This is a genomic window from Allofournierella massiliensis (genome assembly GCF_964241245.1).
GTDB classification, from domain to species: Bacteria; Bacillota; Clostridia; order Oscillospirales; family Ruminococcaceae; genus Allofournierella; species Allofournierella massiliensis.
The window spans coordinates 1-55,807 of record NZ_CAXSWZ010000005.1; the positions used below are offsets into that span (position 1 = coordinate 1).

Sequence of the window (55,807 nt, forward strand, 5' to 3'; positions counted from 1 at the left end):
CCACCTGTCTTCTTGTTTTCAAACAGAAAACCTGCTCTGGCCTGATTGCCAAAGCAGGTTTTTCTACAGGCTGAAACGGCTCTCTGACAATGCGGTCAGAGAGCCGTTTTCCTTTTTATCGGATGGCGGTTCCAAGTCCTTTTTCCTTCCGCCACTGAGGCGGATTTCCGTCATCGCCCCAGTATTCATCCAGGAAAACAATCCGATCATTTTCCGTTCGCATGAAGGAAGTTACATGGCAGGAAACTGTTTTATCCCGGGAATATACATGTACCACAGTGATGATCAGATCTCCAATCTGTTCCACCCTCTCAACCTCGCCGGCCCAGCTGCCGGGATACTCGCAGTTTGCCCTTAGAAACTCCTCCACCGTAAACTGCTCGTTGGTATTGGGCCAGCGGATTATCGCATCTTTCCGGAAAAAGTGCCGCATCGTTTCTGCTTCCTGCGCCAGCGCAGCGCTCCAGTACCTCTCCACATCCATAACCTGGCTCTCCTTCCCTACCCGGCAGCTGTCTTGCTGCCTGCCAATTCAAACGCCACCAGCCCGCATTCCAGAGGATGGTCGTAATACACGACATCCGCTTTGTGTGGGTGGTAACGCAGCAGTTTCAAGGCAATCAGAAAATCCCCGCCACCACCCAGAATCATCAGCTCTGCCAGCAAAAACAGCCCCAGGCTGCCTGTCAGGATGGAAAGCCCCGCCAGCCCAAAGCCCAGAATCAGGGTGGGCATCAATCCGCCCAGCAGATACTGCCATCGTTTCAGGCCGTCTTTACAAGTACAATAGGGAGTGAGCATCTGCCAGATCACGCCGAAGGCGATGGCTCCAAACCCCCGGGGCGCCATCAACGCCCAGGTAACGCCATGAATCACCTCATGCAGTACCACCAGAACAAAGGCCGCCACCAAAAAAAGGAGCATTTCTGTCATCGAGAAATAAATGCTGCCCTGTGGATTCTTTGCAAAGAAGAGAACAGCCGCCACCGCAAGAAAAGGCAGCATAATCACCACTGCAAGCACATTGGCCCGCACCACATCCACGGTCAGATCCACTCTCTGATATCCCTGTTTCTCCATGCTGCGGCACAGTTGCTGATACCCTTCATACCGGGCCTGTTCCTGCTTTGAAAGTTTTCGATTTGGCCGTTCTTCCATGTTTCCACTCCCCCTGCTTTTCTGATGCCATTATAGCATATCCGTCTTTTTGATTCCAATCACATAGCCTCTCCCTTTCCGGGGCAGACTAACAGCAGGGAGGTGACCACAATGACACGTAAAAATGCTGATGCTGTTTCCAACTGCATCGAGCCCGCTGCCCGGGCCGCAAAGGCCCGGGAGAAAGGCAGCTTGCAACCGGATCTGGCCTATACCGGCCAGCAGGCTTTGCCAGGCCCCAAAGGCTGGGTGGAAAACGAAACCACCGTGCGCAGCAAACTGAAAAGCAAGGAGCAATTCCCACAGGGCTGAATGCTTCGGTTAAATTCCTGATTTTTCCAGTTAGGGCTTGCATTCTTTCCCTTCATCCAGTACAATAAGGTCTGATGATACCCCGGGAGGGGGTATGTTCCCCTCCTAATTCATGGATAAAGGAAGGATATTTTCCCATGGCAGAATTCAAATATGAGATTACCGAACGCATCGCTGTGCTGTCCCAGAGTGCCAACGGCTGGGAGCGTCAGCTGAATATGGTAAGCTGGAACGACCGTGAGCCCAAGTACGACATCCGCGACTGGTCCCCCGACGGCACCAAGATGGGTAAGGGCATCAGCCTGAGCCACGACGAGATGGCCATTCTGAAGGGCATTCTGGAAGAACTGGAGCTGTAATGGGCTACCAGGAGGATTTTTGCAGCCTGCTTTCCAGCCAGGTGCAGCGCCACGGCGTGGACAAGCTGCTGGAATGGCTGGCCGGCACGGACTTTTTCCGCGCACCCGCATCCACCCGGTTCCACGGGGCCTGCGAGCAGGGTCTGGTGATGCACAGCCTGAACGTATATCAGGCCTTCATGGACCGCTTCTATGAGGAAGGCGTGGACAATCTGGAGAGCGTGACCCTGTGCACCCTGCTCCACGATCTGTGCAAGGCCAATTACTACAAGGCGGGCACCCGCAACGTGAAGAACGAAGCCACCGGTCAGTGGGAAAAGGTGCCCACCTTCAATGTGGAGGATCAGTTTCCCTACGGCCACGGCGAGAAGAGCGTGTTTCTGATTGAACGTTTTGTACGGCTCAAGCCCGCCGAGGCGGTGGCTATCCGCTGGCACATGGGCGGCTTTGACGATGCCGCACGGGGCGGCAGCTGGGCGATCAGCCAGGCGTACGACGCTTACCCTCTGGCGGTGAAGCTGCACATGGCGGACCTGACCGCCACTTATCTGATGGAAAAAGGCACCGGCCGCCACTGACCGGCCCGCCGCTTCTTCCCAAACCGAAAAAAGCATGGAACGGTAAATCCGCTCCATGCTTTTCTTTTTGCTGTGTTTTCCTTATTTTTGCAGCAGCCGGTCCAGAAGCTCCAGCAGATTCTGGCTGCGGGAGGGCGCTTTCGAGGTCTTGGGCGGCTGCTCCGAGCTCTTGTGAGCCTTGGGGGCCACAGAATGACGGGGTTTAGGCGCCGCGGCAGGCTGGGGATAACGGGCTGCCTGACTCTCCAGCCGATCCAGACTCTGCTGGGTCTCCCCCAGTGCATCGTAGATGCTGCCGGTGGCCTGCTGCAGCTGCTGAGCCGCCTGATTGATCTGGGCATCCACCTGGGCCAGCTGCTGGCGCAGCTCCCGGATGCTCTCGGCCACATGGCGGCTGCTTTCAGCCAGACGTGCCTGCTCAGCGCGGGCATAATCCCGCTGGCGCTGCCGCTCGGCGGCAAGCTGCTGGCGCTGGGCCAGTTTCTTTTCCTCCAGCTCCTGGAAGCGCAGATCCAGACTGCGGCCGCGCTCCTCCACATTTTTCATCAGCTGGGCAGCCTGTTCCCGGCTCTTCTGGCGGAAGCTTTCCTGCTGCTGATCCAGCTGACGGGCATATGCCTGCTTTTCCTCTTCCACAGCCTGACGGGCCTGCTCCACCTCCTGCTGACGGCTGGCCAGCAGCTGCTGCAGATTCTGCAGATCGGCCCGCAGAACCACCGTTTCCTGCTCCTTGACACACAGGCGTTTCTGGTAAGTATCCGCATTTTCCCGGGCGCTGAGCAGCTGGCTTGCCAACCCGCTGGCCCGCTCGGTTTCCTGGGCAGTGAGCTTTTCCTGAGCGGCCAGCTTGTCGCACACTTCACGGGTCTTGTCCACCAGAAGCTGCTTGTCCTTTTTCAGCTGCTCCACTTCCTCACGCAGCTTGTCCGCCGCCTGCTGCTGCGCCTGCTTTTCCGCCTGATTCCGGGCAGTGAGCTGTTCGATATAGGCCAGTACATCGGCCTTTTTAAAGCCTCCCACCACCGCTGTTTTGAATTCGCCCGGCTTTTGCTGCTCTGCCATAGGGCAGCCCCTCCTCGCTGTTTTTTCCACAAGAAACGTTGGCCCCGCGGCACAAAAATGCCGCGGGGCCCGAAACTTCGTTGTTTATTTGCGCTTGTTCAAAAGGCCCATGATCTGATCAAAATAATCCCGGTCATCGTCGTCCTCAGTGCTGGAGGAAGCACCCATACCGCTGGAAGCGGTGGTGGAGCTGCTCACACTGGCAGCGCTGGAATCGCTGCTGAACACCGCGGAGGGCATACCGGTGGAGCTGGAAGCCGCCGGCCGCTCGGGTACGGGCACATTGCTGCCCACGTTCTCAAAGCCGGTGGCAACCACGGTTACCCGCATCTCGTCGGACATGCTCTCGTCAAACGCGGTACCCCAGATGATGTTTGCATCCGGATGCGCGGACTGGGTGATCAGGCTGGAAGCCTGCTCCACCTCCTCCAGGCCGATGTCCGGAGAAGAGGTGATGTTGATGATGACGCCCCGGGCGCCGGAGATGCTGGTCTCCAGCAGCGGGCTGGAAATGGCTGCCTTGGCCGCGTTTTCCGCCTTGCCCGCACCCTTGGCACTGCCCACACCCATGTGAGCATAGCCGGCATCCTTCATGATGCTGCGCACGTCGGCGAAGTCCAGGTTGATGAAGGCGGGAATGTTGATCAGGCTGGAGATGCTTTCCACGCCCTGACGCAGCACGTTGTCGGCCGCCTCAAAGGCGTTCATCAGAGTGATCTTCTCCTGGCTGATCAGCTTCAGGCGCTCGTTGGGAATCACGATCAGGCTGTCCACATGCATGAGCAGCGCGGTGATGCCCTGCTCGGCCAGGCTCATCTTGCGGCGGCCCTCGAAAGCGAAGGGCTTGGTTACGATGCCAACGGTCAGGATACCCAGCTCGTGGGCCACCTCGGCCACCACAGGAGCCGCACCGGTGCCGGTGCCGCCGCCCATACCGGCGGTGATGAAGGCCATCTGAGCGCCCTTCAGCGCGCTGGCGATCTCGTCCTTGCTTTCCTCGGCGGCACGCTGGCCAATCTCCGGATCAGCGCCTGCGCCGCGGCCCTTGGTCAGCTTGGCGCCCAGCTGCACCTTCTGGGTGGCGTGGCTCTTGAGCAGAGCCTGCTGGTCGGTGTTCATGGCGATGAATTCCACGCCCTGAAGGCCGGCCTCCACCATGCGGTTCACAGCGTTACCGCCGCCACCGCCAACACCGATTACCTTGATATTTGTGATATTCTGCATCTCTTCATCGAGAACGAATGCCATTGAAACTTCCCCCTAAAGTATTATTCCGTCTATTTGATCAGGCCGTGCCCCAGCGCAAAACGACCGGGCATACAAAGGCCACTATAATTATCAATACAGCTATTAATAGAGTACCAGATAATGCGCACAAATTCAAGTGCAAGAATGCCGCCATTTCACAGTTTTTTCCTCATATCTGGGGGGATGCTGTCACTCCTGCTCCTCCTGCACTGCCAGCTGTACCCGCGCCCCCAGGCTTTGCAGGGTGGCGGGCAGGCCCAGATAGCCCCGGCGCAGATGTTCCAGGCCGAACACCTGGCTTTCTCCGGCCGCTGCAAGCGCCGCTACCACCAGTGCGGCAGTGCCCCGCAGGTCACTGCCCTGCACCTTTGCCCCGCTCAGCCGACGCACACCGGTGATCTCCACCGCCCGGCCTGCCCGGCAGGCCTGCGCCCCCATGGCCGCAAATCCGGCCGCACAGGAAAAACGATTTTCAAACACCGTATCCTCCACCGCACTGCGGCCCACCGCACACAGCAGGGCCGCGGCCACCACCGGGGCGGCGTCGGTACAGAAGGCCGGATACACCCCGGTATATACCCGGCCCACTCCCTTCAGCGTACGACTGCGTTCCACCAGAAAGGCCCGATCCTGCCGCTGCACCCCGCAGCCCGCCAGCTCCAGTACCGCCAGCACCGGCTCCAGAAACTCCGCCGGGCAGCCCTGAATGCGCACCTGCCCGCCCGCGCTGGCCACTGCCGCCGCCAGTGTAGCGGCATAGATCCGATCCGGAATAGGGGTATAAGCGGTGCCTTGCAGTTCCGTGCGGCCCTGCACCCGGATTACCGGGCCGCCCGCTCCCTGAATGGAGGCTCCACAGGCACACAGGTATTCCGCCAGGTCCACGATCTCCGGCTCCCGGGCCGCACCCCGCAGCACCGTTTCCCCTTTGGCCAGTACCGCTGCCATGAGAAGGGTTTCAGTGGCACCCACACTGGGCAGCCGCAGGGCGTAATCCACCCCATGCAGGCCACGGGGCGCAGTGAGGACCAGCTGGCCGTCCTCCCACTGGGTCTGAGCCCCCATGCGGCCCAATCCCTCCAGATGGATGTCGATGGGCCGGGGCCCCAGCTTACAGCCGCCGGGCATGGGCATCTGCACCCGGCCGAAGCGGTGCAGCGCCGGGGCCAGGTAAAACACCGAGCTGCGCATGGACCGGGCCGGGCCGTCCGGCAGAATCCCCCGACCCTGAGCGGCGGCGGCCCTCAGGCGCACTGCCGGCCCCTGACGCTGTGCCTGCCCGCCCAGCGCGGTGTAAATGGTAAGGCTCTGCTCCACATCCGCCAGCGCAGGTGCCTGCCGGATGACCGTTTCTCCCCGGCACAGCATACTGGCCGCGATCAGCGGCAGCACACTGTTTTTTGCCGCAGGCACCATCGCCTGCCCGAACAGCGGTCGCCCACCCGTTATCTTCAGATACTCCCCCACATCAATCGCCCCTTTTTCATGAATTTTCCAAGTGTTTAGCCCAATGTATGTGCCGGGGCATTTTGATGTGAAAAGAACAGGGAACTTTTTGAGGAAGTCGAAAATCGCAGCCTAATATTTTTCCTGGAGGCCCTGCCGGCTCACCGAAAGCACAATGCCCATCTCGCCCAGCAGCATCATCAGACTGGTACCACCGGAGGAGAAAAAGGGCAGACTGATGCCGGTGTTGGGAATGGTGTTGGTGACCACCGCCATGTTCAGCACCGCCTGCATGACCACCTGCACCACAAAGCCCACAGTAAGCAGTGCGCCGAATTTATCCGGCGCACGCAGAGCGATCACCGCTCCCCGCAGCAGAAGCATCACGAACAGCAAAATCACCAGACAGGCGCCGAGAAATCCCAGCTCCTCGCAAAGGATGGAAAAGATAAAATCGTTCTGAGGTTCGGGCACATACAGGTATTTCTGGCGGCTGTTGCCCAGCCCCAGACCGGTTGCTCCCCCGCTGCCGATGGCATACAGGCTCTGGATGGTCTGATGACCATCGCCCAGCGGGTCGGAAAAGGGATCGATCCAGCTGGACAGCCGGTCCGCCGCATAAGGCACCAGATCCGGCAGCAGAATCACCGCACCGGCAATGGCTGCCGCGCCCAGACCACCAGCCAGTGCAAACCAGCGCATACCGGTGCCGCCTACAAACATGAGCACCGCCCCGATGCCGAACAGCAGCAGCGTGCCCGAGAGGTGAGGCTCCAGCAGCATAAGCACTGCCAGCACCCCCAGAATGGCCGCAAAGGGCAGTACCCCCACCGAGAAACGCTTCATCTTCTGATGGTTTAGCGAAATGATATGGCTGAAGGTGAGAATCACGGAAAATTTTGCTATCTCACTGGGCTGCAAGGTTCCCAGACCAGGCAGAACAATCCACCGTTTGCAGCCGTTGTATTCCGGCATGAACAGCACCACCACCAGCAACACCAGAGACAACCCCAACATCGGCCAGGCCAGTTTATGGTAGATGTGATAATCCACCCGGCTGGCCAGATACAAAGCAATCAGCCCCACCGCCGCGAACAGCAGCTGCGGCCGGATATAGGCAAAGGCATCGCCCCGGCGATAGAGGGCCACCGCATAACTGGCGCTATACAGCATCACAAGCCCGAAGCTCACCAGTGTGAGGACCAGCACCAGAAAGGGCAGATCCATGGGCGGGAGCTGATGACCCCAAAGCTCCCGAAAAAAGTGTTTGTCTGACCCGGAGGCGACACTGCGTTCTCCGGACTGGCGAATCTTTTCCATGGGGCATTCTCCTCCTTTTTCGGCTCGTTTTGTGGCAGTATGGGCCAGCGCACGGCCCGCTATTCCGGCTTCACATCATCGCCATCCGGCGGGATGGTGGGATCCTGGAATACCACTGTTACCGCTGTGCCCATGGTGGCGCTCTCCCCTGCCGCCATACTCTGGTTTACCGCCACCGCATTTTCACTCTGCACCGCCCCCACGGCCAGCAGATTCAGCCCGGCTGCCTGCATCTCTGCCTGCACATGTGTCAGGCTCTGGCCATCCACAGCGGGTACCTGAGTGGCAAGCAGTTCCAGCCCCTCCTCGGTATAAAGCAGCACTGTGCTGCCCCGGGGCAACGTCAGCCCTCCTGCTGGGTACTGGGTCACCACGTCGTCGCCACTGCCCAGCGTTTTGGCCGCAAAACCGCTTTCCTGCAGCTGCTGGACGGCCAGTTCCGTATTTTTCCCGGTCTGATCCGGCACAACAGCCTGCATCTGCTCCTGCTCGGCTTCGGTGTAGCGCCGGGGCGTATCATAATATTCCAGCGTATTCTCAATGATACCGGCCACCACCGGTGCTGCCAGCGCGCCGCCGCTGGTGGTATAGCTGTGAGGTTCATCCAGCACAATAAGCACTGCAATCCGGGGATCATCGATGGGTGCCACCCCCACAAAGCTGGCCACCCGGGCATCCTCGTCCTCCGAGTCCAGCTTCTGGCTGGTTCCGGACTTTCCCCCCACCGCATAGCCCGCCACGTAGGCGTTTCTGCCGCCGCCTTCCAGCACCACACTCTGCATCAGCTGGCGCATGGTAGCGCTTGCCTCCTCGCTGATGACCTGCCGCTTCACCGTGGGTTCATTCTTCTGCACCACATCTCCCTGAGCGTTCACCACCTGCTCCACCACATAGGGCTGCATCAGTTTGCCGCCGTTCACAATGGCGCTCACTGCAGTAATCACCTGAATGGGTGTAATTTTGCTGGACTGGCCAAAAGAGCAGCTTGCCAATTCCACCGGACCCGCCCGGCAGATGAATTTGGCTAAAACAAAAGCAGGCGGCAAAGCAGAAATCTGCTTTGCCGCCTGTGAATACACTTGTTTTTACTATTTAATAATGTAATTATAAAGCGGTTTCGCCGCAATATTCCTTCTTGAGAAGGGCCATCAGGGCATACAGCCGTTCATCCTTGATGGAATAACGTACGAACTGCCCCTCCTTTTGTGCCTGCACCAGCTGCCCTGCCCGCAGCTTTTGCAGATGCTGCGAAAGTGCGGGCCCGCTGATGCCCGGCACCGTACCTGCCAGCTCACCCACGGTCATGGGCTTTTCCAGCAGAGCACACAGGATCAGCAGCCTGTTTTCGTTGGCCAGCTGGCCCATCAGCTCCGCGATTTTCCGCGCCTGTTCCCGCATGGCTCACTCCTCCTTTTTCCCGCATCCGGCACAGCCGGCGCACCCCTGCGCGGAGCAGGCAGTCTGCACACTTTCCCCCCGGGGGGCGCGCAGTTTACAGATCAGCTGGGTCATGGTGCCCATGGGGCAGAACACACACCAGCTGCGGGGTTTAAACAGGGCCATCACGATCCAGCCGATCAGGTTGGAGGTGAGCATCAGGCTGTAAAAGCCGAAGGCAAACTGTGCCACCCAGGGAGCCACTGCTTCCCCGTGATACGCCCAGTCCCAGGGCAGGCGGAAGGTCCAGAACAGCTTGACCGTCTCGCTCAGATTCTGTGCCCCGGAGCCCACCAGATAGGTGACCCAGAGCATCTGAGAGAACATGGCAAAGAAAAAGACCAGAAAACCGTAACGAAACCATTTGGAGCGCATCCAGTTCGGAGTGGGGCGATTGGCGCTGAGCTTCAGTCTGCCGCCCAGCAGCGAGAGAAACTGCCCCCGGTCACAGTAGCGGTTGCAATACAGCTTGCTGCCGCCAAAGATGGCAATGAACAGCGGCAGGCAGAAAAAGATCATGCCCAGCCAGGCAAACAGGATATTGAAAAAGCCCAGCGCCAGATAGATGGGCGTGACAATCCACAGATGATCATACCAGTGTTTTGCCTTCTTCATTGCCGGATCCCCCTTTCCGCAAGTTCAATGGCCCCTGCCGGGCATTCCTTCGCGCAGCGGCCACAGCCCACACAGCGGGCTTCGTCCACTCTGGCCTCCACCCCATGCCACACGGCGATGGCATCCATCGGGCATACCTTGACGCAGCAGCCACAGGCCACACAGTAGTCCCGGTCCACCCGGGCATATCGTTTCGACGGCATACGTTCCCCCTTGCCGCGCGGTGCGGAGCATTCCATTCTTCGCAAGCCGCGCTTTTTGTTTAAGTATTTAAGCAAATACTAATATAACTGTTTTATCCCCTTCTGTCAAGCGCAAAAACGGCCAAGGCCGCATCCACTGCCTGGCAGGGATACGGCCTTGACCGTTTGTATGAGGTTGGGGCGGGCAGACACGACATGTCTTGTGGGCCCAGACATGCCGCCGTTCATCGCCCCGATGCGAGGAACAGTCTCTTATTTGACCAGCTTCTTGAACTCGTCAGCCACAAACTGAACCTTGGGTCCGATGATGACCTGAACGCTGGTCTTGCCGGGACGAACCACGCCGGCAGCGCCGGAAGCCTTGATCTTCTTCTCATCCACCAGCAGGCGGTCCTTAACTTCCAGACGCAGGCGGGTGATGCAGTTGTCCACGTTGGTCACGTTGGCAGCACCGCCAACGCCTTCCAGGATGGCAGCGGCCATGGCAGCGTAATCGCTGCTGCCCAGCTCGATGTTCATCTCGGCAGCATTGTCGTCGTCCTCACGGCCGGGGGTCTTCAGATTCAGCTGGACGATCAGGATGCGGAAGATCACATAGTACAGGACGAAGAATACCAGGCCGATGGGGATCAGCAGCCAGGAGTTCATGGCGAAGGGAGCCTTGAAGCTCAGGAACCAGTCAACGAAACCGGCGCTGAAATTGAAGCCGGCACGGATGGGCAGAGCAGCCACGATGCCAACAGACAGGCCGGTCAGCAGGGCGTGCACAACGTACAGAGCGGGAGCCAGGAACATGAAGGAGAACTCCATGGGCTCGGTAACACCAGTCAGGAAGGAGCACAGGGCAACAGACAGCAGGATGCCGGCGGTAACCTTCTTCTTCTTGTCCTTGGCGGTGTGGTACATGGCCAGCGCAGCGCCGGGCAGACCGAACATCATGACGGGGAAGAAGCCAGCCTGGTACATACCGGTCTGACCCAGAACGCCGCCTTCCATGGTGCCCCAGAACTTGCCGATATCGTTGATGCCGGCAACGTCAAACCAGAACACGCTGTTCAGAGCGTGGTGCATGCCGATGGGGATCAGCAGACGGTTCAGGAAACCGTAGATGCCGGCGCCCACAGCGCCCATGCCCAGAACGCTCTCGCCAACCCATACCAGGAAGCCGTAAACAACGGGCCATACGAAGTACAGGGGGATGCAGACCACCAGAGTGGTGAGCACGGTCATGATGGGCACGAAACGACGGCCCGCGAAGAAGCCCAGGAAGTCGGGCATGTTGGTCTTGTAGAACTTGTTGTAGCATCCGGCAGCAATCAGGCCGCACAGGATACCGATGAACTGGTTGTTGATCTTAGCAAATGCAGCGGGAACAGTGGCGTCAGCACCCAGAATCAGCTGAACAACACTGGTACCGAGCATGGTCTGCACAGTCAGCCAGGAGATGATGGCTGCCAGAGCGGAAGTACCCTCCTGATCCTTGGACATGCCGATGGCTACGCCCAGAGCGAACAGAATGGCCATGTTGTCGATCAGAATGCCGCCGGCCTTGATCAGCAGCAGAGCGAGCAGGCTATTGGCGCCCCAGCCGGTGGGGTCGATCCAGTAACCGATACCCATCAGGATACCGCCGATGGGCAGACATGCCACGGGCAGCATCAAAGACTTGCCCAAGCGTTGCAAAAATCGCATCATAAGTAATATCCTCCTAACACAGATCCCGGTGCCCGGCCGCAATGCCGAAACACCGAATTATCAGCACAGGGACGGCCGGCCCACAGCCGCCCCTCTTTGCCCAAACTTACAGGTTGGCCTTCAGGAACTCGGCCATGGAGGCAGCCGCAGCCTCCTCATCGGCGCCATCGAAGGTCAGGGTCAGTTCCATGCCCTGCTTGGCAGCCAGCTTCATCACGCCCATGATGCGCTTGGCATCCACGGAGGTGCCGTTTACCGCAACGGTCACATTGCAGGCGTTCTTTGCGGCCTCTTTCACCAGCAGGCCGGCGGGACGGGCATGCAGGCCCAGGGGATCAGCGATTACATGTTTGATTTCTTTCATAAGATTATACCTCGCTTTCGCAAACTTTCTTTCTCAATTCCAAAACCCGGCCGGGCGATACCGACAGTTCGTCGTAGCCCATTTCCAGGAAGGTCTCCGTCAGGGAAATATCCGCGCCCAGCTCACCGCAGATGCCGCACCAGATGCCCTCCGCATGGGCGTTCTCGGCAATCATGCGCAGCAGCGCCAGCACCGCAGGATGATGGGGATCGTAGAACTCATCCAGTTTGGCATTCTGCCGGTCAATGGCCAGCGTGTACTGGGTCAGATCGTTGGTGCCCACGCTGAAGAACTGAACTTCCTTCGCCAGCTCGCGGCTGAGCACCGCAGCAGCGGGAGTCTCGATCATGATGCCCAGCTCCACCTCACCGAAGGCGATGCCCTCGGCGGCAAGCTCGGCCTTGATGGTCTCGCAGAAGGCCTTGATGCGGCGAACCTCATCCACCGAGATGATCATGGGGAACATGATGCTCACGGGGCCGAAGGCGCTGGCACGGTAGATGGCCCGCAGCTGCGGCCGGAAGATATCCTCCCGGGTCAGGCAGATGCGGATGCCCCGGTAACCCAGAGCGGGGTTTTCTTCGTGCTCCAGACCGAAGTAATCCACCTGTTTGTCCGCGCCGATATCCAGCGTACGGATGACCACCGGGCGGCCCTGCAGGCTTTCCACCACCTTGCGGTAGGCCTGGAACAGCTCCTCTTCGGTGGGGAAGGTATCCCGGCCCAGATAGAGGAACTCACTGCGCAGCAGGCCCACGCCCTCGGCGTCGCCCTCCAGCACATACTTCACGTCGTCCGGGTTGCCGATGTTGGCAAACAGCTTCAGCTTGCGGCCGCTCTTGGAAACGGTGGGCTTGCCCCGGTAGGCTTCCAGCTGCTGGCGGTAGGCCTGAGCCTCGTCCCGCTTTTTCTCCATGGCGGCGCGGGTATCCTCGTCCGGCTCGATGTAGTAACGGCCCTCGAAGCCATCCACAATCATCATCTTGCCGTCCAGATCGTCGTCCAGAGTGATCTGCGCCTGCACCAGAGAAGGAATGTTCATGATGCGGGCCAGGATGGCGGTGTGGCTGTTGGAAGAGCCCTGGCGGGTCACAAAGGCCAGGATCTTATCCTTGGGCAGCTGCACGGTCTCGCTGGGGGTCAGATCCTCGGCCACCAGAATGCCGGGCTCCTCCATGGAGAAACCGGTCTTGCCGCCGCACAGGATGTTCACCAGACGGGTGGCCATGTCCTTTACGTCCACCGAACGGGCCTGCATATAGGCGTCGTCCATGGCGGCAAAGGCTGCGCTGAAGGCATCGCCGGTCTCGTGAGCCGCCTGCGCCGCGCTGGCGCCTCCGGCAATCATGTCCTGCACGCCCTCCAGATAATCCAGATCGTCCAGCATCATCATCTGAACGTCCAGAATCATGGCCTGCTCCTCGCCGATTTCCCGTTTGGTCTTTTCAAACAGCTCGGTCAGCTGAGCGCGGGCCGTTTCGCGGGCTTCGTCGAATTTTTTCTGCTCGGCGGCGGCATCGCCGCAGGAGCCGGGCAGCTCCGCCTGCTGATGGCGGTACACATAGGCACGGCCGATGGCCACGCCGGAAAATACGGGTCTACCAGTACCCTGACGCATTGCGTTTGTTCTCCTCTCTCTTATTCCTTGACCAGGGTGAGAACGGTATCGCCCTCAGCCACAGCGGCGCCGGTCTGTGCGTTCACTTCCTTGTAATCCGCAGTGTTGCAGATCACCATGGGAGTGATGGTGTCGAAGCCGGCGGCGGCAACCGCTTCCCGGTCGAACTCGATCAGCAGCTGGCCGGCAGTCACATGGTCACCGGTCTTGGCGTGGGTGGTGAAGTGCTCACCCTTCAGCGACACGGTCTCCAGACCCACATGGATCAGCACCTCAGCGCCGCAGTCCGCCTTCAGGCTTACCGCATGGCCGGTGTCGAACATCAGGTCCACGGTGGCGTCGCAGGGGGCAACCACACGGTTGCCGGTGGGCTTGATGGCCACACCCTTGCCCAGGATCTCCTCACCGAAGGTGGGGTCGCTGACCTGGTTCAGGGGAACAGCCTCGCCGGCCACCGGCGCACCCAGAGTGATGTCGCTGGATTTCTTGCCAAACAGTTTGTCGAAAATGCCCATGATAATGGTTCCTTCCTTTCCTTGATCGTCCTGTGTTATACAAAATCGAAATATTCGGGGGATGCTGTTTTATTGTTACGCGGCAGCCGGCTTAAACTTTCCTGCAGGTACGGTGCAGGCTGGCGGCCAGATAGGCCTGCTCTTCCGGGGGAAGACTGGTACCGCTTCGGCTGCACAGTCCTTCCACAATCTGCTGCGCACAGTGAAACTCTTCCGGGTAACACTGCCGCACCGCTTCCACAAAACGCGGATCCTTCTGGGTCTGCTCCTGGCCGGAAAAGGCCCGGAATACCAGGAATTTCAGATGAACGGTAAACTCGTCGTAAAAGCCGCTCTCCTGATCCAGATGCAGATGGGGCCAGCCCGCCAGGCTGGTAAGCACATCGTGCAGGGTCTGGGTAATGCGCAGGGTGTCCCGGATGGAATTTTCGTACTCCGCATTCACCAGATGCAGCGCAATGTTGGCAGCCTCGTCATCCGGGAAATGAATTCCCAGCTCCCGCTCCAGCAGCTCCAGACCATATTTGCCCAGTGCATACTCCCGCGGGTAGAAGGTTCGCACCTCTGCCAGAAGGGTGTTCTGGAACACGGTGCCCTTGCGCAGCCGCTCAATGGCAAAACAGATGTGGTCGGTAAGCGTCAGATAAACGCTGGGGCAGAGCTTGCGGCCCAGATCCTCGGTCGCCCGGTCCACAATGCGGCTGCATAGCTCGATCTGCTGAGGCGGCAGAGTGGAAAACAGATCCGTCAGGCGGCGCGCTTCATCCGGCGTCTGCATGCGAAACAGCTTTTCCACCTTTGCTGCATCCAGCTCATCGCCGCTGCGAAGGGAAAAGCCCAGCCCCCGGCCCATGGCGATCACTTCCTGGCCGTTTTCGTCCAGGCAGGACACAACGTTATTGTTGATGGATTTGAGTACCTTCATTCGCACGTTCCTCTCGCCTTTTGCCGAGGCAATAAAAAAACCATATTCAAAACCCTCCTCCGCACTGCGGAAGAGATGTGTTTGAATATGGTCTTGCCTGCCGTACAGTAACAACCCACTGTTCTTGTCAGCTAAATCTTACCAATCCGTTCACAGACTGTCAACATTTTTCCAGAAGATCGAATACTTTTCTATTGTTTGCACAAACATTTTTTCGGTATTTTGTGCAATTCATGCCTTGCAATTTGTGTCCATCTGTGGCTTTAGAGGCCCGCAAGAAGCTCCTTGGCCTGGCGGACCAGCGCCGCATCGGTGTATTCCCGCAGATATTCATCCGCCACAGGCAAGCCCATGGGCACGCCCTGCCGGCGGAAGGCCATGGGGCTTTCTACAGCCTTTTTGGCGGAGAAATGGAACTGACGCACACCGGCGGCAGCCAGTTTTTCCATGTTGCCGGGGTTCACGCCGCTGCCTGCCAGAATGTTCACCCGGCCATCGGCCCGCTGCACCAGCTGGGTCAGCAGCGGAATGCCCTGCTCGGCCTTTGCCTGCTGGCCGGAGGTGAGGATGGTGTCGAAGCCCAGCTCCACCGCATCCTCCAAGGCCTCAAAGGGATCGCGGCAGACATCAAATGCCCGGTGCAGCGTGCGGTGAAGCCCCCCTGCTGCAGCCACACAGCGGGCCAGAAATTCCCGGTCCAGCGCGCCATTGGGCAGCAGAGCGCCCAACACCACACCGTTCACCCCCAGCGCACGGCACTGCTCAATCTCCCACAGGGTAGCCTCCTGTTCAGAAGGGGTAAAGCAGAAATCGCCAAAGCGGGGGCGCAGCAGCACATTCACCGGAATATGAACCTGCTCCATCACCTGGCGCACCAGCGCAATGGAGGGGCTTGTTCCCCCAATGATCAGACTGCCACACAGCTCCAGACGGTCGGCGCCGCCTGCCTGGGCGGCCAGAGCGGATTCCAGCGAATCCACACAGATCTCCAGCAGATGTTCCATGATAGTTAACTCCTTTTTCTTCATCGGGCCACATTCGGCCCGCCTGCTTGTCTGGGGTTATTGTACACCATGGCCGCTTTGGGGGCAAGCATCGCTTTCCTTCTGATCGGTGGTTTTTTCCAGTTCCACCCAGTCTCCCTGGCTTTTCAGCCACATATCCAGGCCGTTGCCGCTGAATACCTCAGCTTCAGCGATGGGGTATCCCCGGGCATCGCGCCCCACCACCCGGCTGGTGGGCAGCCGATCCAGCACCGCCTCCAGATTGGGGCCGGTATAGACAAACCGAACCTTTTCCAGTTTTCCGCCATACATGAACTGGATGCGCTTGCGCATCTCACCTTCCTGAAAACGGTTTTTATAAGGTACCCGAAAATGCTCGTCGGTCACCTGAAAATGAGTGATTCGGTCGATGCGATAAATGGTAGGGCTTTTGTCCTGAGGGTTTTCAAAATGCTCCTGCCGATCGATGCCCCGGATAAAAGCCGCCAGATAAAAATAATACTCACTGAACAGAATTCCCACCGGTTCCACCACCCGGTCACAGAGGATTCCGTCCATTTTCCGGTAGCGAATATGCAGCACCCGCTGCTCCTTCACCGCGGTTCCCAACTGCCAGAGAGACTCAATAAACCGGCAGCCATGGTGCGGCTCCACATAGTGGAATCTCTCGTTGCGAATCAGTGCCTCCACCTGCTGCAGCTGCGCAGCCGGTGTGCAGCCCTGGATGAGCTTATCCAGAATAGGGAACATCTCTTCCTTCACCATGGAGCGGCTCTCCAGCAGGATTTTACACACCGCCAGCACCTCACTGTTGGTCAGGGTGGAGGTCTGCTGCCGGGTAAGGCGATATCCCCGGGCGCCCGGATCATACAGCACCTCCCGGCCATCCCGCCCTTCCGCAAAAAAGGCTTTCAGATCATCCAGATCACGCTGAATGCTTTTTTCTGTCACCCCGAAACGGGCAGCCCACTCCTTTTTATTGATCACCCTGCCGCCCAGCAACTCCTGCTGCAAAGCCAGCAGACGGTGCTGTTTCCTGGCAATCTCTGTATCGCGCACGCCATTCCCTCCAAAATCAAATAAAAACGGTTATGGTTAACCCTTTCAGTATACCCTTTGTCTTAATACTTTTCAATACAGTTCACACTATCAATACTAATTTGAACACCGGTTTCAAATACACTAAAGTAAAGAAAACACAATCAAAAACTACAACCAAGGGAGAGGACCATGGCAGAAAGCAAAACAATTGCACGGCAGGTGGGCGCCCGCATCCGCCAACTGCGCACGGACCGGGGAATGAGCCTGGAAAAACTTGCACTGGAATGCGGCATGAACCCGGCCTTTCTCGGCCATGTGGAACGCGGCCTGCGCTGCCCCACTGTATACACCCTCGCCCGTGTCTGCACCGGGCTTGGAATCAGCCTGGCCGAGCTGTTTCTGGCCGCTCCGGAACAGGAAAACGGCAATGCCGCGGCCATTCAACACGTGACCGACCGAATGCGAACGCTTACTCCACAGCAGGCTCAGGCTGTCGCCCGTCTGGTGGATGACGCACTGGAACTGATCGTCCCCTGAAGGCCCCTTTTTCTTACATGCTACGCTTCTGCATGGACACACCATTGTCCATATTATACTCCAACTGATCGAAAAAAGAAAAAGCGCGGATGCTGCTCTTCACAGAGCACACATCCGCGCCTTTTTTCATTCACACAGCAGTTTGGCCAGTTGATACCACAGGCGCTCTCTGCAGCAGCGCCCCCGCCGCCCCGCCGACACCGTAAATGTGGGCACCTGCCGGCCCAGAAAGTCCTCCGCCGTCTGCTGCAACAGCGCTTCCCGATTTTCCTGCCGGCCAAGTTGTCGATTCTCCAGCCGGGTGCAGAATTCAATCTGCACCGCCAGAACCGGAACATTCTGCAGCCGTCCAGCCGTACCATCACAGCCCCTGTTCCAGGCCTCCCGGGCTCGAAGCCTGCCGCCTCTTCCGGCGCATGCCAACAGAATTGCGCAGCCTTTTCCAGCGGACTTCTGCCCCGGTTCAAGGAACCCGTTGTGCGGATTTTCGTGTTCATCCGATGAACAAAGCCAGATCCGCCAGTTGCCCAGCCGGCAGCTGCTCTGTCTTCGGGCAGGCCGCGTTCCCAAAGCACGAAGCATCTGACATTGGAGCTTTCGGGAGGCTCCCAGCAAAAAAATTTCTGCCGGCTGCTCAAAGCCCTGTGCAGCCCGGCGACGACACTCCTGTTTTTCCGTTTCGGTCATTCCGGTATGGTGAAGCCAGCGCTCAAAACAGCGCATCATCCATTCGGCATTCCCGGTGTCACAGCCATCAGCACCAGCCGCAGGGTATCCGATTGTTCCAGATTGAACGCAGTTCCCCACAGTACATCCAGTTCTCCGGTTCGTTTCACAGTTCCGTGCCACAGTTCCACCACCTCTTCCAACCGGCAGTCCGCACTGGATCCAATGCTCACCACCAAAGCCCCTTCCCGAGGCATTTGCCAGCCCTGACAAGCCAGACTTCGCGCCAGATTGCGTTTTTTCCCGCTGCCGCTGGCCTGCACCATTGCCAGCCTGGCCCGTGAAGCCTCCTGAAGCGTCTGCACCAGGGTTTCCCGATCCAGTGTTGTGGTCAGACTGGGCGTACAGAACAATTCCCGCAATGCTTCCAGCTCATCTTCCGCGCTCAATTCGCTTTGCAGAATTACACATCCACGGGTGGGCAGCATCCGGGCATTTTTCAGCCTGCCCGGATTCCAGAGCACCAGAATTCCCCGCTGTCTTGCCCAGTCAGCCAGTTCTGACACTTCTCTGTATGATTCGGCTGATGAGTTCAGATAAAGAATATCTGCTCCGGCCAGCTCTTCCCCCATGAATTCTCTGTTCCGGGTGCCGTTGTCCCTCGTCTTTTCCAGCTGCACCGCCAAAAGCCGAAGGGGCCGGTTGCGTTGCCCTGCCCAGATGTCCCCCATAGCCATTCTCCCCCTTGATTTCCTTTCTTTACCAGTATAACGGCCATGATGGACAGGGCCCTGTCCATATTCTTCCATTTTTTAAAAAATTGCGCCATTTGTATTGATTTCCTTTTCCGCCCCATTGTCACATCCATCCCCCGGCAGTGGTCGGGCAAAGGAACAGTAAATTTCCACTCCGCCGTCCTCTGCCACTGTAATCTTTCGGATCAGTCTGCCCAATACCGCCCGGTTCGGACGCTTCAACTCCAGCAGATCCTCGGCCCGCTTCCGCATCTCCTCCAAATCCGGCCCTGTTTTTTGTTTGGTCTGCCTCTGCAAGAGGCAGCGCAGGCCCTCTTCCTTTTTCCGCAGCCGGGCGGAAACTATGGCATATTCCCCTGCATCGATCAGTCCTTCCAGCCGATCCGCATAAGCCTGACGGCGCTGGGCTGCCAAGCGATCCAGCTTTTGCTGCAAACGCTCCGGGGCCGTTTGGTCGAAAGAAAGGTCGACGCACAGACGGCGGGCAAGCTGTTCCGAAGCCGCGGCACACTGCATAAGCGGCCGCAGCCGTTCCAGCACCAGCTGCTCCAGCCTATCCTCCCGAATACGGTGGGCACTGCACTGCCCTGAATTCCGGGCATAAGTACCACAGATAAAATAGCAGTAGCCTCCCACCCGGTGGGGATACATTCGCCCTCCGCAGTCGGCGCAAACAACCAGCCCACTGAGCGCGTGCTCCCCTGTCCGGCTCGCATAGCGCCGCCGCCCCAGCAGCGCCTGCGCCTGCCGGAACTCCTCTTCGCTCACCAGCGGCGGGTGGGTATTCTCGCATACCATCCACTGCCCGGGCGGTACCGGGCGGCGGGTGTGAACCTTGTAGCTGGTCATCTCGGTCACATGCTGGGTCAGTGCTCCCCGGTAGGTGGGCAGGGTCAGGATGCGCCGCAGGGTGGCAGTACTCCATGCTCCGCCCTCCCGGCCCGCCCGGCGGGCAGCGGGAGACGGTATCCCCTGCTGTTCCAGCGTGCGGGCGATCTGCCCCAGCGTCTGCCTCGCCAGAAACGAATGATAGATGCGGCGCACCACCGGGGCGGTTTCCTCATCCGGCAAAAGGCGATATTTGTCCGCCGGGTCGATGCGGTAGCCATAGGGGGCCTGCCCGCCCAGAAATTTGCCCTCCCGTTGCAGCGTGCGTTTTGCCCGCAGCACCTTGGCGCTGCAATCCTTGGCATACAGCTCGTTGAGCAGAAATTTAAACACGCTGGGGTCCAGGCTCTCCCGGCTCATTTTTCCGGTGTCGTAGCCGTCGTTCACCGCAATGTAGCGCACACCCAACCGCTGAAAGGTCTCCTCCACCAGTGTGAGCGCCTGGCCGCAGTTGCGCCCCAGACGGGAAAGGTCGGTGGTGGCAAAGCAGCGAATGCGCCCGTTTTTCAGCTGGGCCATCAGCCGCTGAAAGCCGGGACGCTCAAAGTCGGTGCCGGTGTAACCGTCATCCTGAAACTCCGCCACCACCCGGAATCCGTTTTCCTCCGCCCACCGGTGCAGATAGGTGCGCTGATTGGCGATGGAGCCGCTTTCTGCCCCCTCTCCGTCTGCCGAGCTGAGTCGCAGATAGAGGGCGATGGGGGTCATCATTGCGTCCTGTTCCATCCGTCCTCCTGCCAGAAAGCAGCGTCCTGTTCCAGAATCTGCCGCAGCAGCTCCTCCAGCGGCGGCCCTCCCTCTTCAAAAGCAACCGTTATCCGCGGTGTTCCCTTCAATGTTCATTCCCTCTTTCCGGCCCGCAGCGGACCTTTGCTGCCATTCTATGCCGGGGCATCGGGGGGCTATGCGGTCTTTTTGCCAAAATAACCGCCGGCCCCATCCGGTCGGCGGTGTAAAACTCGCTTTTCTTTGGTTCGGCAGGCAGATCGATGCCGGTGGCCTCCTGCAACCCGAAGGCGGCAAAATAATCGCAGAAGGCCTCCTTGCCCAACCGCTGGCCAATCTGAATGAAGCTCTGGTTGCAGCTGTTCTGCAGGGCCTGAGCCAGATTCTGTACCCCATGCTGCTTGTGGTTGGCACAGTGAAAATGAATCCCTGCCACCCCGTATGACTCGCCGCAGAAAAAGCTGTCGCTGGTGGTGGCCACGCCTGCGTCCAGCGCAGCGGCACAGGTGATGAGCTTGAACACCGAACCGGGCTCGTAAAGGTCGCTCACCGCCTTGTTTCGCCACTGGGTCTGCTGGGCCAGGGTGAGGGCCTGGGTTCGCTCCTCGCCGGTGAGGGCATCCACCTGGGCGCGCACCGCTTCATCCTGAATCACCCGGGGTTCGTTGGGGTCGTAGTCCGGCTTGGTGGCAATGGCCAGAATGCGGCCGGTATCCACCTCCATCACAATGCCCACTCCGCGGGCGGTGACGCTGTGCTCCTTCACCGCCGTGGAGAGATAGTTTTCCAGATAATGCTGGACATTCACATCCACCGTGAGCTGCAGGCTGTTGCCCTGCACCGGCTGAATGTAGGTGTCATAATCGGTGGGCATGTCGTAGCCCCAGGCGTTCTTGGCGCTGAGCACCCGGCCGTCCTGCCCGGTGAGCAGGCTGTTGTATTCCAGCTCCAGCCCGGCCACACCCTGATTGTCCACATTGGTAAAGCCCAGCAGACTGGCGGCGAAATCCCCCTCCGGGTACCACCGCCTGGTATCCTGCAAAATGAGGATGCCCTGCCAGTCGTTTTCCAGGCAGGCTTCACGCACCGCGTCGGCGGTGGCCTGATCCACCCGGCGCTTGAGCAGCGCGTCGTTGCTTTTGCGCTGGCCCAGTTTTTCCAGCACATCCGCTTCGTTCAGCTCCAGAATCCGGGCCAGTGCGGCGGATGCCGCGGCCACATCCTCGTCCGCCATCTCTCTAGGTACTGCCCGGATGGTCCAGCAGCTGGCAGACACCGCCAGCGGGGTGCCGTTTGCGTCCAGAATATCCCCCCGTGGCGCGGGAACCACACTGTCCCGCAGCTGCTGGCCCGCCGCCCGCTGGGCATAAAAATCGTATTCATGGATTTGCAGATACCAGAGCCGCCCCACCAGCGTGGAAAAGCACACAGCCACAAAAAAACCGGCCGCCAGCCGGGTGCGAAGTCTCATTCCCCGGTTCTGGGCGGCCTGTGGTGTTTGTTTTTGCAAAAAAATCGCCCCCCTTCGCTCATTTATATGAGCCGAAGAGGGGCAGTCATGTGTTTTTAGCGATTGCGGGCACGCTGCCGTGCCACCAGTGTGGAGCAAATTCCGAACGGCGCCGCCAGAACGCTCAAGAAGATGGAGCCCACCGCATAATCCAGCGCGGCGTCCTGCGCGCCGTGCAGACCCCAGGTAACAGCCATCACGAAGAACCAGAGCACCGGGATGAGTACCAGACCCACACCCCACAGGCCCATGATCCGCCGGCTGAGCCGGGACTGGTTCCAGTCGATGTTCACCCCCTGCATGCCGCACCAGCAAAGGGCAATCAGCAGCAGGGTGGCCCAGATAAAGCTGCCCCGTATCAGCTGAAACAGAACGCCAGCCGCCAGAAGCAGCGCGGCAATCCGCCAGCCATTTTTGGGCCGCGTTGTGGCAACTGCCTGCCGGGCCGGGTTTTCCTCCGGCTTCGGCTGCTGATAAATCGGCTTTCGCTCCTGTTTCCCGTTTTCCTGCTGCGCCTGCTCCGGCGCGGGGGCAGGGCCGTTGCGCCAGGCCAGCTCCTCATGGGTAAGCGGACGATCGGGTTCGTTTTTCTGCTCCGGCACAGGCTGTGCCGGGGCAGCATCCACCGCCGCGAAGTCGAACTGCTGGCCCTCCTCCTGCTCGCCCTGACCCAGCTGGATGATTCTGCCCGCCCGGCGCTGGGCCCGACTGGCATACTGCTCCACCGCCTGCTGTTCGGCAGCGCGGCGGGCGGCACGGGCCGCCTTTGCAGCGGCACGGCGGGCCTCGGCGCTGTCTGCCTTCGCAGGGGCGGCGGGCACCGGGGCGCTTTCCGGCTCCATTACCGCCATATTTACCCCCTGACGGGCGGCGCGCATGGCGGCGGTGAAGGCCTTATGCAGGGCATCAAAGCCCTCCGGATCCTCTTCCGGGTGGCAGGTGCGTGTTTTCTGCGCATAGGCGTGCCGGATGGCTGCCTTATCGGTGGTGGGCGCAATGCCCAAAACCTCCCAGATGCTCATAGCGTTTCGTCCTCATCCTCGTCCGGTTCATCGTCCGGATCGTCAAAGCCGGAAAAATCCAGCCCTTCCAGCGAGAGTCCGGCCTCCAGCCGGTCCAGCAGGTCCTTGATGCGGGCACGGGCCCGCAGGATACGCCCGTTCTCCTGGCTGGCCAGTGCCTCGCCGAACAGCTGCACCGCCTGGCCGATGATCTGGCGCTCTTCGCCCAGAGCCTCCTGCCACAGGCGCTCGCCCTTGGCCAGCAACAGACGGTTCTCCTGCTGATCGCGGGGATGGATTTTCAGCCCCTCCAGCTCCTTCAAACGGCGGCGGGCCTGCTCCTCGGTCAGGCCGCTGCCCTGCCCCACCAGCACGGTGCTGATGGTGCGGCCGGTGGTCAGGCTGGTGGCCTCCACCTCCAGAATGCCGTTGATATCATAGGTAAAGCGCACGTCCGCGCCCTCCTTGCCCGCCGGGGCGGCAGGCACCGGAAGATCCAGCTCGCCCAGCTTCTGGTTTTCGCGGCAATACATCTCCTCACCCTGAAACACCTGAATGCGCAGCCGGGTCTGGCCCTCGCTGGTGGTGTAGTACCGCTCTACCTTGCTGGTGGGCAGGGCGCTGTTGCGCTCGATGATGGGGCTCATAAGCAGGTTGTCCTCATCCGCCGGGTTGTACACACCCACGCCCAGGGTAAAGGGGCAGATATCGGTGAGAACCAGCTCCTTCACCTCGGTGCGGCGCTCCTTCATGGCGGCGTACATACCCGCACCCAGCGCCACCACAGTGTCCGGGCTGCCGGGATTGGCCAGCTTCTGGCCCAGCAGGTGGTTTAAGTACTGGCGCACCACCGGCATTTTGCAGCTGCCACCCACCGGCACCACCGCCTGCAGCTCGCTGGGGGAAAGGCCGCTGTCCTTCAGCGCGCGCAAAAGCGGGGTGCGCATGCGGCTGAACAGGGTCTGCGCCTGCTGAATCAGCATCTGGCCGGTGAGAGCCATGGAGCCCTTCAGCCCCTCCAGCTCCAGCACCATCATGGCCACGGGGGCCTGGGTCAGGGTCTGCTTGCACTGCTCGGCCTGCCGCAGCAGAATTGCCCGCTGGCGGGGCTGCAGCGCCTGATAGTCGATGCCGTTTTTCTGGCAGTACATGTGGGCGATGGCCGCGTCGAAATCGTTGCCGCCCAGAGCGTTGTCGCCGCTGACGGCCAGAATATTCACCACATTTTCAAAGCAGTCCACCACCGAAACATCCAGCGTACCGCCACCGAAGTCATAGACCAGAAAGGCCGCGTCGCCCTTTTCCGGGTCGTAGCAGGCCAGGGCGGCGGCGCTGGGCTCGTTGATGAGCCGGTCCACCGTCAGGCCGGCCAGCTGACCCGCCCGCTTGGTGGCGGCCCGCTGGGCATGGTTGAAGTAGGCGGGCACGCTGACCACCGCTTCGGTGACCGGCTCGCCCAGAAAGGCCTCGGCGTCCTGCTTGAGCTGACGCAGCACCAGCGCGGAAAGCTCCTCCGGGCTGTATTCCCGGCCGGCCAGCGTAAACACCCGGTCGGTGCCCATGCTGCGCTTGAACGCGGTGGCGCTGCGCTCCGGGTGGCTGACCAGCCGCTCCCGAGCGGGCGCACCCACCAGCACAGTGCCATCCTCATCGATGCTCACCGCGCTGGGGGTCAAAGTCTCGCCGTAGGCGTTGGGGATCAGCTGGCTGCGGCCGTCCTTCCAGACGGCGGCCAGACTGTTGGTGGTTCCAAGGTCAATGCCAAGAATGGCCATAGGTCGTTTCACTGCCTTCTTTCGATAGAATGGCCGGGGCTGCTTTTGTTGGCAAAGCCGCCCCGGCGTGGCCGCCCATCCGGGCGGCAGGGGTCATTTCAGCCCGATCTGGGCCGCGTATTCCAGAATCAGCTCCCGCTCCAGGAAGGGAGTCTTTTTGCCCATCCGGTCCCGGTAGGTCTCGTGGCCCTTGCCGATCACCGCGATCAGGTCGCCCTTCTGGGCGTGATCCAGCGCGTAGTGCAGCGCGTCCAATCGATCCGGAATCTCCACATAGGGCACGTCCGGGTTGCCCTGGGCGATGCCGATCTTGATGTCCTTGATGATCTGGTCCACCGATTCAAAGCGGTTATTGTCCTCGGTAAGAATCAGGAAATCCGCCTTGCGGCTGGCCACCTCGCCCATGCCGTAGCGGCGCAGGCGACTGCGGTCGCCGCCGCAGCCGAACAGCACCACCAGACGCTTGGGCTCGTAGGCCCGCAGGGTGGTGAGCAGGCTCTCGGCGCCGGCCTCGTTGTGTGCAAAGTCGATGAGCACGGTGAAGTCCTTGCTCACCGGCACCAGCTCCACCCGGCCCTTGACCGAGATGTTCATCAGTCCGTCGTGGATGGCGTCGTGGGGAACGCCCAGCACACGGCCCACCGCGATGGCGGCCAGGCTGTTGTAGACGCTGAACTCGCCGGGCATGTTCACCTTCACATCCATATCCTCCCGGCCGGACACATGGAACCGGATGCCCAGGAAGTTCTCCTCCCGCAGCAGATGCAGCTCGCTGGCCCGGAAGTCGGCCTCGCGGTGCATGCCATAGGTGACCAGCTTACAGGTGTGGCCCGCCAGCAGGGTGCTGCAGTTTTTGTCGTCCACATTCACCACACCCACGTCGCACCGGCGGAACAGCTGGCCCTTCCAGGCCCGGTATTCCTCAAAGCTGGCGTGCTCGCCGGGGCCGCCGATGTGATCCGGATACAGGTTGGTGAATACGCCCACCTTGAAGTGGATGCCGGTGACCCGGTCCATCATCAGGCCCTGGCTGGAAACCTCCATCACCACGCTGTCGCAGCCGGCAGCCAGCATCTCGCTGAACATCTTCTGCAGTTCGTAGCTTTCCGGGGTGGTGTTGACCAGAGCCCGGTTCACGCCGGGATAGGCCACACCATTGGTGCCGATGATGCCGCACTTGTGGCCGCCCGCGTTCATCACGGAATGGATCATGTGTGCGGTGGTGGTCTTGCCCTTGGTGCCGGTCACACCGATGGTGATCAGCTTTTCCGCAGGCCGGCCGAAATAATTGCAGGACAGCAGCGCCAGCGCCCGGCGGCTGCTTTCCACCTGCACCACCGTCACGCCCTGGGGCACCTCGTCCAGCCTGTGCTCGATCACCAGCACCGAAGCGCCCTGACCGGCCACATCCATGGCATAGTCGTGGCTGTCCCGGTTGGTGCCCACAATGCACACGAAGGCCCAGCCGGGCTGTACCTTACGGGAGTCGTAGGCAATATCCACCACCTCGGTGTCCAGGCTGCCCTGCACCAGTGTGTAGTCCAGCCCATTGAGCAGTTGTTCTAATTTCATGGTCAAATGCCCCCTCTGCTTGATTTGGGATCGATGCGCAGCGGGCGCGCCCGGTTCGGGCAGGCCCCTGCTTTTATGTATGCGCCCGGCGGCGCGGCCTTGCCAATTCTGCCGCCGGGGCGATGCTGTGCTCAGCGCTTCACAAAATATTCCTCGTACCAGGTCAGGAACATGAACACGCACCAGATCTGACGCCAGTTGTCCCGCTTTTCGCTCATGTGCTGATCCAGCATTCTGGTCAGCTCGCGGGTATTGAAGAACTTTTCGGCGGATTCGCTCTGGAATTTCTCCCGCACGATGGCCGCATATTTTTCCTCCCGCAGCCAGGCGCGCACCGGCACCGGGAAGCCCAGCTTCTTTTTGTCGGCGGTCTTTTCCGGAATGCTCCGGGCCGCCGCGCCGCGCAGAGCCATCTTGGTGTGCTCCGCGTCCGCCCGGCACTCCACCGGGATGTGGCGCGCCACCTCAAAGACCTCCTTGTCCAGGAAGGGCACCCGCAGCTCCAGGCTGTTGGCCATGCTCATCTTGTCCGCCTTCAAGAGGATGTCGCCCACCATCCACAGGTGCAGGTCGGTGTACTGCATCCGGGTCACCGGGTCCTGCCCGGCGGTCTTTTCAAAATACGGTCTGGAAAGATCCGTCGGTTTTTTGCCGCCGGTATAGTGTTTCAGCAACTGTTTTTTCCGCCGCTCGCCCATCAGGTTGGTGTTGCCGATGTAACGCTCTTCCAGCGGGCGGGAGCGCCGCACCAGGAAGTTTACGCCGTGCACCGGGGGCAGCTGTTCCGCCACCGCGCCGATGGCCCGCCGAATGGGCAGAGGGATATGGTCGTACCAGGAGACGGTGAAAGGCTCCTTGTAGATGTTGTAACCGCCAAAGAACTCGTCCGCGCCCTCGCCGGACAGGCAGACCTTCACCTGCTTGGCCGCTTCCCGGTTCACAAAATAGAGGGCCACGCTGGCGGCATCTGCCAGAGGCTCGTCCATGTGGTACTGGATGCGGGGCAGATTCTCCCAGTATTCCTCCGGCTCGATGCGGTAGGCGTAGTTCTTCACGCCCATGAATTTGCTGAACTCGGCAGCGTAGTCGGTTTCGTCGTACTGCTTGTTGGCAAAGCCCACGGTGAAGGTCTTGTCCACATGGGCAAGGTAGGCCATGTAGCTGGAGTCCACGCCGGAGGACAGGAAGGAGCCCACCTCCACGTCGCTGATCTTGTGGGCGGCCACGCTCTGGCGCATGACCTCTTCCACCCGGCTTTCCCAGTCGGAAAGGCTCTTGCCCCGCTCCGGCTCAAAGCGGGGCTCCCAGTAGCGCTTCACATCCACCTGCCCGGCCTTCCACAGCAGACTGTGGGCGGGCAGCAGCTTTTTCACGCCTTTGAAGAAGGTGTCCTCCCCCGGGGAATACTGATAGCTGAGATACAGCTCCAGCTGGCTCTGGTTCAGCTCCTTTTTGAAGCCGGGATGGGCCAGAAAGCTCTTGATCTCGCTGCCGAAGAGCAGCTCGCCCTCATCGGTAAGATAATAGTAGAAGGGCTTGATACCGAAGTGGTCCCGGGCACAGAACAGGGTCTGCTCGGCCTCGTTCCAGATGGCAAAGGCGAACATACCCCGCAGCTTCGCCAGCATGCCTTCGCCCCATTCCTCGTAGCCGTGGAGCAGAACCTCGGTGTCTGAATGGTCGGTGGAGAAGGTGTGGCCTGCTTCCACCAGCTGGGCACGCAGCTCCATGAAATTGTAAATCTCGCCGTTGAATACCACGGCCAGATTTTTATCCTCGTTGAACATAGGCTGGGCGCCGCCCGCAAGGTCGATGATGGACAGCCGCCGGTGGCCCAGCGCCACCCCGCTGCCGAAATAGCTGCCCTCGCCGTCCGGCCCGCGGTGGGCAATGGCATCCGTCATTGCTTTCAAAATCGCTTCACGCCCGGCGTGCATGCCGGTAAAGCCAACAATTCCACACATGATGTGTTAGTCCTTTCCCTCATACGGGCACAGTTGCCCAATTATTCTTTTATTATACTACATCAATGGCCGGTTTAAAAGCATTGCTTTTGTTTGACAATCCATAAAGAAAAGAAGTAAAATAGAAGGGCTTATGAGCAATACTGATAAGATGAAAGAAATTTGGAAAGTTCAGGTGAAACAAAAACCTATGGAACAGATCCTTCCCGTGCTGCTGGGCAGCGACGCCAACGTTTACGGCATGGCCCGCAGCTTCTATATGGAATACGGTGTGACCAGCCTTGCCATCGGCAAGGGTGCGCTGGCCGCCACCGCCAATTCCAAGCTGGTGAAGATGGCCGTGGTGGAGCCCAATCTGGAGGATGACGCGGTGTTCGTCAAGACTCTGCAGGACTTTGCCGCCGCCCACACCGGCCGTACGCTGGTGCTGGTGAGCTGCGGCGACAACTACACCGGCCTGATGGCCCGCAACCGCTCCGCGCTGGAGGGCCTTTACAGGTTCGCCTGCCCCACCCCCGAACTGGTGGAGCAGCTGGATACCAAGGAGTATTTCTACAAGGCCTGCGAGGCCCACGGCCTTGCCTACCCCAAGACCTTCGGCTGCACCAACCAGAACTGGAAAACCGTGGAGATTCCCTTCGAGTTCCCCTGCATCATCAAGGCCAGCAACAGCGTGGCCTACTGGAACTGCCGTTTCCCCCACAAGAAGAAGGTGTTCGTGGCCTACAACCGGGAGGAATACGAGGCCATCTGCGCGGCCATCTACTCCTCCAGCTATCAGGACAATCTGGTGCTGCAGGAATACATTCCCGGCGACGACAACTGCATGCGGGTGCTGAACTGCTACTCCGGCCGGGATCATAAGGTTCACCTGATGGCGCTGGGCCGCCCCCTGCTGGAGGAACAGACTCCCGAGGGTATCGGCAACTACGCGGCCATTATGTCCATCAAGGACGAGGAGCTGATGGGCCGGATGAAGGCCTTCCTGGAGGACGTGGGCTGGGAGGGCTTCTCCAACTTCGACATGAAGTACGATTCCCGCGACGGCCAGTACAAGCTGTTCGAGATGAACCCCCGTCAGGGCCGGTCCAGCTTCTTTGTGACCGCCAGCGGCTACAATCTGGCCAAATGGCTGGTGGAGGACGTGGTGGAAAACAAGCCTCAGGGCCTGACCATCGCCGACACCCGGCACCTGTGGATGATCGCCCCCGCCGGCATCATCAGGAAGTACCTGAAGGATCAGGAGCTGCTGGCCGAAGTACGCCGGCTGATGAAGGAGGGTAAGGTGACTCACCAGCTGTTCTGCAAGGAGGACTTCACCCTCAAGCGGGCCATCTGGTACGCCAAGAACCAGCTGAACAATTACCGCAAATACAAACGCTATTTCGGCAACAAGAGCCTGCGTGACTGACCGGGCGGAAAGGAAGGCACTATGTGCGGATTTGTGGGCTTTGCCAGTGCAAAGCATGACGCCGAACAGGCGAAACAGACCATCAAGCAGATGGCAGACCTGATCGCCCACCGCGGGCCGGATGGCGAGGGCTTTTATGTGGACGAGCAGGTGGCTCTGGGTCATCGGCGGCTGTCCATCATCGACCTGGAGGGCGGCAGCCAGCCCATGTTCAACGAGGACGGCAGCGTCGTCATCGTGTTCAACGGCGAGATCTACAACTTCATGGAACTGCGCGCCCAGCTGGAAGCCGCCGGGCACACCTTCGCCACCCATTCCGACACCGAGGTTCTGATCCACGGCTACGAGGAATGGGGCAGCGGCCTGCCCGCCAAGCTGCGGGGTATGTTCGCCTTTATCCTGTGGGACAAAAAGAACGAAACCCTGTTCGGCGCAAGGGACATCTTCGGCATCAAGCCCTATTATTATTACAATGAAGGCGGCCACTTTATTTTCGGCAGCGAGATCAAGGGCTTTCTGCCCCATCCCGGCTTCAAGAAGGAGCTGAACGAGGAGCGGCTGCCGGAGTACCTGTCCATCGAATACATTCCCAACGAGGAAACCATGTTCAAGGGCGTGTACAAGCTGCCCGGCGCTCACATGTTCACCTGGAAAAAGGGCGAACTGAAGGTGGAGCGGTATTACGACATCCGCTACCATGTGGACGAGTCCAAGAGCATGGAGGACTGGGAAAAGGCCATCACCGAAACCTTTGCCGAGAGCGTGAAGGTTCACCAGATTGCGGACGTGGAGGTGGGCTGCTTCCTCTCCTCCGGCGTGGATTCCAGCTTTGTGGTGAACGAAGTGGCCAAGGGCACCCCCAAGGTAAAGAGCTTCAGCGTGGGCTACGAGGAGGAAAAATACTCCGAGCTGCCCTATGCCCAGGCCTTCAGCAAGGAGATCGGTGTGCCCAGCATCGCCAACAAGGTGAGCGCCGACGAGTTCTTCGAGGCCAACAAGACCATCCAGTGGTATCTGGATGAGCCCATGCCCAACCCCAGCGAGGTGCCGCTGTATTTCCTGACCAAAAACGCCGCCCGTTATGTGAAGGTGGTGCTGTCCGGCGAGGGCGCCGACGAGCTGTTCGGCGGCTATCCGCTGTATTGCGCGGCCCATCACTTTGAGGAGTACGAACACAAGACCCCCCGTTTTCTGCGCAAGGCCGCGGGCGCGGTGGCCGGTGTTCTGCCGGACTTCAAGGGCAGGAACTTTTTGATGCGTGGCGCAAAGGAGCCTTGGCAGCGGTGCATGCGTGCGAACTATGTGTTCGCCACCCCCGCCGAGCGGGACAAATACCTGAAAAAGCAGTACCACAAAAAGACCCCCGAGGAGTTCTTCAAGCCCTACTTTGACGCTTCGGCCGGTCTGGATGAGCCCACCCAGCTGCAGTGGGTGGACATCCACACCTGGATGCTCTACGACATTCTGCTGAAGGCGGATCGGATGAGCATGGCCAACAGCCTGGAGCTGCGGGTGCCCTTCCTGGATCGTGAAATGCTGGAGCTGGCGCTCTCCATCCCCGCCCAATACCGGTCCAGCAAGACCGAGACCAAGATCGCGCTGCGCCGTGCAGCCCTCAAGCAGCTGCCGGAGAGCGTGGCCAAGCGCAAGAAGCTGGGCTTCCCGGTTCCGCTGAACGACTGGCTGCGGCAGGATAAATACTATGCCATGGTGCGTGAGAAGTTCGAGGGCGAGGTGGCCGAAAAGTTCTTCAATGTACCCGAGCTGCTGCGCCTGCTGGACGAGCACAAGAGCGGCAAGAACGGTGGCATGACCCAGATCTGGAGCTTCTACAGCTTCATTCTGTGGTATGAGCAGTTCTTCGTGCTGCGCTGATCGTTTTCCATTTCAGTCAAACAAAAAAAATCCCCGGGGAGCGCTCCCCGGGGATTTTTCTATCTTGTTTTACAGCCGTTCACGGCTGCCTTTGAACTCAGGCCAGGATGGGCTTGAGGGCGGCGGCCAGGGCATCCTTCTGGGCCTGGGCCTCTTCCACATTCTTGCCCAGAGTGGTGAAATAGGTCTTGATTTTGGGCTCGGTGCCGGAGGGACGAACCACCACGGTGGCGCCGCCTTCCAGCGCGTAGATCAGCACATTGGCTGCGGGCAGGTCGATGGCCTCGGTCTTGCCGGTGGCCAGCTCAGTGCGGGTGCGGGCCTGGTAGTCGGACACGGTGACCACCTTGTAGCCGGCAAACTCCGTCGGGGGCTCCTGACGCAGCTTCTGCATGATGCCGGCCATCTTGTCCATGCCGGACAGGCCGGGGAACTCGTAGCTGTCCACCTTGTTCAGGTAGCGGCCGTATTCCGCATAGATGCGGTCCAGCTCTTCCTTGATGGAGGAACCGATGCTGCGGTAGTAGGCAGCCATCTCGCAGATCAGCATGCTGCCGATAACGGCGTCCTTATCGCGCACATAGCTGCCTGCCAGATAGCCGTAGCTCTCCTCGAAGCCGAAGATGAACCGCTCCACCTGACCGGCGGCTTCCAGGCGGGCAATCTGGTCGCCGATCCACTTGAAGCCGGTGAGCACGTTGCGGCACTCCACGCCGTAATGGGCGGCAACCACGTCCGCCAGCGGGGTGGATACGATGCTCTTGACCATAACGGGATCCTTGGGCATGGTGCCGTTCTCGATGCGGGCCTTGCAGATGTAGTCCAGCAGCAGAACACCCACCTCGTTGCCACTCAGCAGCTCATAGCTGCCGTCCTTGCAGCGCACGGCGATGCCCACACGGTCGGCGTCCGGGTCGGTGGCCAGCATCAGGTCCGCGCCGGACTTCTCGGCCAGCTCCAGACCCAGACGCAGCGCCTCGAAGATCTCCGGGTTGGGATAGGGGCAGGTGGGGAAGTTGCCGTCCGGATCCTTCTGCTCGGGCACGATGGTGATATCGGTGATGCCGATGTCGCCCAGAACACGGGTTACAGGAACCAGACCACTGCCGTTCAGTGGGCTGTAAACCAGCTTCAGGCCGGCAGTCTTGCACAGACCGGGGCGCACGCTGCGGCTCTCGATGGCCTGATACAGAGCCTCGTAGCAATCCTCACCCACATACTCGATCAGGCCGGCGGCCATGCCATCTTCAAAGGACATGGTCCTGGCGCCGCTGAGCACGTCGGTCTTCTGAATCTCGGCGTAAACCACATCGGCAGCCTCGTCGGTCATCTGGCAGCCGTCCGGGCCATAAGCCTTGTAGCCGTTGTATTTGGCAGGGTTGTGGCTGGCGGTGACCATGATGCCCGCATTGCAGTTATAATAACGGGTGGCAAAGCTGAGTGCGGGAACAGGCATCAGAGCCTTATAGATGCGTACCTTTACGCCGTTGGCGGCCAGCACCTCGGCAGCAGCTTTCGCAAACACATCGCTCTTGATGCGGCTGTCGTAGCTGATGGCCACAGTCTGGGTGCCGCCCTGGGTCTTGACCCAGTTGGCCAGGCCCTGGGTGGCCTGACGAACCACATACACATTCATCCGGTTGGTGCCCGCGCCGATCACGCCGCGCAAACCGGCGGTACCGAACTTCAGCGACACGGCGAACCGGTCCTTGATGGCCTCGTCGTCATCCTTTACGCTTTCCAACTCGGGCTTCAGATCCGGGTCATCCAGATCGAACGCCAGCCAGCGCTCGTACTCATTTTTATACATTGCACACACCTGCTTTTTGTTTATTTCGACACTTTTTGTACAAAGTATCTATCAACATTATTCTAATAGAGTCTGTTCGAAATGTCAATCGAACCGTTTCTTTTTGTGAAAGAGAACAAGTTCAGCACTTTAAAATGCTGCATTCTTCACAGAAGCTGTGCCTTGTGCATTTCTCCTGCTGGAAGTATACTAGAAAGGAACTGAAAATTTTGAAAAAATGGAGCGTGTGGCATGTTTGCAAAAGTAAACAGCTTTGGCGTGCGGGGCCTGGCGGGCTTTGCCGTCACAGCGGAAGCGGATATCAGCGGCGGGCTGCCCCAGCTTTCCATCGTGGGCCTGCCGGACAGTGCGGTCAAGGAAGCAGCGGACCGGGTGCGCAGCGCGGTAAAGAATCTGGGGTTTGCCTGGCCTACCAGCCGGATCACCGTGAATCTGGCCCCGGCGGACGTGCGCAAGACCGGCCCCCTTTACGATCTGCCGGTATTTCTTGCTCTCCTGTGTGCCGCCGGGCAGCTGCCTGCCCCTGGGGCCCATCAGGCCTTTATCGGTGAGCTCTCGCTGGACGGCATGCTGCGGCCGGTGCAGGGCATTCTTCCCATGGCGCTGGCGGCGGCGGAATGCGGCGTGACCGAGCTGTTCGTTCCCGCTGAAAACGCAGCAGAGGCCGCCACCGCTGATGGAGTAACCGTTTACGGGGCCCACACCGCCCGGCAGGTAGCGGATCATCTGCGGGGCGAAGCACAGCTGACCGCCGCGGACTGCCCGCCTTTTCTGGGGCAGACGCACACCGAAGGTCTGGATTTTTCCGACGTGCGCGGCCAGCTGATGGCCCGGCGCGCACTGGAAATTGCAGCCGCAGGCGGGCACAACGTGCTGCTCATCGGCCCGCCGGGCACTGGCAAATCCATGCTGGCCCGCCGTATGCCGGGCATCCTGCCTCCCCTCACCCGGCCGGAGGCGGTGGAGTGCACCAAGATCTATTCGGTGGCCGGGCTGCTGCCCGGAGGCAGCGGTCTTTTGACCCAGCGCCCCTTCCGCAGCCCCCACCACAGCGTGAGCGCCCCGGCTCTGGCAGGCGGCGGAGCCCAGATCCGCCCCGGCGAGGTGAGCCTTGCCCACAACGGGGTGCTGTTTCTGGATGAACTGCCGGAATTTCAGCGGGACGCGCTGGAGGTGCTGCGCCAGCCGCTGGAGGACGGCGTGGTTACCATAAGCCGGGCCTCCGGCAGTGCCACCTACCCCAGCCGCTTTGTATTGATTGCCGCCATGAATCCCTGCAAATGTGGCTATTTCGGCCATCCTACCCGGCCCTGCACCTGCCCGCCCAGCGCGGTGGAGCGGTACCGCCAGCGGATTTCCGGCCCGCTGCTGGACCGGATTGATCTGCATGTGGACGTAAGCCCCGTGGCCTACGATGAACTGAGCGCCGAGGAGCCGGGCGAGTGCAGCGCCGCCATTCTGGAACGGGTGCTTGCCGCCCGGGCCATCCAGCAAAGCCGCTTTGAAACCACCGGCGTTCTGTGCAACGCCCACCTGCCCAGCCGGGCCCTGCGTCAGGTGTGCCGGTTGGACGACGCGGCCGCTGCCACCCTGCGGGCCGCCTTTGACCGGCTGGGGCTTTCCGCCCGGGCGCACGACCGCATTTTAAAAGTAAGCCGCACCATCGCGGATCTTGCAGGCAGCAAAACCATTGGAGCAGTACATGTGGCCGAGGCGCTGCAATACCGCAGTCTGGATCGGAAATACTGGTACGACAGATAAGCTGGCATGCCGAACGGTTCCGGCGAAACAAGGAGGACCCATGAAAAACACCACTCTCTGCTACATCGAACAGGACAACAGCTACCTGATGCTCCATCGGGTAAAGAAACATCAGGACCCCAACGCCGGCAAGTGGATCGGCGTTGGCGGCAAATTTGAGGATGGCGAAAGCCCGGACGAATGCCTTGTGCGGGAGGTACGGGAGGAAACCGGCCTGACCCTCACCCGCTGGCGCTGCCGGGGCATTGTGACCTTTGTGTCCGACGAGTGGCCCACCGAATACATGCACCTGTTCACTGCGGACGGCTTCGAAGGCCGGCTCATCGATTGTAACGAAGGAGAGCTTGCCTGGATAAAGAAAGCGCAGGTGCCCGCGCTGAACCTGTGGGAGGGCGACCGGATTTTTCTGGAGCTGCTGGCCCGGGAAGAGTCCTTTTTCCTGCTCAAACTCAGCTATCAGGGCGACCGGCTTGCCGGTGCAGTGCTGAATGGACAGGCTCTGGAGCTGTGAATTGATTAACTAAAACAGGTTGTTGTATAAGATATCGAAAACTTTTCCATGTTTTGTTTTATTTTTATTGACTTTTAACACAAAAGGTACCATAATGAAGGTAACAGGTCCCCCGCACATTATTTGGAAAGGTGGTTGCTTTCATTTATGAGCGTTGAGAAATCTTATTTTGATAAAATCGCAGAATATGGCCAGCTGGTTATCATTTCCGGCCCCAGCGGCGTAGGCAAGAGCACCGTCATCACCAACTACATCGCAGAGCATCCCAATGCCTGCAAATGTGTTTCCGTGACCACCCGTCCCCCCCGGGCGGATGAGGAAGATGGTGAGGATCATTACTTCGTAACCCATCAGGAATTCGAGCAGCTGATCCGTTCCCAGCAGCTGCTGGAGTATGTATACCGGGGCCAGAACGGTTACGGTACCCCCAAGAACGCGGTGGAAAAGCTGCGCCGGGCCGGCCGCAATGTGATTCTGGACGTGGACGTGGTGGGCGCCACCAAGATCCGCACCCTCTGCCCGGACGCCACCCTGATCTTCATCATGCCCCCCTCCTGGGAGGAGCTGGAGCGCCGCCTGCGGGCAGATTCCACCAAGACTGAGGAAAATATCCGCAATGAGCTGGAAACTGCGCAGGAAGAGGTTCTGTGCGCCGGTCAGTATGATTACATTCTGATCAACGATACCGTGGAAAAGACCGTTCGCCGCCTGGGCCAGATCATCCATGGCAACCGCTACAGCCGCAACAGCATGCGCACCTTCCTGGAAAGCTACATTGAAAGCGAGCTGACGCCTCAGTCCGACCTGGCGGACGAGATTCTGTCCATCCATCGGGACTGATCGCCAAACAGTTTTTCCCTGAAATAAAGCAAACAAAAGGCAGCCGCCGCAAACCAAATGGTTTGCGGCGGCTGTCTTCTTTTTATCGGTAGCTTTATCCTTCGGAAGCGGCTTCGCCGGAGCTGCTCTCACTGGTGGCAGCCTCACTGGAAACAGCTTCACTGGAAGCCGCCTCACTGGTAGTCGCTTCACTGGATGCAGTCTCGCTGGAAGCAATGTCCCCGGTGGAATCACTGGTAGCGCCCAGATCCATCCTGCTCTTTTCAAACACGGTCACCTTATTGGTATCCACCAGATAAACCGTATCCTCTCCCTGCTTCTGCAGGTAGACGGTACCGGTCACATCATTGGTGGCTCCGCATATCCAGGTGGTAGTCTCCCCGTTGGCAGTCATCCAGAAGGTCAGGGTGGGTTCTTCCAGCCCGTATTCCTCGCTGGTTTCGGTCAGCTGACGGCTGGCCTCCAGATTCACAAAGGCGGTGAGCATGCTGTTCACGCTGCTCTGATCCAGTTTGTATTCCGGATCATCCGCCAGATACCAGACGGTCTCGGTTTCCGGTTCGCTCTCTTGTGAGGCGGAGGTGCTGGCGGAATCGTCGGCGGTTTCACTGCTGTCGCTTTCGGTTTCCACAATCTCCTGCCGCTGCTCAAAATTCAGCGTATCCCTCTGCCAGGTGTAGCCAAAGCTCTCGATCTCGGAGGATGCGGTCAGAGACGTGAGGGCGATGGAAGTGTCCTCCGACGCGCTGGCCGCCGCGTCCCGGTCGCTGATGGTCTGGGCCGCCAGTACGCCGACCGCCAGAACCACCAGCAAAACCACAAGCCCGATCATCAGGTTTCGTTTTGCTTTCATTATTGGCGCCTCCGTTTGATGGTGATGGCCGCACCGGCAATCAGGCAGATCACCGGCAGCACAATGGTGGTCAGGTTACCCCAGAAGGCCGCATCCCCTGCACTCACGGTGAGGGTATCACTGCTCAGGCTCTTGGCCGCGATCAGAATGCTGCTGTCCTGCCCGCTGAGCCAGCTGACGCAGCCCAGCAGAAACTGGTCGTTGCCGCCGCCCACCGAGGCGTTCACGTTCTGGTCCAGCAGCGCCACGCTGCTCACCCAGATCACCTGGGATTCAATTCCCTCGTCCTCATTTTCGGTCCTGGTGGCTGCCACTGCCAAATCGAAGGGGCCTTCCTGGTCGCCCTCTTCCTTGTCGGTGGTGGCCATGTCGTAACCGGCCGCCTTGTTGTAGGCGGAGGAGCTGGTGGTCAGCAGGCTGTCCACCGTCACGTTCTCCAGCTCACTGGTCTGGATGGCCTGTGCATAGGGCAGCATCACATACAGGTTGGCAAGGCCGCTGGTGGCCTCGTGACTCTCAATTTCAGGCAGCAGGTAGTAGTTGAAGCCCCGGGCATGATAGGAGGAGTTGCCCTCCACCACCAGACCATCCAGCTTGCTCAGGCCGTATTCCGCCATCAGGGCGTTCAGGTTGGGGGTGCTGTCGGAGCTGTCGCTCAGGAAAATCAGCTTGCCGCCGCTGCTCAGGTAATCCCGCAGCAGCTGCACGTCCTCGGTGGTGTAATCCACGGTAGGGCCCGCAATCAGCACCGCCGCCGCATCCTCGGGAATGCTCTCAGCCGATACCAGCGACAGATCCACCAGCTCAATGTTCTGCATGTTCAGCGCGCTCTCCTGCTCGCCGGTCAGCTGCTGCTCACCGTGGCCGGTGAGGGTGTAGACCCTGGGCAGATCCTCGGTGGTCACATAATACACCGCGCTGGTCAGCTGCTGCTCGCCGTCGAACAGCACATCATAGATGCCGGTGGTGTAGTAGTTGCTGTAATCGTAGGTGTACAGGTCATTGGAGTCGATCACCTTGCTGCGGTCACCGCTCACCACGATGATACTGCCCTCGCTGGCCGTTTGGGCGCCATACTGCTGAGCAAAGGTGGGATAAACCGCCGGATCCTTCTGTTCCCAGCTCAGGTGCTTGCTCTCCTGGGTATAGCGGTCCAGGAAGGTGACCACGCTCTCACTTTCATAGCCGCTCTGGGCCAGATAGTAGAAGGTAACGTCCTGCTCCAGGCCCGCCAGCAGGTCCTTTGTGGTGTCGCCAATGGAATAAAGCCCGTTCTGGCTCATGTCCCACTGGGTGTATTTGCTGGGCAGCTTGCCCACCATCAGATTCACCAGAATCACCGCCACCAGCACAAGAGCGGTAAGCACACTGGCCATTGCGCCGTTCTGGAATACGGCCTTGCTGGTGGGCTGCCCCTTCAGGGCACCCACCACCAGCGCGCCCCACTGCCGGAGGCTGCGCTTTTCCCGTGCGGTTTTTTCGTCGTTCTTTTTGAAAAACTTCATTGCGTGTTTCCTCCTCTCAGTTCCAGCGGCGCTTTTCCAGCGCCTGCCCGGTGAGGAACAGGAACAGCACAATCACGCCCAGATAATACACCAGCGCCGTAACGCTGAACAGACCGTTCACAAACTCCAGAAAGGGCTCGAACAGAGCCAGCGCCCCCAGCACGCTGGTAAAGGCACTGGTAAGCACGGCGCTTCTGGTGTTGAACAGGATGGTCAGCAGCACAAAGCCCACCACAAACACACCGGCGCCCAGAGTCAGACTGCGGCTGCGCAGGCCCACGATCAGGCTCACTGCCAGCAGGATCACCACAAACGCCGCCATGGCAAGGCCGCTGCCGGTGGTGAACAGAGTCTGGATGCTGGGCAGCAGATAAGATACCAGCAGCACGCCAAAACCGGACAGCGCCGCAATGATCTGGTTCTCGGTGAGGGTGGAAAGATACATGCACACGGCGATGCAGGCCGCGCCCATGAAGAAATAGCCCAGAATGCCCGCATAGCTGGCCACCAGATCCACACCGCCCAGCATCAGCATGATCAGCGGATACAGCGAAAAGATGGCCACCGGCACTGCGAACATGGCCATCAGCGCCAGATATTTCCCCAGCACAATACCGGTTATGCTCACCGGGCTGGTAAGCAGCAACTGGTCGGTTTTGCTGCGCTTTTCCTCCGCAAAGCTGCGCATGCACAGCAACGGAATGAAAATCAGCAGTACGATCACGAAGCTGTAAAGAGCAATGGAAAAGTTGGTGTAGCCGCCCTGCAGGTTGGCTGCAGTGAAATAAAGGCCCCCGAACAGCAGCATCACACCGGTGAGCAGCCAGCCCATCATGCCGCTGTAATAGCTTTTGAATTCCCGCTTGAAAATCGCACTCATTTCTCGTCCGCCTCCTCCTGTTCCGCCTGGGCGGACGCATCATCTTCCTGCCCGATTTCCCCGTCGGGCTGCACGGTGCCTTCCACCGCATCCTGCACAAATTCCAGATCCTCCGGGCACAGAGCGTCCTCTTTCTGCTCCTCCAGAATCTCCTGTGCTTCCTCGTCGCCCGCCTGTGCAGTGAGCTGCAGGAACACGTCCTCCAGGCTCATGGAAGCGGTAGTCAGCCCCAGTACCGGGCAGCCCGCCGCCGCCAGCGCAGCACTGACCGCAGCACGCAGATCTTCGCCCTGCGGCACCTGCACCGTCACGCTGGTTTCGCCGTTCTGCTGGCCGGTGATCTGAACCTCGCTCACACCGGGTACGGTGAGCAGCGCGTTCATCACGGCATCCGCCTCGCCCAGCGCGGTGATGTTTAGCGCCGAACCGGCGGTCAGCCGCTGGGCCAGTTCCTCCGGGGTGCCCTGCGCCACCAGCTTGCCCTTGGCAATGATGAGCACCTTGTCGCACAGGGTGCTTACCTCGCTGAGGATGTGGCTGGAGAGGATCACGGTATGATCCTTGCCCAGCTCCTTGATCAGGCTTCGAATCTCGATCACCTGGGCCGGGTCCAGACCCACGGTGGGCTCATCCAGAATAATCACCTTGGGATTTCCCAGCAGCGCGGCGGCCAGGCCCACGCGCTGGCGGTAGCCCTTGGACAGATTTTTGATCAGCCGGTTTTCCATTTCAATCAGACCGGTGCGCTCCATGGCCTGTTCCACCTGCTCAATGCGCTCGGCCCGCTTGACCTTTTTCAGCTCGGCCACAAACAGCAGGTATTCCCGGGGCGTCATGTCCACATACAGGGGCGGCTGCTCCGGCAGATAGCCCACACAGGCCTTCGCCGCACCGGCCTCCTCCAGAATATCGTGCCCATCGATGGACACCGTGCCGCTGCTGGCGGAAAGATACCCGGTCAGAATGTTCATCGTGGTGGATTTGCCGGCGCCGTTTGGGCCCAGCAGACCATACACGATCCCCTCTTCCACCTCAAACGAGATGTCATCCACCGCCAGGTGGCCGCCATATCGCTTGGTAAGATGTTCTACTTGAATCAAAAAAGCCACACTCCTTTGGTTCCGCCGCCCACGCCGGGGCGACGGATGCATAAAAAGGCGGCCCCGACTTTGCCGAGACCTGAACCGGGCGTTTTTTGCCCGCCTTTCCTTGTTTGAGTGTATCCTCCGGCTGTGAAAGTTTTGCAAAAGCTCTTTGAAAATCGTGAAAAAATTACCGGCATTTTCCAGCAAAAAAGCCCTTCGGGAGATTACTCCCGAAGGGCTGCGGAACATTCCTGTTATTCGTCTTTTTTCTTTTCGCCGAAGCGGTATTCAGTGCCGTTCATCAGGCGCTGGATATTGGCCCGGTGCATCCACACCACCAGCACCGCCATCAAAACAGTGCATACGCCGGTAAACAGCAGGCTACGCTGGGTATACCAGGACCAGAGCAGCGTGAGAATGGGGTACAGCACTGCCACGGTGACCGACGCCAGACTCACGATGCGGGTAGTAAGAGCAATGGCAAAGAATACCACCAGCAGCGCCAGCAGCACCACCGGCTCGCTGGCCAGAATAGCGCCCGCGGCCACCGCGATGCCCTTGCCGCCCTTGAAGCCGAACCAGACCGGCCACAGATGGCCGCACACCGCACCGATGGCAGCCAGATACCCGGCATAAACGCCGTTCACATCCGCCCCGGTAAGCAGGGCCACACCCCAATGGCACAGCCAGACCGCCACCGCGCCCTTGGCCATATCGCCGGCCAGGGTCAATGCCGCTGCCTTTTTGCCGTAGGTGCGCAGGATGTTGGTGGTGCCTGCGTTGCCGCTGCCCTTCGTGCGCACGTCCTCGTGGTAGAGCCCCTTGCTCACAACCACGCCAAAATTGATGCTGCCCAGCAGATAACCGATCACAACGGAGACGGCCATCATCAAAATAAACGCCGGTTCTAACGCCATGGATTCACACGCTCCTTTGTTGTTTTCCGCTTTGCGGCTCTTTTACTTGGTGCTGCCGTCGCCCCGTTCCCGCACGACCATACGCACGGGGGTACCTTCCAGACCAAAGGTTTCACGGATCTGATTCTCAATGTAGCGCTGGTAAGAGAAGTGGAACAGATCCTTCCGGTTCACGAAGCACACAAACGTGGGGGGCCGGGTGGAGATCTGGGTCATGTAGTAGATCTTCAGGCGGCGGCCCTTGTCGCTGGGGGGCTGCACGCGGGCAGTGGCCCGGGCCAGCAGCTCGTTCAGCATACCGGTGGTCACCCGCAGAGCATTCTGACTGTCCACATACTTGATCAGCTCAAACAGCCGGTCCACACGCTGGCCGGTCTTGGCGCTGATGAAGATGATGGGCGCATAGCTCATGAAGCTGAAGTCGTTCATCAGCTTCTTGCGGTGGGCGTCCATGGTCTTGTCGTCCTTTTCCACCGCGTCCCACTTGTTCACGGCGATGATGCAGGCCTTGCCCTGCTCGTGGGCGTAGCCGGCAACCTTGGAGTCCTGCTCGGTGAAGCCCACGGTGGCATCGATCATGATCACGCACACCCGGCTGCGCTCCACCGCGGCCAGACTGCGCAGAACGCTGTAACGTTCCACGCCTTCCTCCACCTTGCCCCGCTTGCGCAGGCCGGCGGTGTCGGTAAAGACAAAGCTGCCGTACTTGTTGTCCACCTGGGAGTCGATGGCGTCGCGGGTGGTGCCCGCCTCGTTGGCCACGATCATACGATTTTCGCCCAGAATATAGTTGATCAGGCTGGATTTGCCCACATTGGGCCGGCCGATCACCGCCACGGTGATACGCTCGTCCTCCTGATCGTTCTCGTCATCAAAATTCAGGTGCTCGCACACCGCGTCCAGCAGATCGCCGGTGCCGTGGCCGTGCACGCTGGAGATGGGGTACAGCTCGCCCAGACCCAGGCTGTAAAAATCGTACAGCTCCATGGGGGGTTCGCCGATCCGGTCCACCTTATTGACCGCCAGCACCACGGGCTTGCCGCTGCGCATCAGCTGGTTGGCGATGTCCTGATCCTGGGCGGTCACACCGGCACGCAGATCCACCACCATGATGATGCACTCCGCCGCGTCGATGGCCAGCTGAGCCTGATGGCGGATATGGGTCTGGATATCATCCTCGCCCATCTCGATACCGCCGGTGTCCACCAGCAGGAAGGTGTGGTTCTGCCATTCGCAGTCGCCAAAGATCCGGTCGCGGGTCACGCCGGGGGTATCTTCCACGATGGCCAGTCGCTGGCCGATCAGCTTATTGAACAGGGTGGATTTGCCCACGTTGGGCCGGCCCACCACTGCAACGATTGGTTTTGCCATAAGAGCCTCCTTCTCTCAGTTCTTTTCGCCCCTTGGGGCTCGGGGAGTTCCATGCGGGCGGTCAGGCCAGCTTGGGCGCCAGCAGCGCCCGCACCAGATCACCGCCGCCGCTGGGCAGGATATGCACCTTCACGCCCAGGGCATGCTCCAGATCCGCAATGGACTTGGAATCCAGGAACAGATCCTTTTCGTCCCGCAGCATGACCTCCGGCACGCCCAGATGCTTGCTTTTCAGCTTGCCCCTGCACTGGTCGATGATGTCGGTGGCGGTGACCAGACCGGCCACGCTCACGTTGCCGCCGAAGAAATTGTTTTTGATGGGGTGTACCTGCACCTTCACACTGCGGTGCCGGTGGGTCAGCTCGGCCATCATTTCCTGAATCAGCGGCGCCGCCAGGGTACCGGTGACCACGTCGATGCTGCGGGGGATGGGAATGCGCCGGTGGGCGAAGGTCAGCTCTGCCAGAAATTCATCCCGGAACATCCGCCACATACCCACGCCGTTTTCCAGCTGGGGAAAATCCTCATAGAATTCGCCGCCGGGAATGGGCCGCCCGGCGCACAGGTACCACTCGTCGCCGGGATAGACCATGCGGCAGCCGTTCTGCGCCTTGCAGCGGTCGCCGTATTCTTCCAGAATGTCCAGCACTTCCGCGCTGGTAGCCGCGTCGTAGGGCTCCAGCTTGTACAGGCCCTTGCGGTAGTCGGTCAGGCCGCTGGGAACCGCTGCGATGCTCTGCACCGCCGGATACATGCCGGTGAGCTTGTCCAGCGTGCGGCGCAGCTCATCGCCATCGTTCACGCCCCGGCACAGCACCAGCTGGCAGTTCATCTGGATGCCTGCCTCGGCAAATTCATCCAGATATTTCAGCACCTCGCCCGCCCGCTTGTTGGCCATCATCCGAACCCGCAGCTCCGGGTTGGTGGTATGCACCGAGATGTTGATGGGGGAAATGTGCATCTTTTTGATGCGCTCCACCTCATGCTCGTTCAGGTTGGTCAGGGTCACATAGTTGCCGAACAAAAACGACAGGCGCTCGTCGTCGTCCTTGAAATACAGCGTTTCCCGCAGGCCCTTGGGCAGCTGGTCGATGAAGCAGAACATGCAGTGGTTTGCGCAGGAATGCTTCTGGTCGATCAGATAGGTCTCGAATTCACAGCCCAGAGGCTCGTATTCGCCCTTTTCCACCTTCAGGTAATCCAGCTGGCCATCCTTCATCACGGCCAGCTCAAAGCGTTCGCCGGCGGTGTAGAACTGGTAATCCAGCATATCGTTGATTTCGTTGCCGTCGGCCGAATAAAGCATCGACCCGGCGCTCAGGCCCAGCGCTTCGGCTGCCGAGCCTTTCTGCACGCTTTTCACGCGTACTGCCATGCCAGTTTTGCACCTTCCTTTTCAACAGGTTTCGCTCTGCACAAGAAAAAGGGGAAGGCGTAAGCCCTCCCCTAGCTCTTACGGAAAGCGGATTACGCTTCCTTCTTGATGATTTCCTTGCCCTTGTAGTAGCCGCAATTGCCGCATACCTGGTGGGGGAGCTTGTACTCGCCACACTGGCTGCACTTTACCAGTGCAGGGGCTTCCAGCTTCCACACAGAGGAGCGACGCTTGTCACGCCGTGCCTTGGAAACCTTTCTCTTGGGTACTGCCATTTTAGCACCTCCTCAATGTGAATGAAGTTAATTCAGCAGTTGTTTTAATATAGCAAGCCGTTCGTCTACGGGGGTAGTGGAGCCCCCCTCACAGCAGGTGCAACCCGCTGCTTTGGGTTTACCGCAAACATGGCATAGCCCTTGGCAATCCGCACTGCACAGCAGCACGGTTGGAATTCCCATCACAAGTTCCTCGCACGCCAGCTCCTTGACCGAAAGCTTGCCTGCCTCGTCGATGGGCAATTCCTGATATTCATCGCTCAGCTCCTGCTCACGCACCAGCCATTCCCGCTCGATCGAACAGGGATATTCCACCGGTGCAAGGCAACGGGCGCATTCTGCCTGTGCCAATGCGTTCAGGCTGAGCCGCAGCACAACGCCTTCGCCGTTCAGCGCGGCGTCAAAGGTGCCTGTGACCGTCTGCACAATCTGGTAACCCGGGAAATCGTAATCGCTCAGGTCCAGCTGCAGATCCGCGTGATAAGGCACGCGGCCGGTCTGAAAAAACTTTTTCAGGTCGAATTGCATAGTACACCTCTAAAAGACTGCCTACCTATTATACCGAATCCCAGAGGGTTTGTCAATACCAAATTTCGGGCGGGAACCAAATTTTTTGGCTCCCGCCCGCGCATGAAACGATTACAGGTATTTCTTTACGTCCTCGGGCAGAGTCTCGAGGGCAGCAGAAATGGTAATGGTAACGTTCACGTTCTCCCCTGCGATGGCCTGTACGTCGTCCAGGAATTTGCCCAGACCGGCCAGATCGTGGTCGCCGACCTTCAGGATGCCGTCCACAAACAGCTCGGTGATGTCGTAGTTGCCGGCCAGAACGCCTGCAACAAAACCGTACATCATGTTGTAGCCGGTGATGTGATACTCATCCAGGTCGATCAGGCGGGCGGCGTGATCGATGTCATAAGTCAGCTTCATGGATTTCTCCAGCACAACAACGTTGCCAGTGGTGGTCTTGGTAACTGCGTTGATGGCCTCGATCATGGCTTTGGTTTTGCCGGTGCCTTTCGTACCAACGATCAGTTTAATCATAAGAGGGTACCTCCTTCTATTTTGCGAAACGCGGCATGCCGCGATTTCCCTTTATGTCTCCCCGTTTATCCGCCGGGGGAGCGGTTTATCAGCTCAGCTTTGCTTCCAGCTCAGCCTTGCGGTCCTCGTAGCCGGGCTTGCCCAGCAGAGCAAACATGTTCTTCTTGTAGCTTTCCACGCCGGGCTGGTCGAAGGGGTTCACGCTCAGCAGGTAGCCGCTGATGGCGCAGGCCCGCTCGAAGAAGTAGATCAGGTAGCCCAGATCGTACTCGTTCAGGCTGGGGGTCTCCAGCACGATGTTGGGAACATCGCCGTCGGTGTGGGCCAGAATGGTGCCCTGCATGGCCTTCTCGTTGACCACGCTCATGTTCTGGTTGGCCAGGAAGTTCAGGCCGTCCAGATTCTCCTCATCAGCTTCGATGAACAGATCCTGAGAGGGCTTGTGGATGTTGACCACGGTCTCGAACATCACGCGGGAGCCTTCCTGCACGAACTGACCCATGGAGTGCAGATCGGTGGAGAATACCACGCTGGTGGGCATGAGGCCCTTGTTGTCCTTGCCTTCGCTCTCGCCGAACAGCTGCTTGTACCACTCGTTCATCATGGTGAAGTTGGGCTCATAGGCGGCCAGCAGCTCCACAGCCTTGCCCTTGCGGTACAGGATGTTGCGGGCGGCGGCGTATTTGTAGCAGTCGTTTTCCGGAGTGCACTTGGAGTACTCCTCACGGGCAGCGGCAGCGCCCTGCATCAGAGCGTCGATGTCGCAGCCGGCGCAGGCGATGGGCAGCAGGCCCACGGCGGTGAGCACCGAGTAACGGCCGCCCACATCGTCGGGTACAACGAAGGTGGGCCAGCCCTCTTCGTCGGCCTGCTTCTTCAGAGTACCGCGGCTGCGGTCGGTGGTAGCGTAGATGCGCTTGGCAGCGCCTTCCTTGCCATAGCGCTCTTCCAGGTACTTTTTGAATACGCGGAAGGCCAGCGCAGGCTCGGTGGTGGTACCGGACTTGGAGATCACGTTCACGCTGACCTCCTTGCCCTCACAGCAGGCCAGGATGTCCTGCAGGTAGGCGGGAGAAATGGAGTTGCCCGCGAAGAAGATCTGCGGGGTCTTCTTGCAGGTGCAGTTGTACATCTGGCCCTTGATGGCCTCGATGGCGGCACGGGCACCCAGATAGGAGCCGCCGATGCCGATCACGACCAGCACGTCGGAATCCGAGCAGATCTTCTCGGCCGCGGCCTTGATGCGTGCAAACTCTTCCTTATCGTAATTTACGGGCAGGTCGACCCAGCCCAGAAAGTCGTTGCCGGGGCCGGTGCGGCCTTCCAGCATCTCGTGCGCCGCTTTTACCTGAGGCCAGATGGCTTCGAACTCAGTGTCCTTTACAAATTTTGCAAGATATTTACCGTTAAATTTAACGCTCATATCGCTGCCTCCCACCATGTGTTTTCTTTGTTATAACTATACCGTTTCACATGCTAAAAGTCAAGGGCAGCAGACAGTTCGCACAAATATTTCCCATAGGATAAGGCAGCCCGGAAAGGTGCTGTTCACACTCTTTCCGGGCTGCCTTTTACCGCATATTTTCTCAATGTGCCAGAAGGCCCTGCCACAGCCGTTCCATGGCCAACTTCCAGCTCAGAGCCGGCACATCGGCCGCAGCGGTCACCGGCCAGCTTCCCAGCCCGGTTTCGCCAACATACACTGTCACCCGGCCCACCTCGTCACCCACAGCCACCGGGGCTTCTGCGTTCTCGGTCAGTTCAAGCTCTGCCCTCAGTCCCCCTTTCTCTCCCTTTTGCAGCAGAATCGTGCCCGGCGTCTGGTAATTCAGCGCCACGGTTTCCTGCGCGCCGCCATTCACCGGCAGGAATGAGGGTGCATTTTCCGGCGCGGGGGCCTCGACCCGGGTGAAATTGGCAAAGCCGTAATCCAGCAGCGCGGTGGCAGCATCGAACCGCTCGGCGCTGCTGGACGCGCCCAACACCACCGCGATCAGCGACAGACCGTCCCGGGTGGCACTGGCGGAAAGGCAGACTCCCGCCCCGCCGGTGGTTCCGGTTTTCAGCCCGGTGATTCCCTGATAGCGCCGCATCAGCTTGTTGGTGTTCACCAGCTGGGTCTGGCCATCGCGCAGGCTGTCCGTCCAGATGCCGGTATAATTCAGGATCTGCGGGTGACGGTTCAGCATCTCCCGGCTCATGATGGCCACATCCCGGGCGGTGGAGAGATGGCCCTCCTCATCCAGCCCGCAGGCATTTTTGAAGGTGGTGCCGGTCATACCCAGCTGGGCCGCCTTCCGGTTCATCTGCTCCACAAACACCGGCTCGCTGCCGCCCACCATCTCGGCCAGCGCCACTGCCGCATCGTTGGCGCTGGCCACGCAGACCGCCCGGAGCATCTCGTCCACAGTGAACTGCTCACCCGGTTCCAGCCAGATCTGGCTGCCGCCCATACTGTATGCGTGCTCAGTCACCGGCACCGTGTCCTCCAGTGTAAAGCGGCCCTCCTCCAGCCCCTCCATCACCAGAAGCAGGGTCATCACCTTGGTGATGGAGGCGATGGGCATCCGGCTATCCGCCTCCTTTTCATACAGCACGGTGCCGCTTTCCTGATCAATCAGGATCGCCGCCCGGCAGGGCACGTCAAACTGCCCCAGCGCGAACCGCCCTGCCTGCACCTCCTGCGCATGGGCCGGCAGGGCCAGCCCCACAAGCAGCACCGCCGCCAGAACCAGCGCAGCCGCCCGTCGTTTTGCCATAAAACCTCCACCCTTCTTCCCGGGGTCTTTTCGCCGGCCCGCGGGCGTTGTTCATTCGTTCAACTCTATGTTCCGCTTCGCCGGAATATGCCCGCCCCGCTTGCCTTTTTGCCATTCTCCCCTATAATATAAGAGAAGTATTTCCCTTAAGAAAAAGGAGCGAATCCATGCGCGTAAGTTTTTACACGCTGGGCTGCAAGGTCAATCAGAACGAGACCGGCGCGCTTGCCCAGCTTTTCCGTCAGAACGGATACACTCTGGCCGGCCCCGACGAGGAGGCCGACGTATTTGTGGTGAACAGCTGCACCGTCACCGCCGGGGGCGATAAAAAAAGCCGCCAGTGGCTGCGGCGGGCCAAGCGCCAGTATCCCGGCGCGGTCACCGTGCTCACCGGCTGCTACCCGCAGGCCTTCCCCGAGGAAGCCGCCGCAGTCATGGAGGCGGATGTGGTGATGGGCAACGCCAACCGGCACGCCATCCTGAACAATGTGGCCCGCGCGCTGGAGGGCGAACGGGTGGTGGACATCGCCGCTCATGAAAAGGGCGAGGCCTTTGAGGAGCTGCCCATGGAGCGGTTCGAGGGCCATACCCGGGCCTTTATCAAGGTGCAGGACGGCTGCAACCGCCAGTGCGCCTACTGCGTGATTCCCCGCGCCCGGGGTCGGGTGCGCAGCCGCAGTGAGGCCAGCATCATCCGGGAGCTGGAGGCACTGGCCGCCGCCGGATACAAGGAAGTGGTGTTCAGCGGCATCAACCTGCCCAGCTACGGGCAGGACACCGGCACCAACCTGATCGAGCTCATCGAGCACAGCGCACAGGTAAAGGGCATCGAGCGCATCCGCCTGGGCAGCCTGGAGCCGGACCTGCTCAGCGACGAGGACATCGCCCGCATGGCCCGCACCGAAAAGTTCTGCCCCCAGTTCCATCTTTCGCTGCAAAGCGGCTGCACCGCAACTTTGCGTCGGATGCGCCGGGTCTACACCGCCGAGGAATACGCCGCCGTGGTCAGAAAACTCCGTGCGGCCTATAACGGCGCATGCAGCTTCACCACCGACGTGATCGTGGGCTTCCCCGGCGAGACCGAGGAGGAATTTGCCGAAAGCGTTCGTTTTGTGCAGGAAATCGAATTTTTGAAGGTGCATGTGTTCCCCTACTCCCGCCGCGAGGGCACTCCCGCCGCCACCTTCCCGGACCAGATTCCCGAAGAGGAAAAGGCCCGCCGGGTGCACATTCTGCAAACCGCGGCGGATGAGGTACGCGGCCGCCTGGCCAACGAGCTGACCGGTACGGTGGATACCGTGCTTCTGGAAAAGCCCCTCAGCACAAATCTGTTCACCGGCTACACACGGCTGTATCTGCCGGTGGTGGTCAGCGCCCCCGGCGCAGCGGCCGGCCAGATCCTCCCCTGCCGCCTGGGCGAGTGGGATGGCGAACGCTGCCGGGCAACTGCGGTGCAGCCCTGACCGGGTGCACAAAAAATATCTGCTTTCTTCTCACTACTTGCCCGCTGTGGCGCTTGCCCCATTGGGATGAGTATGTTATATTTTTATTGTATGCGAACCCCAACGCATTTTGGAAGGAGTTATGTGATTATGAGCAACATGCGCGGTATCTACACCTCGGTTACCGAGATCCGTCGCCGGGTCTTTACCGAAGTGGCCCGTCTCTCTTATGAGGGTCAGAACTACGCACAGGAAGTTTCCCGCCTGCCCTACAAAATTATTCCGGGTGAGGTTAACAGCTTCCGCAACAGCATTTTCCTGGAGCGCGCCATCGTTTCCGAGCGCATCCGTCTGGCCATGGGCCTGCCCCTGCGCCCCATGGATGAGCAGGCGCCCACCAACGCCGGCATCGAAAACAGCGTGATCGCTCAGAAGTACTACGATCCCCCGCTGGTGAACATCATCAAGTTCGCCTGCAATGCCTGCCCCGAAAAGAAGGTGGAAGTGACCAACCTCTGCCGTGGCTGCCTGGCCCACCCCTGCGTGGATGTGTGCCCCAAGGAGGCTCTGACCTTCACCCCCGGCGGCCAGACCGTAATCGATCAGGACAAGTGCATCAAGTGCGGCAAGTGTGTGGATGTGTGCCCCTACCACGCCATCGTGAAGATGGAGCGCCCCTGCGCCGCTGCCTGCGGCATGAACGCCATCCACTCCGATGATCTGGGCCGCGCTCAGATCGATCAGGACAAGTGTGTTTCCTGCGGCATGTGCCTGGTGAACTGCCCCTTCGGTGCCATTGTGGACAAGGGCCAGATCTTCCAGCTGATTCAGAGCATTCGTCAGGGCGACCGTGTATACGCCATCATGGCTCCCGCCTTTGTAAGCCAGTTCCCCGGCCTGACCGTGGGCAAGCTGAAGGCCGCCATGCGTCAGCTGGGCTTTGCGGACACCTTCGAGGTTGCCGTGGGCGCCGACCTGTGCACCATCGAGGAAGCCAAGGACTTTATGCGTGAGGTTCCCGAGCATCAGCCCTTCATGGCCACCAGCTGCTGCCCCAGCTGGAGCGTGATGGCCAAGAAGCTTTTCCCCGAGATGGCCGACTACATCAGCATGGCCCTGACCCCCATGGTGCTGACTGCCCGTCTGGTAAAGAAGCATCACGGCAAGGACTGCAAGGTGGTCTTTGTTGGCCCCTGCGCCGCCAAGAAGCTGGAAGCCAGCCGCCGCACCATCCGCAGCGACGTGGACTTTGTGCTCACCTTTGAAGAGCTGATGGGCATGTTTGAAGCCCGTGAAGTGGACTTCGACAATCTGGAAGTGGATCCCGCCGACGACTTCAACAAGGCTTCTGCCGATGGCCGCGGTTTCGCGGTGAGCGGCGGTGTTGCCCAGGCTGTTGCGAACGCCATCAAGAAGCTGGATCCGGACCGCGAAGTCAAGGTTGCCAGCGCCCAGGGCCTGGCCGAGTGCAAAAAGCTGCTCATGATGGCCAAGGCCGGCAAGTACAACGGCTACCTGCTGGAGGGAATGGGCTGCCCCGGCGGCTGCATGGGCGGCGCCGGTACTCTGGCCGATCCCGTGAAGGCTGCTGCCGCTCTGGCCAAGTACAAGAAGGAAGCTCCCATCGAAACTTCGGTGGAGAGCCCCTACGAAAACGATCTGGCTTTCCTGAACTGATCACATTTCCGTTCAAATGCACAAAACCCCGGTGGGAAACTCCCACCGGGGTTTTTCTTTTTGTTTATTGCGTCAGTTTGCCTTCACCGGGTAATCGCTCAGATTGACCACACCCCAGCCCTCAGCAGTGCGTACCCAGGCAGTAGACTCGTCCGCCGCACTGGCCGCTCCCAGAAACTCCATGCTGGTTTTCTGGCGGCCGGTCAGGCTGATGTAGCCCCAGCCGCTTTCGGCCTTCACTGCGGCCCGGTCGCCGTTGAAGGGCAAGGCTTCCAGATACTGGCAGGGAACCATCTCTTCGCCGGTCTCCTGATTCACATAGCCCCACAGCCCGTTCTGCTTCACCGCAAAGGTACCGGTGCTGGCCCGCTGGATCTCTTCATACACCTGATCGTTCAGGGCCGTACCATCCGGCTTGAACAGTCTGTAGCCTTCCCCTTCACTCAGCAGGACCGGGTTGGACTCATCCTTCAGGCTGTACCCCTTCCAATTCGCGTCCTCTGTCGTCGTGGAGGTGGTGGTCGTGACCGTTACGATCATCGGCTCCAATGTGTTCACCATCGTGGAATCCCAGGGAATCAGCGTTCCTGTATCGGCCACATACAGGCCGCCGGATGTTTTGTCGTAGTACATCGGCATTTCAAACGCGCCATGCCCGCCGGAGCCAATCACCTCGCCCTTGGCGTTATAGATTTCGGTCTCCCCTTCGTTGGTGATGCCGCACACCGGGCACCAGTGGACGTCCTTTTCCGCCGGAATCACAATGTTGCCTTTCAGGTCGATCACGCCGGTTTTCCCGTTCTGAGTAAAGAAGGCCAGCTGCTCCCGCTCCTCCAGGCTCAGCTGAGTCTGCGAAGGCGCGGAGTAATCCGACAGCGAAGCAACGATGTCAATGTCCTTCACCGGCCCAACCACAAAGCCGGCCTGCGGTTTCGGGGTTGCGGTGGGCTCCGCACTGGGCTGAGGCTGCGCCGTGGAGGGTGCGCTGGTCTTTTCCGGGCCGATTTCGGTCACATCATAGCCATCATTCGACTTTTTGCAGGCGGTAAAACTCACCGCCAGGCACACCGCCAGCGCGGCGGCAATCCATTTTTTATTCAAGGGGAATTCTCCTCTCTGTTCTGGCCCTGCGCGCCTTTGCAGCGCGGGCCGGGTTTTCGTTATTGTACCACGAAACTGTGAATTTTTCAAAAACAGAAGCTTTCAAAACGCAAAGCGGCCTGCCGGTTCCGGCAGGCCATTTGTATTACTTGTGGTACTTGATATGGTTGTTGATGGCGAACGCACGATACAGCTGCTCGGTAAGCACCAGACGGGCCAGCTGGTGGGGCAGCGTGATCCGCCCCAGGCTGATTTTCATGGCTGCCGCCTGCTTTACCATGGGGGCCAGTCCGTGGGAGGAGCCGATTACAAAGGTCATATCCCCCGCGCCGCTCATGGCCCGATCCGCGATGGCTGCCGCCAGCTCCTCACTGGAGATCAGCTTGCCCTCCACGCACAGCGCCACCAATGCAGCGCCCTTGCGCAGGTTGGCCAGAATCGCCCGGCCCTCCTTTTCCAGCGCCTTGTCGATCACCGCCTGGCTGGCGTTCTTCTCGCTGATGGTCTCTTCCGGCAGCTCGATGATACGGAACTCGCAGAAGGCCCCCAGCCGTTTTTGATATTCGGCAACGCCCGCGGCAAAATAGCTCGCGTTCAGCTTGCCGATGCAGATCAGATCAATCTTTTGCATAACTCAAAACTCCATCCAGTCGCTGGGTTCGTTGCGCTTCTGCGCCTGAATCACCACGTTCTCGCCGGGCACAAGCCCCGCGCACAAAATCGCTTCCCGCACTGTGGCCAGCGCCAGCTCGGGGGTGTTGTTCTCCCTGCTCAGGTGGCACAGCGCAATTTTTTCGCAGCCATCCTGCAACAGTTCCAACACCTTGGCGGCGCATTCCGCGTTGTCCAGATGACCCCGGTCGGACTGGATGCGCCGTTTCAGATGATAAGGGTAAGACCCCATCATCAGGCAGTTGCGGTCGTAGTTGGATTCCAGCGCCGCCAGCTTCACCCCGGCCAGCGCCTGATGCACCTGGGGCGTGAGCACGCCCAGGTCGGTGGCAATGGCCATGACCCCGCCGTCCGGCGTGCGGATGCGGTAGCCGCAGCAGGGCACATCGTGGCTGGTGGGGAACGCCTCCACCACAAAGCCGCCGATTTCCTCCGGCCTGCCCTCGATGGCAATCAGCTCCGCTGCCGGAGGCACCAGCTCCATATCCAGCAGGTTGTCCAGCGTGGCACTGCAGCCGTAGACCGGCACATTATAATGCTTCAAAAACACCCGCAGGCCCTGAATATGATCCGAGTGCTCGTGAGTCACCAGGATGCCCTGCATATCGGCCACAGCCAACCCCATCTCCTTGAGGGCGTTCAAAGTGGTGCGGCAGCTTTTGCCCATGTCAATCAGCAGATACTTGCCCTCGCAGCGCACCACCGAGCAGTTTCCGGAGGAACCGGAATAAAGAGAAGTAAAAAATGCCATGAATTCTCCTATATGTATACAAAAGACCGCGGAAAACGCAGCTCCGCGGCCTTTTTATCATCTTCGATCAGAGTGTGATCACAGCGCCTGCGGCAGACCGGCGGCGGGCTTTTCCACCCGGCGGATGTCTGCGCCCAGACCCTGCAGCTTTTCCACCAGATCCTCGTAGCCGCGCTCGATGTGCGCGATCTCCGACACCTCGCTGGTGCCTTTGGCGCTCAGCGCGGCCATGACCAGCGCAGCGCCTGCCCGCAGGTCGGACGCACGCAGAGGAGCAGGCTGCAGCTCGGGCACGCCCTCAATCACAGCCACCTGACCGTCCACCTGGATGTTGGCGCCCATGCGCACCAGCTCATCCACATAGCGGAAGCGATTCTCCCAGATGCCCTCGGTCACGATGGAAGTGCCCTTGGCGGTGGTGAGCAGCACGGTCATCAGGGGCTGCATATCGGTGGGGAAGCCCGGATGGGGCATGGTCTTAATCTTCAGCGGCATCAGATCGCCGGTGCGGCATACCCGGATGGAGTCGTCATACTCCTCCACGGTAACGCCCGCCAGCTCCATCTTCGCGGTGATGGGCTCCAGATGCTTGGGGATCACATTCTTAATCAGCACATTGCCCCCGGTGATGGCGGCGGCCACCATGTAGCTGCCGGCCTCGATCTGGTCGGGAATGATGGAATAGGTGCAGCCGTGCATGCTCTTTTTGCCGCGGATACGAATCACATCGGTGCCCGCGCCGCGCACGTCGGCGCCCATCATGTTCAGGAAATTGGCCAGATCCACGATATGGGGCTCCTTGGCCACGTTCTCCAGCACAGTCTGACCCTCGGCCAGCACGGCGCTGAGCATGGCGTTCATGGTAGCGCCCACCGACACATTATCAAAGAACACGTGCGCGCCCTTCAGGGGGCTGCCGCTCACCTTGATCATGCCGTATTCCACCGAATCGCCTGCACCCAGGGCGCTGAAGGCCTTCAGGTGCTGATCAATGGGGCGGGGCCCCAGGTTGCAGCCGCCGGGCATGGCAACCTGGCCGGAGCCGAAACGGCCCAGCAACGCGCCCAGGAAATAGTAACTCGCCCGCATCTGACGGGACAGATCGTCCGGCACCTCGGTGCTGTTGATGTGGGTGGTGTCGATCTCATAGGTATTTTTATTGAGCATCCGCACCTTTGCGCCCAGGGCGGTGAGGATCTCCAGCGAGACGGCCACATCGCTGATGGCGGGCACGTTCTCGATCACACATTTATCGGCTGCCAGGATGGTGGCGGGCAGAATGGCTACCACCGCGTTCTTCGCACCGCTGATGGTCACTTCGCCCTGAAGGGGCTTACCCCCGTTGATAACAAATTTCTCCACGATAACTCTCCTTTGCGCGCTTTGAGGCGTTCTGCTTCAACTGCATCACAACTGTTATATTATACACCGGATCCCCGCGAAATGAAAGGTTTGAGAGTAGTATTTACGCAATTTGTAACCTCTATGCGCGGATAAACCGCATGGGCCCGGCCGTTTTTGTCTGATTGGTCAACAATCGTTTTTTCCTGAAAAAAAAAGCGGTCAAAATAACCCGTTCACAGAAAAAACCTCGGACT

At 59.7% G+C, this 55,807-nt stretch carries 55 protein-coding genes; 12 read left to right on the forward strand and 43 right to left on the reverse strand.

Going from position 1 to position 55,807, the window contains the following annotated elements; all coding sequences use genetic code 11:
* Nucleotides 1-115: 115 nt before the first annotated feature.
* On the reverse strand, nt 116-484 hold the full coding sequence (locus ACESYO_RS03915; RefSeq protein WP_058967102.1) for a nuclear transport factor 2-like protein: 369 nt from the start codon (nt 482-484) through the stop codon (nt 116-118).
* 17 nt (nt 485-501) lie between these two features.
* Entirely contained in the window at nt 502-1,158 is a 657-nt protein-coding gene (locus tag ACESYO_RS03920) for a DUF3267 domain-containing protein (RefSeq protein WP_058967103.1), read from the reverse strand.
* A 111-nt stretch (nt 1,159-1,269) separates the two neighbouring features.
* On the opposite strand from ACESYO_RS03920, the gene ACESYO_RS03925 reads away from it, so the two are divergent.
* The 3 genes from ACESYO_RS03925 (at nt 1,270) to ACESYO_RS03935 (ending at nt 2,407) form a co-directional block, all read left to right on the forward strand.
* Nucleotides 1,270-1,470, forward strand: coding sequence for a hypothetical protein (locus tag ACESYO_RS03925; protein ID WP_058967104.1), 201 nt, complete (start codon nt 1,270-1,272; stop codon nt 1,468-1,470).
* Between the two features lie 137 nt (nt 1,471-1,607).
* Nucleotides 1,608-1,829 (forward strand): YdbC family protein, encoded by a 222-nt coding sequence (locus tag ACESYO_RS03930; protein WP_058967105.1) that lies wholly within the window; start codon nt 1,608-1,610, stop codon nt 1,827-1,829.
* The gene (locus ACESYO_RS03935) at nt 1,829-2,407 is read left to right on the forward strand and encodes a hypothetical protein (RefSeq protein WP_058967106.1); all 579 of its coding nucleotides are present in this window, start codon (nt 1,829-1,831) and stop codon (nt 2,405-2,407) included. The genes ACESYO_RS03930 and ACESYO_RS03935 overlap by 1 nt, the downstream gene beginning before the upstream one ends.
* Before the next feature lie 81 nt (nt 2,408-2,488).
* Here the strand turns inward: ACESYO_RS03935 and ACESYO_RS03940 are convergent, their stop codons facing one another.
* The 5 genes from ACESYO_RS03940 to ACESYO_RS03960 form a co-directional block, all read right to left on the reverse strand.
* Nucleotides 2,489-3,469, reverse strand: a complete 981-nt coding sequence (locus ACESYO_RS03940) for a coiled-coil domain-containing protein (RefSeq protein ID WP_058967107.1) — start codon at nt 3,467-3,469, stop codon at nt 2,489-2,491.
* Nucleotides 3,470-3,553: 84 nt separating this feature from the next.
* On the reverse strand, nt 3,554-4,717 hold the full coding sequence (gene ftsZ / locus ACESYO_RS03945; RefSeq protein WP_058967108.1) for a cell division protein FtsZ: 1,164 nt from the start codon (nt 4,715-4,717) through the stop codon (nt 3,554-3,556).
* A gap of 189 nt (nt 4,718-4,906) precedes the next feature.
* Nucleotides 4,907-6,184, reverse strand: a complete 1,278-nt coding sequence (locus tag ACESYO_RS03950; RefSeq protein WP_058967109.1) for a UDP-N-acetylglucosamine 1-carboxyvinyltransferase — start codon at nt 6,182-6,184, stop codon at nt 4,907-4,909.
* Nucleotides 6,185-6,295: 111 nt separating this feature from the next.
* On the reverse strand, nt 6,296-7,390 hold the full coding sequence (locus tag ACESYO_RS03955) for an FtsW/RodA/SpoVE family cell cycle protein (protein ID WP_058967237.1): 1,095 nt from the start codon (nt 7,388-7,390) through the stop codon (nt 6,296-6,298).
* Between the two features lie 152 nt (nt 7,391-7,542).
* Entirely contained in the window at nt 7,543-8,427 is an 885-nt protein-coding gene (locus ACESYO_RS03960; protein WP_373211202.1) for a penicillin-binding transpeptidase domain-containing protein, read from the reverse strand.
* A 4-nt stretch (nt 8,428-8,431) separates the two neighbouring features.
* Between ACESYO_RS03960 and ACESYO_RS03965 the strand changes: the two genes are divergently transcribed.
* Nucleotides 8,432-8,587, forward strand: a complete 156-nt coding sequence (locus tag ACESYO_RS03965; RefSeq protein WP_373209426.1) for a hypothetical protein — start codon at nt 8,432-8,434, stop codon at nt 8,585-8,587.
* Here ACESYO_RS03965 and ACESYO_RS03970 read toward each other — a convergent pair whose 3' ends face one another.
* The 10 genes from ACESYO_RS03970 to ACESYO_RS04015 form a co-directional block, all read right to left on the reverse strand.
* Complete coding sequence (locus tag ACESYO_RS03970) at nt 8,588-8,881, reverse strand: ArsR/SmtB family transcription factor (RefSeq protein WP_058967111.1); 294 nt, start codon at nt 8,879-8,881, stop codon at nt 8,588-8,590.
* Nucleotides 8,882-8,884: 3 nt separating this feature from the next.
* Complete coding sequence (locus tag ACESYO_RS03975) at nt 8,885-9,535, reverse strand: 4Fe-4S binding protein (RefSeq protein WP_373209386.1); 651 nt, start codon at nt 9,533-9,535, stop codon at nt 8,885-8,887.
* Complete coding sequence (locus ACESYO_RS03980; protein WP_058967113.1) at nt 9,532-9,738, reverse strand: 4Fe-4S binding protein; 207 nt, start codon at nt 9,736-9,738, stop codon at nt 9,532-9,534. The genes ACESYO_RS03975 and ACESYO_RS03980 overlap by 4 nt, the downstream gene beginning before the upstream one ends.
* A gap of 252 nt (nt 9,739-9,990) precedes the next feature.
* Nucleotides 9,991-11,433 carry an N-acetylglucosamine-specific PTS transporter subunit IIBC gene (gene nagE / locus ACESYO_RS03985; protein ID WP_242868489.1) on the reverse strand — a complete coding sequence of 481 codons (1,443 nt, stop codon included), beginning with the start codon at nt 11,431-11,433 and terminating at the stop codon, nt 9,991-9,993.
* A 106-nt stretch (nt 11,434-11,539) separates the two neighbouring features.
* Complete coding sequence (locus ACESYO_RS03990; protein ID WP_058967114.1) at nt 11,540-11,797, reverse strand: HPr family phosphocarrier protein; 258 nt, start codon at nt 11,795-11,797, stop codon at nt 11,540-11,542.
* A 4-nt stretch (nt 11,798-11,801) separates the two neighbouring features.
* The gene (gene ptsP / locus ACESYO_RS03995) at nt 11,802-13,415 is read right to left on the reverse strand and encodes a phosphoenolpyruvate--protein phosphotransferase (protein WP_058967115.1); all 1,614 of its coding nucleotides are present in this window, start codon (nt 13,413-13,415) and stop codon (nt 11,802-11,804) included.
* A gap of 20 nt (nt 13,416-13,435) precedes the next feature.
* Nucleotides 13,436-13,930 (reverse strand): PTS sugar transporter subunit IIA, encoded by a 495-nt coding sequence (locus ACESYO_RS04000; RefSeq protein ID WP_283127968.1) that lies wholly within the window; start codon nt 13,928-13,930, stop codon nt 13,436-13,438.
* Between the two features lie 91 nt (nt 13,931-14,021).
* On the reverse strand, nt 14,022-14,855 hold the full coding sequence (locus ACESYO_RS04005; RefSeq protein ID WP_077138647.1) for a PRD domain-containing protein: 834 nt from the start codon (nt 14,853-14,855) through the stop codon (nt 14,022-14,024).
* A 263-nt stretch (nt 14,856-15,118) separates the two neighbouring features.
* The gene (locus ACESYO_RS04010) at nt 15,119-15,859 is read right to left on the reverse strand and encodes a copper homeostasis protein CutC (RefSeq protein WP_283127970.1); all 741 of its coding nucleotides are present in this window, start codon (nt 15,857-15,859) and stop codon (nt 15,119-15,121) included.
* Between the two features lie 57 nt (nt 15,860-15,916).
* Nucleotides 15,917-16,918 carry a helix-turn-helix transcriptional regulator gene (locus ACESYO_RS04015; protein WP_058967119.1) on the reverse strand — a complete coding sequence of 334 codons (1,002 nt, stop codon included), beginning with the start codon at nt 16,916-16,918 and terminating at the stop codon, nt 15,917-15,919.
* Nucleotides 16,919-17,089: 171 nt separating this feature from the next.
* On the opposite strand from ACESYO_RS04015, the gene ACESYO_RS04020 reads away from it, so the two are divergent.
* A complete protein-coding gene (locus ACESYO_RS04020) occupies nt 17,090-17,437 on the forward strand; it encodes a helix-turn-helix domain-containing protein (RefSeq protein ID WP_283127971.1) in 348 nt (115 codons plus the stop codon).
* A gap of 126 nt (nt 17,438-17,563) precedes the next feature.
* On the opposite strand, the gene ACESYO_RS04025 is transcribed toward ACESYO_RS04020, so the two are convergent.
* The 9 genes from ACESYO_RS04025 to asnB (ACESYO_RS04065) form a co-directional block, all read right to left on the reverse strand.
* Nucleotides 17,564-17,758, reverse strand: coding sequence for a hypothetical protein (locus ACESYO_RS04025; protein ID WP_283127972.1), 195 nt, complete (start codon nt 17,756-17,758; stop codon nt 17,564-17,566).
* A 401-nt stretch (nt 17,759-18,159) separates the two neighbouring features.
* Nucleotides 18,160-18,834: a hypothetical protein gene (locus ACESYO_RS04030; protein WP_373209387.1), complete on the reverse strand. Its 675-nt coding sequence runs from the start codon at nt 18,832-18,834 to the stop codon at nt 18,160-18,162.
* Between the two features lie 81 nt (nt 18,835-18,915).
* Nucleotides 18,916-20,472, reverse strand: coding sequence for a recombinase family protein (locus ACESYO_RS04035; RefSeq protein ID WP_373209388.1), 1,557 nt, complete (start codon nt 20,470-20,472; stop codon nt 18,916-18,918).
* Nucleotides 20,454-20,582, reverse strand: a complete 129-nt coding sequence (locus ACESYO_RS04040) for a hypothetical protein (RefSeq protein ID WP_276871071.1) — start codon at nt 20,580-20,582, stop codon at nt 20,454-20,456. The genes ACESYO_RS04035 and ACESYO_RS04040 overlap by 19 nt, the downstream gene beginning before the upstream one ends.
* A complete protein-coding gene (locus ACESYO_RS04045; RefSeq protein WP_373209389.1) occupies nt 20,579-21,943 on the reverse strand; it encodes a peptidoglycan D,D-transpeptidase FtsI family protein in 1,365 nt (454 codons plus the stop codon). Before ACESYO_RS04045 ends, ACESYO_RS04040 begins: the two co-directional genes overlap by 4 nt.
* A 95-nt stretch (nt 21,944-22,038) precedes the next feature.
* The gene (locus tag ACESYO_RS04050; protein WP_373209390.1) at nt 22,039-23,004 is read right to left on the reverse strand and encodes a hypothetical protein; all 966 of its coding nucleotides are present in this window, start codon (nt 23,002-23,004) and stop codon (nt 22,039-22,041) included.
* Nucleotides 23,001-24,770 carry an Hsp70 family protein gene (locus ACESYO_RS04055; protein ID WP_283127975.1) on the reverse strand — a complete coding sequence of 590 codons (1,770 nt, stop codon included), beginning with the start codon at nt 24,768-24,770 and terminating at the stop codon, nt 23,001-23,003. The genes ACESYO_RS04050 and ACESYO_RS04055 overlap by 4 nt, the downstream gene beginning before the upstream one ends.
* An 81-nt stretch (nt 24,771-24,851) precedes the next feature.
* Nucleotides 24,852-26,330: a UDP-N-acetylmuramoyl-L-alanyl-D-glutamate--2,6-diaminopimelate ligase gene (locus tag ACESYO_RS04060; RefSeq protein ID WP_346672006.1), complete on the reverse strand. Its 1,479-nt coding sequence runs from the start codon at nt 26,328-26,330 to the stop codon at nt 24,852-24,854.
* Nucleotides 26,331-26,461: 131 nt separating this feature from the next.
* The gene (gene asnB, locus ACESYO_RS04065) at nt 26,462-28,294 is read right to left on the reverse strand and encodes an asparagine synthase (glutamine-hydrolyzing) (protein ID WP_373209391.1); all 1,833 of its coding nucleotides are present in this window, start codon (nt 28,292-28,294) and stop codon (nt 26,462-26,464) included.
* A 190-nt stretch (nt 28,295-28,484) separates the two neighbouring features.
* Here asnB (ACESYO_RS04065) and ACESYO_RS04070 point away from each other — a divergent pair, with 190 nt between their 5' ends.
* The gene (locus ACESYO_RS04070; protein WP_373209392.1) at nt 28,485-29,705 is read left to right on the forward strand and encodes a carboxylate--amine ligase; all 1,221 of its coding nucleotides are present in this window, start codon (nt 28,485-28,487) and stop codon (nt 29,703-29,705) included.
* Between the two features lie 21 nt (nt 29,706-29,726).
* A complete protein-coding gene (gene asnB / locus ACESYO_RS04075) occupies nt 29,727-31,580 on the forward strand; it encodes an asparagine synthase (glutamine-hydrolyzing) (RefSeq protein ID WP_373209393.1) in 1,854 nt (617 codons plus the stop codon).
* 97 nt (nt 31,581-31,677) lie between these two features.
* Here asnB (ACESYO_RS04075) and ACESYO_RS04080 read toward each other — a convergent pair whose 3' ends face one another.
* Nucleotides 31,678-33,390: a phospho-sugar mutase gene (locus ACESYO_RS04080; protein WP_373209394.1), complete on the reverse strand. Its 1,713-nt coding sequence runs from the start codon at nt 33,388-33,390 to the stop codon at nt 31,678-31,680.
* A 231-nt stretch (nt 33,391-33,621) separates the two neighbouring features.
* Between ACESYO_RS04080 and ACESYO_RS04085 the strand changes: the two genes are divergently transcribed.
* From ACESYO_RS04085 to gmk, 3 genes are all read left to right on the forward strand, one after another.
* Nucleotides 33,622-35,151 carry a YifB family Mg chelatase-like AAA ATPase gene (locus ACESYO_RS04085; RefSeq protein WP_373209395.1) on the forward strand — a complete coding sequence of 510 codons (1,530 nt, stop codon included), beginning with the start codon at nt 33,622-33,624 and terminating at the stop codon, nt 35,149-35,151.
* Nucleotides 35,152-35,191: 40 nt separating this feature from the next.
* Nucleotides 35,192-35,662: an NUDIX hydrolase gene (locus ACESYO_RS04090; protein ID WP_373209396.1), complete on the forward strand. Its 471-nt coding sequence runs from the start codon at nt 35,192-35,194 to the stop codon at nt 35,660-35,662.
* 147 nt (nt 35,663-35,809) lie between these two features.
* On the forward strand, nt 35,810-36,502 hold the full coding sequence (gmk, locus tag ACESYO_RS04095; RefSeq protein ID WP_373209397.1) for a guanylate kinase: 693 nt from the start codon (nt 35,810-35,812) through the stop codon (nt 36,500-36,502).
* Nucleotides 36,503-36,596: 94 nt separating this feature from the next.
* Here the strand turns inward: gmk and ACESYO_RS04100 are convergent, their stop codons facing one another.
* The 12 genes from ACESYO_RS04100 to ACESYO_RS04155 all read right to left on the reverse strand — a co-directional run bounded on the left by ACESYO_RS04100 (nt 36,597) and on the right by ACESYO_RS04155 (nt 48,566).
* Nucleotides 36,597-37,355, reverse strand: a complete 759-nt coding sequence (locus ACESYO_RS04100; protein WP_373209398.1) for a DUF4340 domain-containing protein — start codon at nt 37,353-37,355, stop codon at nt 36,597-36,599.
* A complete protein-coding gene (locus ACESYO_RS04105) occupies nt 37,355-38,860 on the reverse strand; it encodes a GldG family protein (RefSeq protein ID WP_373209399.1) in 1,506 nt (501 codons plus the stop codon). The genes ACESYO_RS04100 and ACESYO_RS04105 overlap by 1 nt, the downstream gene beginning before the upstream one ends.
* Before the next feature lie 16 nt (nt 38,861-38,876).
* Nucleotides 38,877-39,740: an ABC transporter permease gene (locus ACESYO_RS04110; protein ID WP_373209400.1), complete on the reverse strand. Its 864-nt coding sequence runs from the start codon at nt 39,738-39,740 to the stop codon at nt 38,877-38,879.
* Nucleotides 39,737-40,840, reverse strand: a complete 1,104-nt coding sequence (locus tag ACESYO_RS04115) for an ABC transporter ATP-binding protein (RefSeq protein WP_373209401.1) — start codon at nt 40,838-40,840, stop codon at nt 39,737-39,739. The genes ACESYO_RS04110 and ACESYO_RS04115 overlap by 4 nt, the downstream gene beginning before the upstream one ends.
* 239 nt (nt 40,841-41,079) lie before the next feature.
* Complete coding sequence (gene plsY / locus ACESYO_RS04120) at nt 41,080-41,742, reverse strand: glycerol-3-phosphate 1-O-acyltransferase PlsY (protein ID WP_283128566.1); 663 nt, start codon at nt 41,740-41,742, stop codon at nt 41,080-41,082.
* Between the two features lie 42 nt (nt 41,743-41,784).
* Nucleotides 41,785-43,113, reverse strand: a complete 1,329-nt coding sequence (gene der, locus ACESYO_RS04125; protein ID WP_373209402.1) for a ribosome biogenesis GTPase Der — start codon at nt 43,111-43,113, stop codon at nt 41,785-41,787.
* A gap of 61 nt (nt 43,114-43,174) precedes the next feature.
* Complete coding sequence (locus ACESYO_RS04130) at nt 43,175-44,488, reverse strand: DUF512 domain-containing protein (protein ID WP_373209403.1); 1,314 nt, start codon at nt 44,486-44,488, stop codon at nt 43,175-43,177.
* 92 nt (nt 44,489-44,580) lie between these two features.
* Nucleotides 44,581-44,763: a 50S ribosomal protein L32 gene (rpmF, locus tag ACESYO_RS04135; RefSeq protein ID WP_058967140.1), complete on the reverse strand. Its 183-nt coding sequence runs from the start codon at nt 44,761-44,763 to the stop codon at nt 44,581-44,583.
* 27 nt (nt 44,764-44,790) lie between these two features.
* Complete coding sequence (locus tag ACESYO_RS04140; RefSeq protein WP_373211204.1) at nt 44,791-45,252, reverse strand: YceD family protein; 462 nt, start codon at nt 45,250-45,252, stop codon at nt 44,791-44,793.
* A 150-nt stretch (nt 45,253-45,402) separates the two neighbouring features.
* Nucleotides 45,403-45,807, reverse strand: a complete 405-nt coding sequence (locus ACESYO_RS04145; RefSeq protein ID WP_058967142.1) for a hypothetical protein — start codon at nt 45,805-45,807, stop codon at nt 45,403-45,405.
* Nucleotides 45,808-45,895: 88 nt separating this feature from the next.
* The gene (locus ACESYO_RS04150; RefSeq protein WP_373209405.1) at nt 45,896-47,230 is read right to left on the reverse strand and encodes a glucose-6-phosphate isomerase; all 1,335 of its coding nucleotides are present in this window, start codon (nt 47,228-47,230) and stop codon (nt 45,896-45,898) included.
* A gap of 163 nt (nt 47,231-47,393) precedes the next feature.
* Entirely contained in the window at nt 47,394-48,566 is a 1,173-nt protein-coding gene (locus tag ACESYO_RS04155; protein WP_373209406.1) for a D-alanyl-D-alanine carboxypeptidase family protein, read from the reverse strand.
* 167 nt (nt 48,567-48,733) lie between these two features.
* On the opposite strand from ACESYO_RS04155, the gene mtaB reads away from it, so the two are divergent.
* Nucleotides 48,734-50,029: a tRNA (N(6)-L-threonylcarbamoyladenosine(37)-C(2))-methylthiotransferase MtaB gene (mtaB, locus tag ACESYO_RS04160; protein ID WP_373209407.1), complete on the forward strand. Its 1,296-nt coding sequence runs from the start codon at nt 48,734-48,736 to the stop codon at nt 50,027-50,029.
* A 138-nt stretch (nt 50,030-50,167) separates the two neighbouring features.
* Nucleotides 50,168-51,685: a 4Fe-4S dicluster domain-containing protein gene (locus tag ACESYO_RS04165; RefSeq protein WP_058967242.1), complete on the forward strand. Its 1,518-nt coding sequence runs from the start codon at nt 50,168-50,170 to the stop codon at nt 51,683-51,685.
* Between the two features lie 72 nt (nt 51,686-51,757).
* Here ACESYO_RS04165 and ACESYO_RS04170 read toward each other — a convergent pair whose 3' ends face one another.
* From ACESYO_RS04170 to ACESYO_RS04185, 4 genes are all read right to left on the reverse strand, one after another.
* On the reverse strand, nt 51,758-52,786 hold the full coding sequence (locus ACESYO_RS04170; protein WP_373209408.1) for a WG repeat-containing protein: 1,029 nt from the start codon (nt 52,784-52,786) through the stop codon (nt 51,758-51,760).
* Nucleotides 52,787-52,931: 145 nt separating this feature from the next.
* The gene (gene rlmH / locus ACESYO_RS04175) at nt 52,932-53,417 is read right to left on the reverse strand and encodes a 23S rRNA (pseudouridine(1915)-N(3))-methyltransferase RlmH (RefSeq protein WP_058967146.1); all 486 of its coding nucleotides are present in this window, start codon (nt 53,415-53,417) and stop codon (nt 52,932-52,934) included.
* A 3-nt stretch (nt 53,418-53,420) separates the two neighbouring features.
* Nucleotides 53,421-54,209 (reverse strand): MBL fold metallo-hydrolase, encoded by a 789-nt coding sequence (locus ACESYO_RS04180; protein ID WP_058967147.1) that lies wholly within the window; start codon nt 54,207-54,209, stop codon nt 53,421-53,423.
* 78 nt (nt 54,210-54,287) lie between these two features.
* A complete protein-coding gene (locus tag ACESYO_RS04185) occupies nt 54,288-55,571 on the reverse strand; it encodes a UDP-N-acetylglucosamine 1-carboxyvinyltransferase (RefSeq protein WP_058967148.1) in 1,284 nt (427 codons plus the stop codon).
* Between the last annotated feature and the right edge of the window lie 236 nt (nt 55,572-55,807).

Excerpts from the sequence above, each read along its gene's own strand:
- ACESYO_RS04050 (WP_373209390.1), bottom strand. The coding sequence starts at position 23,004 with ATGAGCATCTGGGAGGTTTTGGGCATTGCGCCCACCACCGATAAGGCA.
- ftsZ (WP_058967108.1), bottom strand. The coding sequence starts at position 4,717 with ATGGCATTCGTTCTCGATGAAGAGATGCAGAATATCACAAATATCAAG.
- ACESYO_RS04020 (WP_283127971.1), top strand. The coding sequence starts at position 17,090 with ATGGCAGAAAGCAAAACAATTGCACGGCAGGTGGGCGCCCGCATCCGC.
- ACESYO_RS04035 (WP_373209388.1), bottom strand. The coding sequence starts at position 20,472 with ATGGAACAGGACGCAATGATGACCCCCATCGCCCTCTATCTGCGACTC.
- ACESYO_RS04085 (WP_373209395.1), top strand. The coding sequence starts at position 33,622 with ATGTTTGCAAAAGTAAACAGCTTTGGCGTGCGGGGCCTGGCGGGCTTT.
- ACESYO_RS03975 (WP_373209386.1), bottom strand. The coding sequence starts at position 9,535 with ATGAAGAAGGCAAAACACTGGTATGATCATCTGTGGATTGTCACGCCC.
- ACESYO_RS03965 (WP_373209426.1), top strand. The coding sequence starts at position 8,432 with ATGGGTGTAATTTTGCTGGACTGGCCAAAAGAGCAGCTTGCCAATTCC.
- ACESYO_RS03990 (WP_058967114.1), bottom strand. The coding sequence starts at position 11,797 with ATGAAAGAAATCAAACATGTAATCGCTGATCCCCTGGGCCTGCATGCC.
- ACESYO_RS04130 (WP_373209403.1), bottom strand. The coding sequence starts at position 44,488 with ATGGCAGTACGCGTGAAAAGCGTGCAGAAAGGCTCGGCAGCCGAAGCG.
- ACESYO_RS04010 (WP_283127970.1), bottom strand. The coding sequence starts at position 15,859 with ATGGAACATCTGCTGGAGATCTGTGTGGATTCGCTGGAATCCGCTCTG.
- ACESYO_RS04145 (WP_058967142.1), bottom strand. The coding sequence starts at position 45,807 with ATGATTAAACTGATCGTTGGTACGAAAGGCACCGGCAAAACCAAAGCC.
- ACESYO_RS03920 (WP_058967103.1), bottom strand. The coding sequence starts at position 1,158 with ATGGAAGAACGGCCAAATCGAAAACTTTCAAAGCAGGAACAGGCCCGG.
- ACESYO_RS04030 (WP_373209387.1), bottom strand. The coding sequence starts at position 18,834 with ATGGGGGACATCTGGGCAGGGCAACGCAACCGGCCCCTTCGGCTTTTG.
- ACESYO_RS04150 (WP_373209405.1), bottom strand. The coding sequence starts at position 47,230 with ATGAGCGTTAAATTTAACGGTAAATATCTTGCAAAATTTGTAAAGGAC.
- der (WP_373209402.1), bottom strand. The coding sequence starts at position 43,113 with ATGGCAAAACCAATCGTTGCAGTGGTGGGCCGGCCCAACGTGGGCAAA.
- mtaB (WP_373209407.1), top strand. The coding sequence starts at position 48,734 with ATGCGCGTAAGTTTTTACACGCTGGGCTGCAAGGTCAATCAGAACGAG.
- ACESYO_RS03980 (WP_058967113.1), bottom strand. The coding sequence starts at position 9,738 with ATGCCGTCGAAACGATATGCCCGGGTGGACCGGGACTACTGTGTGGCC.
- ptsP (WP_058967115.1), bottom strand. The coding sequence starts at position 13,415 with ATGCGTCAGGGTACTGGTAGACCCGTATTTTCCGGCGTGGCCATCGGC.
- plsY (WP_283128566.1), bottom strand. The coding sequence starts at position 41,742 with ATGGCGTTAGAACCGGCGTTTATTTTGATGATGGCCGTCTCCGTTGTG.
- ACESYO_RS04045 (WP_373209389.1), bottom strand. The coding sequence starts at position 21,943 with ATGAGACTTCGCACCCGGCTGGCGGCCGGTTTTTTTGTGGCTGTGTGC.
- asnB (WP_373209393.1), top strand. The coding sequence starts at position 29,727 with ATGTGCGGATTTGTGGGCTTTGCCAGTGCAAAGCATGACGCCGAACAG.
- ACESYO_RS03955 (WP_058967237.1), bottom strand. The coding sequence starts at position 7,390 with ATGGATCTGCCCTTTCTGGTGCTGGTCCTCACACTGGTGAGCTTCGGG.
- ACESYO_RS03930 (WP_058967105.1), top strand. The coding sequence starts at position 1,608 with ATGGCAGAATTCAAATATGAGATTACCGAACGCATCGCTGTGCTGTCC.
- ACESYO_RS03970 (WP_058967111.1), bottom strand. The coding sequence starts at position 8,881 with ATGCGGGAACAGGCGCGGAAAATCGCGGAGCTGATGGGCCAGCTGGCC.
- ACESYO_RS04090 (WP_373209396.1), top strand. The coding sequence starts at position 35,192 with ATGAAAAACACCACTCTCTGCTACATCGAACAGGACAACAGCTACCTG.
- ACESYO_RS04155 (WP_373209406.1), bottom strand. The coding sequence starts at position 48,566 with ATGGCAAAACGACGGGCGGCTGCGCTGGTTCTGGCGGCGGTGCTGCTT.
- ACESYO_RS04165 (WP_058967242.1), top strand. The coding sequence starts at position 50,168 with ATGCGCGGTATCTACACCTCGGTTACCGAGATCCGTCGCCGGGTCTTT.
- ACESYO_RS04080 (WP_373209394.1), bottom strand. The coding sequence starts at position 33,390 with ATGTATAAAAATGAGTACGAGCGCTGGCTGGCGTTCGATCTGGATGAC.
- ACESYO_RS03925 (WP_058967104.1), top strand. The coding sequence starts at position 1,270 with ATGACACGTAAAAATGCTGATGCTGTTTCCAACTGCATCGAGCCCGCT.
- rlmH (WP_058967146.1), bottom strand. The coding sequence starts at position 53,417 with ATGCAAAAGATTGATCTGATCTGCATCGGCAAGCTGAACGCGAGCTAT.
- nagE (WP_242868489.1), bottom strand. The coding sequence starts at position 11,433 with ATGATGCGATTTTTGCAACGCTTGGGCAAGTCTTTGATGCTGCCCGTG.
- ACESYO_RS04005 (WP_077138647.1), bottom strand. The coding sequence starts at position 14,855 with ATGAAGGTACTCAAATCCATCAACAATAACGTTGTGTCCTGCCTGGAC.
- ACESYO_RS04110 (WP_373209400.1), bottom strand. The coding sequence starts at position 39,740 with ATGAGTGCGATTTTCAAGCGGGAATTCAAAAGCTATTACAGCGGCATG.
- gmk (WP_373209397.1), top strand. The coding sequence starts at position 35,810 with ATGAGCGTTGAGAAATCTTATTTTGATAAAATCGCAGAATATGGCCAG.
- ACESYO_RS03940 (WP_058967107.1), bottom strand. The coding sequence starts at position 3,469 with ATGGCAGAGCAGCAAAAGCCGGGCGAATTCAAAACAGCGGTGGTGGGA.
- ACESYO_RS04100 (WP_373209398.1), bottom strand. The coding sequence starts at position 37,355 with ATGAAAGCAAAACGAAACCTGATGATCGGGCTTGTGGTTTTGCTGGTG.
- ACESYO_RS03935 (WP_058967106.1), top strand. The coding sequence starts at position 1,829 with ATGGGCTACCAGGAGGATTTTTGCAGCCTGCTTTCCAGCCAGGTGCAG.
- rpmF (WP_058967140.1), bottom strand. The coding sequence starts at position 44,763 with ATGGCAGTACCCAAGAGAAAGGTTTCCAAGGCACGGCGTGACAAGCGT.
- ACESYO_RS04105 (WP_373209399.1), bottom strand. The coding sequence starts at position 38,860 with ATGAAGTTTTTCAAAAAGAACGACGAAAAAACCGCACGGGAAAAGCGC.
- ACESYO_RS04060 (WP_346672006.1), bottom strand. The coding sequence starts at position 26,330 with ATGAAATTAGAACAACTGCTCAATGGGCTGGACTACACACTGGTGCAG.
- asnB (WP_373209391.1), bottom strand. The coding sequence starts at position 28,294 with ATGTGTGGAATTGTTGGCTTTACCGGCATGCACGCCGGGCGTGAAGCG.
- ACESYO_RS03915 (WP_058967102.1), bottom strand. The coding sequence starts at position 484 with ATGGATGTGGAGAGGTACTGGAGCGCTGCGCTGGCGCAGGAAGCAGAA.
- ACESYO_RS04070 (WP_373209392.1), top strand. The coding sequence starts at position 28,485 with ATGGAACAGATCCTTCCCGTGCTGCTGGGCAGCGACGCCAACGTTTAC.
- ACESYO_RS04000 (WP_283127968.1), bottom strand. The coding sequence starts at position 13,930 with ATGGGCATTTTCGACAAACTGTTTGGCAAGAAATCCAGCGACATCACT.
- ACESYO_RS04180 (WP_058967147.1), bottom strand. The coding sequence starts at position 54,209 with ATGGCATTTTTTACTTCTCTTTATTCCGGTTCCTCCGGAAACTGCTCG.